General features: G+C 63.8%; 50 protein-coding genes, 1 tRNA gene and 1 pseudogene (1 of these 52 cut by a window edge). 26 read left to right on the forward strand and 26 right to left on the reverse strand.

Annotated elements, in window-relative coordinates; all coding sequences use genetic code 11:
- Positions 1-87: 87 nt before the first annotated feature.
- From ACFFNA_RS15470 to ACFFNA_RS15480, 3 genes are all read right to left on the reverse strand, one after another.
- Positions 88-837: a transporter substrate-binding domain-containing protein gene (locus ACFFNA_RS15470; RefSeq protein ID WP_378919525.1), complete on the reverse strand. Its 750-nt coding sequence runs from the start codon at positions 835-837 to the stop codon at positions 88-90.
- A gap of 122 nt (positions 838-959) precedes the next feature.
- Complete coding sequence (locus tag ACFFNA_RS15475) at positions 960-2,141, reverse strand: MFS transporter (RefSeq protein ID WP_378919527.1); 1,182 nt, start codon at positions 2,139-2,141, stop codon at positions 960-962.
- Positions 2,142-2,162: 21 nt separating this feature from the next.
- Entirely contained in the window at positions 2,163-3,461 is a 1,299-nt protein-coding gene (locus ACFFNA_RS15480; RefSeq protein ID WP_378919529.1) for an FAD-binding oxidoreductase, read from the reverse strand.
- Between the two features lie 204 nt (positions 3,462-3,665).
- On the opposite strand from ACFFNA_RS15480, the gene ACFFNA_RS15485 reads away from it, so the two are divergent.
- The 4 genes from ACFFNA_RS15485 to ACFFNA_RS15500 all read left to right on the forward strand — a co-directional run bounded on the left by ACFFNA_RS15485 (position 3,666) and on the right by ACFFNA_RS15500 (position 6,799).
- A complete protein-coding gene (locus ACFFNA_RS15485) occupies positions 3,666-4,571 on the forward strand; it encodes a LysR substrate-binding domain-containing protein (RefSeq protein WP_378919531.1) in 906 nt (301 codons plus the stop codon).
- 239 nt (positions 4,572-4,810) lie between these two features.
- Positions 4,811-5,602, forward strand: a complete 792-nt coding sequence (locus ACFFNA_RS15490; protein WP_378919533.1) for a class I SAM-dependent methyltransferase — start codon at positions 4,811-4,813, stop codon at positions 5,600-5,602.
- A 277-nt stretch (positions 5,603-5,879) separates the two neighbouring features.
- Positions 5,880-6,644: an SDR family NAD(P)-dependent oxidoreductase gene (locus ACFFNA_RS15495; RefSeq protein ID WP_378919535.1), complete on the forward strand. Its 765-nt coding sequence runs from the start codon at positions 5,880-5,882 to the stop codon at positions 6,642-6,644.
- A gap of 78 nt (positions 6,645-6,722) precedes the next feature.
- Positions 6,723-6,799: transfer RNA gene (locus ACFFNA_RS15500), tRNA-Arg, on the forward strand.
- Between the two features lie 170 nt (positions 6,800-6,969).
- Here the strand turns inward: ACFFNA_RS15500 and ACFFNA_RS15505 are convergent.
- A complete protein-coding gene (locus ACFFNA_RS15505) occupies positions 6,970-8,706 on the reverse strand; it encodes a tetratricopeptide repeat protein (RefSeq protein ID WP_378919537.1) in 1,737 nt (578 codons plus the stop codon).
- Positions 8,707-8,910: 204 nt separating this feature from the next.
- On the opposite strand from ACFFNA_RS15505, the pseudogene ACFFNA_RS15510 reads away from it, so the two are divergent.
- A pseudogene (locus ACFFNA_RS15510) lies at positions 8,911-9,174 on the forward strand (SDR family NAD(P)-dependent oxidoreductase); the annotation flags it as partial.
- Positions 9,175-9,840: 666 nt separating this feature from the next.
- Here the strand turns inward: ACFFNA_RS15510 and ACFFNA_RS15515 are convergent.
- Entirely contained in the window at positions 9,841-10,542 is a 702-nt protein-coding gene (locus tag ACFFNA_RS15515; protein WP_378919539.1) for a GntR family transcriptional regulator, read from the reverse strand.
- 237 nt (positions 10,543-10,779) lie between these two features.
- Here ACFFNA_RS15515 and ACFFNA_RS15520 point away from each other — a divergent pair, with 237 nt between their 5' ends.
- The 7 genes from ACFFNA_RS15520 to ACFFNA_RS15550 all read left to right on the forward strand — a co-directional run bounded on the left by ACFFNA_RS15520 (position 10,780) and on the right by ACFFNA_RS15550 (position 18,893).
- Positions 10,780-11,820, forward strand: a complete 1,041-nt coding sequence (locus tag ACFFNA_RS15520) for an ABC transporter substrate-binding protein (protein WP_378919541.1) — start codon at positions 10,780-10,782, stop codon at positions 11,818-11,820.
- A gap of 82 nt (positions 11,821-11,902) precedes the next feature.
- Entirely contained in the window at positions 11,903-12,988 is a 1,086-nt protein-coding gene (locus tag ACFFNA_RS15525) for an ABC transporter ATP-binding protein (RefSeq protein ID WP_378919656.1), read from the forward strand.
- Positions 12,985-13,899, forward strand: coding sequence for an ABC transporter permease (locus ACFFNA_RS15530; protein ID WP_378919543.1), 915 nt, complete (start codon positions 12,985-12,987; stop codon positions 13,897-13,899). Before ACFFNA_RS15525 ends, ACFFNA_RS15530 begins: the two co-directional genes overlap by 4 nt.
- Complete coding sequence (locus ACFFNA_RS15535) at positions 13,896-14,696, forward strand: ABC transporter permease (RefSeq protein WP_378919545.1); 801 nt, start codon at positions 13,896-13,898, stop codon at positions 14,694-14,696. The genes ACFFNA_RS15530 and ACFFNA_RS15535 overlap by 4 nt, the downstream gene beginning before the upstream one ends.
- A gap of 30 nt (positions 14,697-14,726) precedes the next feature.
- A complete protein-coding gene (gene ggt / locus ACFFNA_RS15540) occupies positions 14,727-16,313 on the forward strand; it encodes a gamma-glutamyltransferase (protein WP_378919547.1) in 1,587 nt (528 codons plus the stop codon).
- Between the two features lie 70 nt (positions 16,314-16,383).
- Entirely contained in the window at positions 16,384-17,910 is a 1,527-nt protein-coding gene (locus ACFFNA_RS15545) for an acyl--CoA ligase (protein WP_378919549.1), read from the forward strand.
- Positions 17,911-17,912: 2 nt separating this feature from the next.
- Complete coding sequence (locus tag ACFFNA_RS15550) at positions 17,913-18,893, forward strand: 2-dehydropantoate 2-reductase (RefSeq protein WP_378919551.1); 981 nt, start codon at positions 17,913-17,915, stop codon at positions 18,891-18,893.
- A gap of 18 nt (positions 18,894-18,911) precedes the next feature.
- Here ACFFNA_RS15550 and ACFFNA_RS15555 read toward each other — a convergent pair whose 3' ends face one another.
- The 9 genes from ACFFNA_RS15555 to ACFFNA_RS15595 all read right to left on the reverse strand — a co-directional run bounded on the left by ACFFNA_RS15555 (position 18,912) and on the right by ACFFNA_RS15595 (position 28,018).
- Positions 18,912-20,729: an ABC transporter ATP-binding protein gene (locus ACFFNA_RS15555; RefSeq protein WP_378919553.1), complete on the reverse strand. Its 1,818-nt coding sequence runs from the start codon at positions 20,727-20,729 to the stop codon at positions 18,912-18,914.
- Positions 20,726-21,670 (reverse strand): acetamidase/formamidase family protein, encoded by a 945-nt coding sequence (locus ACFFNA_RS15560; protein ID WP_378919555.1) that lies wholly within the window; start codon positions 21,668-21,670, stop codon positions 20,726-20,728. The genes ACFFNA_RS15555 and ACFFNA_RS15560 overlap by 4 nt, the downstream gene beginning before the upstream one ends.
- Positions 21,660-23,303: an ABC transporter substrate-binding protein gene (locus ACFFNA_RS15565; RefSeq protein WP_378919557.1), complete on the reverse strand. Its 1,644-nt coding sequence runs from the start codon at positions 23,301-23,303 to the stop codon at positions 21,660-21,662. The genes ACFFNA_RS15560 and ACFFNA_RS15565 overlap by 11 nt, the downstream gene beginning before the upstream one ends.
- A 59-nt stretch (positions 23,304-23,362) precedes the next feature.
- On the reverse strand, positions 23,363-24,283 hold the full coding sequence (locus ACFFNA_RS15570) for an ABC transporter permease (protein ID WP_378919559.1): 921 nt from the start codon (positions 24,281-24,283) through the stop codon (positions 23,363-23,365).
- On the reverse strand, positions 24,280-25,146 hold the full coding sequence (locus ACFFNA_RS15575; protein ID WP_378919658.1) for an ABC transporter permease: 867 nt from the start codon (positions 25,144-25,146) through the stop codon (positions 24,280-24,282). Before ACFFNA_RS15575 ends, ACFFNA_RS15570 begins: the two co-directional genes overlap by 4 nt.
- A gap of 19 nt (positions 25,147-25,165) precedes the next feature.
- A complete protein-coding gene (locus tag ACFFNA_RS15580; protein WP_378919561.1) occupies positions 25,166-25,768 on the reverse strand; it encodes an ANTAR domain-containing response regulator in 603 nt (200 codons plus the stop codon).
- Positions 25,765-26,859, reverse strand: a complete 1,095-nt coding sequence (locus ACFFNA_RS15585) for a transporter substrate-binding protein (protein WP_378919563.1) — start codon at positions 26,857-26,859, stop codon at positions 25,765-25,767. Before ACFFNA_RS15585 ends, ACFFNA_RS15580 begins: the two co-directional genes overlap by 4 nt.
- 192 nt (positions 26,860-27,051) lie before the next feature.
- Positions 27,052-27,540 (reverse strand): hypothetical protein, encoded by a 489-nt coding sequence (locus tag ACFFNA_RS15590; RefSeq protein WP_378919565.1) that lies wholly within the window; start codon positions 27,538-27,540, stop codon positions 27,052-27,054.
- Positions 27,541-27,763: 223 nt separating this feature from the next.
- Positions 27,764-28,018 (reverse strand): DUF1127 domain-containing protein, encoded by a 255-nt coding sequence (locus tag ACFFNA_RS15595; protein WP_378919567.1) that lies wholly within the window; start codon positions 28,016-28,018, stop codon positions 27,764-27,766.
- A gap of 252 nt (positions 28,019-28,270) precedes the next feature.
- Between ACFFNA_RS15595 and ACFFNA_RS15600 the strand changes: the two genes are divergently transcribed.
- Complete coding sequence (locus ACFFNA_RS15600; protein WP_378919569.1) at positions 28,271-29,800, forward strand: winged helix-turn-helix domain-containing tetratricopeptide repeat protein; 1,530 nt, start codon at positions 28,271-28,273, stop codon at positions 29,798-29,800.
- A gap of 148 nt (positions 29,801-29,948) precedes the next feature.
- Here the strand turns inward: ACFFNA_RS15600 and ACFFNA_RS15605 are convergent, their stop codons facing one another.
- Entirely contained in the window at positions 29,949-30,818 is an 870-nt protein-coding gene (locus ACFFNA_RS15605; RefSeq protein ID WP_378919571.1) for a helix-turn-helix domain-containing protein, read from the reverse strand.
- 93 nt (positions 30,819-30,911) lie between these two features.
- On the opposite strand from ACFFNA_RS15605, the gene ACFFNA_RS15610 reads away from it, so the two are divergent.
- Positions 30,912-32,456, forward strand: coding sequence for a 4-hydroxyphenylacetate 3-hydroxylase N-terminal domain-containing protein (locus ACFFNA_RS15610; RefSeq protein ID WP_378919573.1), 1,545 nt, complete (start codon positions 30,912-30,914; stop codon positions 32,454-32,456).
- 6 nt (positions 32,457-32,462) lie between these two features.
- On the forward strand, positions 32,463-32,972 hold the full coding sequence (locus ACFFNA_RS15615) for a flavin reductase (RefSeq protein WP_111545276.1): 510 nt from the start codon (positions 32,463-32,465) through the stop codon (positions 32,970-32,972).
- A gap of 29 nt (positions 32,973-33,001) precedes the next feature.
- Here the strand turns inward: ACFFNA_RS15615 and hpaR are convergent, their stop codons facing one another.
- Positions 33,002-33,397, reverse strand: coding sequence for a homoprotocatechuate degradation operon regulator HpaR (hpaR, locus tag ACFFNA_RS15620; protein WP_245445969.1), 396 nt, complete (start codon positions 33,395-33,397; stop codon positions 33,002-33,004).
- 223 nt (positions 33,398-33,620) lie between these two features.
- Here hpaR and ACFFNA_RS15625 point away from each other — a divergent pair, with 223 nt between their 5' ends.
- Genes ACFFNA_RS15625 through hpaH form a run of 5 tightly spaced genes read left to right on the forward strand, consistent with a single transcriptional unit; the run spans position 33,621 to position 38,259 of the window.
- A complete protein-coding gene (locus tag ACFFNA_RS15625; RefSeq protein ID WP_378919575.1) occupies positions 33,621-34,007 on the forward strand; it encodes a 5-carboxymethyl-2-hydroxymuconate Delta-isomerase in 387 nt (128 codons plus the stop codon).
- Positions 34,008-34,018: 11 nt separating this feature from the next.
- Entirely contained in the window at positions 34,019-35,536 is a 1,518-nt protein-coding gene (gene hpaE / locus ACFFNA_RS15630) for a 5-carboxymethyl-2-hydroxymuconate semialdehyde dehydrogenase (protein ID WP_378919577.1), read from the forward strand.
- A gap of 14 nt (positions 35,537-35,550) precedes the next feature.
- Positions 35,551-36,531, forward strand: a complete 981-nt coding sequence (gene hpaD / locus ACFFNA_RS15635; RefSeq protein WP_378919579.1) for a 3,4-dihydroxyphenylacetate 2,3-dioxygenase — start codon at positions 35,551-35,553, stop codon at positions 36,529-36,531.
- Positions 36,532-36,562: 31 nt separating this feature from the next.
- Complete coding sequence (locus ACFFNA_RS15640) at positions 36,563-37,438, forward strand: fumarylacetoacetate hydrolase family protein (protein WP_378919581.1); 876 nt, start codon at positions 36,563-36,565, stop codon at positions 37,436-37,438.
- A complete protein-coding gene (gene hpaH, locus ACFFNA_RS15645; RefSeq protein WP_378919661.1) occupies positions 37,432-38,259 on the forward strand; it encodes a 2-oxo-hept-4-ene-1,7-dioate hydratase in 828 nt (275 codons plus the stop codon). The genes ACFFNA_RS15640 and hpaH overlap by 7 nt, the downstream gene beginning before the upstream one ends.
- A 15-nt stretch (positions 38,260-38,274) precedes the next feature.
- Here the strand turns inward: hpaH and ACFFNA_RS15650 are convergent, their stop codons facing one another.
- Genes ACFFNA_RS15650 through ACFFNA_RS15675 form a run of 6 tightly spaced genes read right to left on the reverse strand, consistent with a single transcriptional unit; the run spans position 38,275 to position 44,713 of the window.
- On the reverse strand, positions 38,275-39,288 hold the full coding sequence (locus ACFFNA_RS15650) for a phosphotransferase enzyme family protein (RefSeq protein ID WP_378919583.1): 1,014 nt from the start codon (positions 39,286-39,288) through the stop codon (positions 38,275-38,277).
- On the reverse strand, positions 39,285-40,592 hold the full coding sequence (locus ACFFNA_RS15655; protein ID WP_378919585.1) for an aminotransferase class III-fold pyridoxal phosphate-dependent enzyme: 1,308 nt from the start codon (positions 40,590-40,592) through the stop codon (positions 39,285-39,287). Before ACFFNA_RS15655 ends, ACFFNA_RS15650 begins: the two co-directional genes overlap by 4 nt.
- A 29-nt stretch (positions 40,593-40,621) precedes the next feature.
- A complete protein-coding gene (locus tag ACFFNA_RS15660; RefSeq protein ID WP_378919587.1) occupies positions 40,622-41,971 on the reverse strand; it encodes an aminotransferase class III-fold pyridoxal phosphate-dependent enzyme in 1,350 nt (449 codons plus the stop codon).
- A gap of 20 nt (positions 41,972-41,991) precedes the next feature.
- Positions 41,992-42,648 (reverse strand): HAD family hydrolase, encoded by a 657-nt coding sequence (locus tag ACFFNA_RS15665; protein WP_378919663.1) that lies wholly within the window; start codon positions 42,646-42,648, stop codon positions 41,992-41,994.
- Positions 42,649-42,656: 8 nt separating this feature from the next.
- Positions 42,657-43,943 (reverse strand): Tm-1-like ATP-binding domain-containing protein, encoded by a 1,287-nt coding sequence (locus tag ACFFNA_RS15670; RefSeq protein ID WP_378919589.1) that lies wholly within the window; start codon positions 43,941-43,943, stop codon positions 42,657-42,659.
- A complete protein-coding gene (locus ACFFNA_RS15675; RefSeq protein WP_378919591.1) occupies positions 43,943-44,713 on the reverse strand; it encodes an IclR family transcriptional regulator in 771 nt (256 codons plus the stop codon). Before ACFFNA_RS15675 ends, ACFFNA_RS15670 begins: the two co-directional genes overlap by 1 nt.
- Before the next feature lie 187 nt (positions 44,714-44,900).
- Between ACFFNA_RS15675 and ACFFNA_RS15680 the strand changes: the two genes are divergently transcribed.
- From ACFFNA_RS15680 to ACFFNA_RS15700, 5 genes are all read left to right on the forward strand, one after another.
- The gene (locus tag ACFFNA_RS15680) at positions 44,901-46,349 is read left to right on the forward strand and encodes an APC family permease (protein ID WP_378919592.1); all 1,449 of its coding nucleotides are present in this window, start codon (positions 44,901-44,903) and stop codon (positions 46,347-46,349) included.
- 80 nt (positions 46,350-46,429) lie between these two features.
- Positions 46,430-47,917 carry an aldehyde dehydrogenase gene (locus tag ACFFNA_RS15685; protein ID WP_378919593.1) on the forward strand — a complete coding sequence of 496 codons (1,488 nt, stop codon included), beginning with the start codon at positions 46,430-46,432 and terminating at the stop codon, positions 47,915-47,917.
- A gap of 251 nt (positions 47,918-48,168) precedes the next feature.
- Positions 48,169-49,023: a MetQ/NlpA family lipoprotein gene (locus tag ACFFNA_RS15690; protein ID WP_378919595.1), complete on the forward strand. Its 855-nt coding sequence runs from the start codon at positions 48,169-48,171 to the stop codon at positions 49,021-49,023.
- Positions 49,024-49,171: 148 nt separating this feature from the next.
- Entirely contained in the window at positions 49,172-50,260 is a 1,089-nt protein-coding gene (locus tag ACFFNA_RS15695; protein ID WP_378919597.1) for a methionine ABC transporter ATP-binding protein, read from the forward strand.
- Positions 50,241-50,897, forward strand: a complete 657-nt coding sequence (locus tag ACFFNA_RS15700; RefSeq protein WP_111545292.1) for a methionine ABC transporter permease — start codon at positions 50,241-50,243, stop codon at positions 50,895-50,897. Before ACFFNA_RS15695 ends, ACFFNA_RS15700 begins: the two co-directional genes overlap by 20 nt.
- A gap of 280 nt (positions 50,898-51,177) precedes the next feature.
- On the opposite strand, the gene ACFFNA_RS15705 is transcribed toward ACFFNA_RS15700, so the two are convergent.
- The 4 genes from ACFFNA_RS15705 to ACFFNA_RS15720 all read right to left on the reverse strand — a co-directional run bounded on the left by ACFFNA_RS15705 (position 51,178) and on the right by ACFFNA_RS15720 (position 57,057).
- Positions 51,178-52,293 carry an aminomethyl transferase family protein gene (locus ACFFNA_RS15705; RefSeq protein ID WP_378919599.1) on the reverse strand — a complete coding sequence of 372 codons (1,116 nt, stop codon included), beginning with the start codon at positions 52,291-52,293 and terminating at the stop codon, positions 51,178-51,180.
- Positions 52,294-52,330: 37 nt separating this feature from the next.
- The gene (locus ACFFNA_RS15710) at positions 52,331-53,107 is read right to left on the reverse strand and encodes an ABC transporter substrate-binding protein (protein ID WP_378919601.1); all 777 of its coding nucleotides are present in this window, start codon (positions 53,105-53,107) and stop codon (positions 52,331-52,333) included.
- A gap of 124 nt (positions 53,108-53,231) precedes the next feature.
- A complete protein-coding gene (locus ACFFNA_RS15715; protein WP_378919603.1) occupies positions 53,232-54,971 on the reverse strand; it encodes a hydantoinase B/oxoprolinase family protein in 1,740 nt (579 codons plus the stop codon).
- Between the two features lies 1 nt (position 54,972).
- Positions 54,973-57,057 carry a hydantoinase/oxoprolinase family protein gene (locus ACFFNA_RS15720; RefSeq protein WP_378919605.1) on the reverse strand — a complete coding sequence of 695 codons (2,085 nt, stop codon included), beginning with the start codon at positions 57,055-57,057 and terminating at the stop codon, positions 54,973-54,975.
- A 220-nt stretch (positions 57,058-57,277) separates the two neighbouring features.
- Between ACFFNA_RS15720 and ACFFNA_RS15725 the strand changes: the two genes are divergently transcribed.
- Positions 57,278-57,397 carry the 5' end (the start) of a ferredoxin--NADP reductase gene (locus ACFFNA_RS15725; RefSeq protein WP_378919607.1) on the forward strand. The gene runs 708 nt beyond the window's last position, so only the first 120 of its 828 coding nucleotides appear in the window; its start codon is at positions 57,278-57,280; its stop codon lies beyond the right edge, outside the window.

Consider the following 57,397-nt stretch of genomic DNA (forward strand, 5'->3'; position numbering starts at 1 on the left):
TCCGTAGCCCCCGCTGAAAACACGCAGGGCAAGGTTCAAACATGGGTCAATTCTCGGTGGAAATATCCTGGGTTGCCGGGTCAGTTCTCAGTGGCAATCAACACCTGCGTCCCTTAAACCCGCCATAACATCCAGGAATCCTGTGCCTTGATGCTCGTTGACCATGATCCTCTGTCCGGCATCGAACCACGGATGAATGAAATCGATCCGCTGCGCCCGGCCTTGTGTAATGGTGAGATTGGTGACGGCAACGTCGATCTCGCCGTTTGCCGCGGCGTCGATCAGGGGACTCACCGTTGGGTAGGGGCGGTACTGGCTTTGCAAGCCCAGCGATGCCGCGATCGACTCCCAGAGTTCGACCGCCATTCCGGTGAACCTACCTTGCTCCTGTATGACAAATGGCGGGCTGAGATAGAGGCCGACGCTGACTGGCTGTTTGGCTTGAGGCGTTTCCTGCGCAAGTGGACTGCTTACGGCCAGCAGGCTGAATAACAGGGCTACGCAGAGAGCGTTCCTTGACATGAAAGAGTTCCCGCCCGCGGAAGCATTGACGAAATCGTCCCCTCCGGCCTTTCTCGAGACAATGGCCTGAGAGAACGCGCCTACCCGATCTATAACAAGCTTCATGGGTGTGCGATCTGAAATCCTGAATTTGTGTCCCGTTTCCGATAGATACCGTCTAGCTTGGGAGGAGACAGCGAAGCGATCTGTGTCGATGCGACCTCGCTCCAGCACTCTATGACGCAAGCCGCGCTGCGTCAGCGCATGACTGACGCCTAGCCCCGCCCAACCGGCACCGATGACGACGGCATCAAGAATGTCCGTTCCGCTCGTCATTGCGCTCCCCTCTGATTGTCACCTATTGACCTTTGTGAAATCAGTAACTGGTCCGCATTCTAGTACGGCGTTGCTCTCGCACATGGCAAAATCGAAGACGACAGCACTTGGCGAGGCGATGACTAAGATGTCGCGTCTCGTGTAAGCCGTGCCTCTGGGAGGCGGCTGATCCGGTGGAATGACCAGTGGAGGAGAGGGCAAAGGAGGAGCGCGGCAGCGCCGAAATCGAGCGCGGCGGCCGCTGTGCCGGCCCAGGTTGCAAGTTTGCCGCCGATCGCCGGCCCAGCCAGCATGCCGGCATAGTAGACGGTGTAGAACACCCCCATCCCGATCGAGCGCGTCTTCTGATTGAGCACGCGCGGCGGCAAGCTCATGATCGCGCCGGCAGGCAAGCCGCCTGCGATCCCCATGGCAATGATGAGGGGCAGCACTGGTCCGCTTCGCGACAGAAGAAGCATCAGGAATGCAAAGCCCACACAACCGGTGGCGAGAACCGCTCCGCTGCGTTTGGTTCGATCCGTCAGGAAGCCACCCAGGGGGACCGAAAGCGTGGCCAGCCAAAGCACGACGCTGATCGTCGATCCCGCCGCAGAGTTGGGCCACCCGCGCTCGACGAGCATCGACGGACCGAAGCTGAAGACCATTGCAAAGCCGACATTGTAGAGGCACCAGATCAGGCCGGCGGCGATGAGGGCATAGGTTGTCCCGGCCGAAATGCCCGAGCGTTCGACGCCACCGGCGGGCGATACTTCCGGGGTGCGATAGATGAAGGTCATCAGGCCGATGCCGACGATGACCAGGACCGAAACGGCAATGCCCACGGCGGTCACCCCGAATGTCGTTCCGATTGCCGGCAGCAGCATGAGAGCGATAGCGATGCCCGCTGGCCACGAGTTGATGTAGATGGCCATGGCGGTTGCGATTTCCCGGCCGGCAAACCAGTCGGCGACCATCTTGGTCATCAGGACGTTCAGGAGAACGCCGCCAGTGCCGCTTATCAATCGGCCGCCGATCTGCAGGCTCCAGAACGGCGATGCAGCCATCAGCATTTCACCCGCCAGCATCATCAGGAGGCCGACGAGAACGGTCGCCTTGTCGCCATAGCGCTGGCCGATGGTCGCGCCAGGCAGGGCCAATGCCACTCCCGGTGCAAGATAGAGGCCGATTAGAATGCCGATGTCGGCTAGGCTCGCACCGACGCCATCGCTGATAAGAGGCGCGACGGCGCCGACGCTCTGAAACTGAAAAGCCATCGCGGCGCGGGCGACAAACAGGACAGCAAGGATCGTCCAGCGACTGCGCACGGTTCCCCCTGATATTCCGAACTATTCGGGCCTGATATTCTGGTTCAGTCGGAAGAAATTGGTTGGGTCGTATTGCTTCTTGATCGCGGCGAGGCGTGCATAATTGCCACCGTAAGCATCACGCACGCGCTCGTCACCCTCATCACCAAGATTGTTGGCATAGACACCGCCGGTGGAGAATGGCCTGACCGCATTCCACAGGTCACGTGCCCAACGGATATTCACCTCATCATCGACCGGATTGTCCCAGACAGCGATCGGAAAGCAGTCAAAGGCCGCATCGCGATTGGCGTAGGGCGAGTGTGACGCAGGCACACGGGCGATGGCTCCGCCGACTTGCTGGAAAACCAGCAGGGACGAGTGATTGGGAGCCTTCGCGTAACTGTCGAGCAGCGCGTCGATCGCGCCGTCGCTGATCTCACGCAGGAACTGCGCCTTCCAGTAATAGCGTCGCCCGCGTGGAAAGAGGCTATCGCCCGCCGATTGAATCTGAAGATAAGGAACGGCCTGAAGGCGGCTTTCGATGGGGGATCCGAATTTCATCAGCGGCGCGATGACAGGTTCGCCCGCTTCGGGTGACCCGACATGGCAAACCGAGATGCTGAAGGCTCGGTCGCCCGAGGGCAGCGTGACGAGAGCGGCATCGACGCTCACCTCGTCCGGGGCGTCACGGGAGAATTTGTCGTAAAACCGCATGGCCTCGCGCGCCTGATTGTAGGCGTGAAGCACCGAGCCTACGAGAAGGGTCGGGCCGAGCGGGTGCAGCCGGTATTCGAACGCCGTCACTATGCCGAAATTGCCCCCGCCCCCTCGCAAGGCCCAGAACAGTTCGGGATGCTCGCTGGCGCTTGTTCGCAACAGCCGTCCGCCGGCCGTGACAATTTCAGCCGCGATCAAATTATCGCAGCTCAGGCCGTGCTTTCGTCCGAGCTTGCCGAAGCCTCCACCGAGCGTGAGGCCGGCAATACCAGTGTCGCTGTTGACGCCCATGGTCGTCGCAAGGCCGTGGGCCTGCGTGGCTGCGTCGAACTCGCCGAGGCTCAGACCAGCTTCGGCCCTGGCAATTCGGCGCTCGGGATCGACTGCGATCTTCTTCATGCGGGATAGATCGATCACCATCCCATCGTCGCAGACGGACAGACCGGCGACGTTGTGGCCGCCGCTGCGAACTGCCACGAGACAGCCTTGTGACCTGGCATAGGTCACGGCATGGACGACGTCATCAGGATCGGCGCAAAAGGCAATTGCAGCAGGGCGTTTGTCGATCGCCCCGTTCCAGACCCCGCGCGCCTGGTCGTAGGTAGCGTCCGTCGGCAACACCAGTTCGCCCCGTAAGCCTTGCCGTAGCTGTTCGATCGCCGCACTCGGAGAATGGGAGCGGCCCAATAGCGCTTCGGTCTGTCGTGGAATCTCCATCGGTATCGCCCTCGGTTCTGGCAGGACTATGGTCTCACAGAGACGCAACCTTCTGCAAAAGCGAAATTCTTAGCTGCTAGATGAGAGGAATTCATCTACTCTGCCGGCATGAGAAACTGTCCGCCCCTCCGCGCTTTACACGCCTTCGAGGCCGCCGCTCGGCACGGCAGCTTCAAGACCGCAGCGGCGGAACTCTGCGTGACGCCGACAGCGATCAGCCACCAAGTCCGCTTGTTGGAAGAGATATGCGGTCGCAAGCTGTTCCAGCGCCGACCGCGCCCGCTGGTGCTGACGGGTGCGGGAGCGCGACTGTTTCCTATCCTCCGCAACGGCTTTGGTCTTCTGTCTGGCTCCCTTGCAGCAGTCGCCGAGCCGGATTTTCAAGCGCCATTGCGGGTGACAAGCCCAAACGCTTTCGCGAGTCGATGGCTGGTGCCTCGGTTGCCGAAATGGCGAGAGGCCAACCCGGCCGTACCACTGGATATCATCGGGACGGACGCAGTACTCGATCTACGCGCTGGCGCCGCAGATGTGGCGATCCGCTACACACGTCGCCCGCCTTTGGGCTTTGCCACGCAGGAGATATGTCGCGATTCCTTCTTTCCCATTTGCAGTCCCCGACTATTGGCAAGCGACGGGCGAACGATTGAGCGTGCTGCTGATCTCCTGCGTTATCCGTTGATCCATTTTGACTGGATGAATCGGGATCCGGACGCTCCCACCTGGCCCCGGTGGCTAGCGACGGCCCGTTCAATCGATCCAGACCTAATCCCGCACAAAGCTTGGGATTTGAGCTTCCGCGAGGAACTGCATGCGATCGATGCGGTTGTCGCCGGGCAAGGCATTGCGATCTGTAGTGACGTCGTGGTTGGCCGTGAACTGGAAAACGGCTCGCTCGTCAAAGCGCATCAGTTGTCCTTGCCGGGCTACAGTTTTTATATCGTATGGATGCCCCACAGTCCGAGATCCGCGGTGATAGAGGCCTTCCTGGCGTGGATGAGAACCGTCGCATGAGACTGTCGAACCTGGGATGAGGCGCGCCAGGCTTGGCTCTTAAGAGGATGGGACCATGGCAGCGAAGATAAATGCGACGTCGCTGCTTCATGGCTCACACTCCACCTTTCAGAAAAGACTAGTGTGTTGCGTTCACCGGTTGAGCCCACCGCGCGAAGCGGACGACGTTGGAGTGAGCGTCGCGCGCTGTACCGTGGTAGCATTGGTGGTGAGGTTACTCTTGGCAGTGGGATCAGAGCATGGCCGAGATCAAGTACACCAGCACGGCTGCAGGCGGCTACGATCAAGGGTTTGCCCGCGTGTCGACGCATTTCATCCCTTACCTGCTTCGGGCCGGACGTGTAGCGGTTGGCCAACGGGTACTCGATATCGCAACGGGCACTGGTCTCATCGCCAATGCGGCTCTTGCCGCTGTTGGGCCAGACGGCCACGTGACAGCCGCAGACCTTTCGCCCAACATGGTGGACCAGGCACGGCGGCGCTTGGGAGAAGTATCAAATGTCGCGGTCAGGGTAGAAGACGGCCAAGCATTGAGCTTCCCCGATGGTAGTTTCGATACCGTGCTGTGCAGCCTGGGATTGATGTTTTTCCCGGATCCGGCGTCGGGAATTGGCGAATTTCGTCGAGTGCTTCGTCGGGGCGGCCGCGTCGCGGTGTCCGTTAACACGGTTCCAGAGCGCTCCTATAACACTCGAATTCACGTGATGATTGCGCGCCATGTGCCAAGCCTCGCGCCCGCCGCCGCTCGCCTGTTCTCACTTGGGGATGAAACACGATTGCGAAGCCTCTTCGAGGATGCCGGCTTCGAGGACATTGAAATATCGACGCACTCGCATCGCTTCCCGGTGGAATCGTTCGACGCTTACTTCGAGCACATTGAGCGGGGTTGGGGCTCCGCCGGGGAGGCATTCGTGGCGCTTCCGGAAACCCTGCGCCATCTGATCCGCGAGCAGGTCCGAAGCGATGTCGGTGACAGAGTCGGACCGATTGAAATCGAGGTGGAGTTCAGGTTTGCCAGCGGACGGAAGTAAACGACCGACGTCTATTTCAGAAGGTGACCGCTGTAGAGGGGTTACCGGACCACCTGCGATATCGGGGAGGTCCACGATGCGCCGTGCAAGATCGCAGAGCGTCGCAGACTTACCGATTGGAGCGCATCGCGGGCTGCGGCATCATAGGAGAATCGCGAAGGAGTAGCGCCCATCTTCATCGGCCGTGGCGCGCCAAAACCATTCATGGATTATGGTTCGTTGATTGCGACCGCTGCTGTCCGACTGCGCGGACAGGCGGAAACCAGCGGAGCCTGATTTGACCCATCCCCCTACCAGCATCAAGCGCGCTTTGATCACCGGGGCCGGGGCCGCCGACGGCATCGGCTTTGCCATTGCGCGGCAGCTCGGCCGTGCCGGCCATGCCGTTGTTCTCACCGGCGCCAGCGCGCGTGTGCTCGATCGCGCCGCCGAGCTTTGCGTCGAAGGCATCGATGCCACTGCCGCGGTCGCCGATCTCACCATCGCTGCCGACGTCGCGCTGCTGCGGGCGAGCGTCGGCGCCGTCGATATCCTGGTCAACAATGCCGGCATGGGTTCGCTGGCATCGCCATCGGTCGACAAGGCGTTCCTCTCTATGACCGAGGCCGACTGGGACCAAGGCATCGACGTCAGCCTGAAGACCGCGTTTCTGGTCACCCGTGCGTTTCTGCCGGCGATGGTCGAAGCGGGCTACGGGCGCATCGTCAATGTGGCGTCGGTCACCGGGCCGCTGGTGTCTTTCGAAGGCACGGCCGCCTATTCCGCCGCCAAGGCCGGCATGGTCGGGCTGACCCGCACGCTGGCGCTCGAATTGGCGAGACACGGCATCACCGCCAACGCCGTGGCTCCCGGCTGGATTGAAACGGGTTCGTCGAGCGAGATGGAGCGGATGGCGGCCCTGCATACGCCGTCGGCGCGGGCCGGCCGACCGGATGAAGTGGCCGCAGCGGTAGTGTTCCTGGCATCGGAAGGCGCCAGCTATGTCAACGGCGCCCTGCTGGTGGTCGATGGCGGCAATAGCCTCCAGGAGCGCAAGGGCTGAAGGCCCAAAGGTGCTTCGCCGGAACGACCGGTCGTTCACGATCGGATCGCGGGGTCATGGAAAGCATGGCCCCGTTGCGCGCCCGTAGCTCAACTGGATAGAGCACCAGACTACGAATCTGGGGGTCAGGAGTTCGAAGCTCTTCGGGCGCGCCAAACTTGCGAACTGCTCGACTTGAAACCGTTTTCGCAAAAATGCGCCCGAACAGAAGAGAGAACTGTTCGGGCGCCCATCCAATACCAGCGAAAATAGTCCACCTAAGACGGCGCCGTGGGAAGGTTTGACCCTAAGACGACATTGCGAATGGTCGCCAGCCTTGGCATCGCTACTCAGGCAGTCCGGCGAGCCGTAGCCCTTGGGTCAGAAAATCGCGGTCTTCCTCTCGCCGAAACTCATCGACAAGAATATCGAGTAAGACGTGCCCGATTGTCGTATCGGGCCTCAGCGATACGAGTTTGTTGATATCCGCTCGTGCCTCGTCGGACCGACCTAGCCGCGCATGGCAGATCGCCAGATATGCGTGAATGTACCAGAATTGGCGGACTTGCCGGGAGAATGCGAGGATCGCTTCTTGATATCGTCTCGACATGAGCAGAGCCAAAGCCCGGATTTCCCAGTGCCAAGTCGGCGGGATGGGGTCGCGCATAAGTAGCTGATCCATGGCCGACAGCGCGCTGGCGGGATCGCCGTTACGAAGAAGCCATTCTGCACGATAAGCCAAGGCAAGGGTATCGGCCGGATTGAGGCTGACGGCTCGCTCCAGATGAGCGCCTGCCAAGTCGTATTGCCGCTTGGAAGTCAACGCCATGCCAAGTAACGCATGGCCTTCCGAAGCGCCGTTATCCAACGCGACGGCCGTTCGGGCTGCAGCTTCCATTTCGTCAAGCGCATCGGCTTGGAAGTTTTCAAGGTACTTCACATAGCAGGTGACCGCTCGCACTGTATGGGCAGCGGCGTAGTCTGCGTCTAGTTCGAGCGCTCGTTCTACATAAGGCATTGCACGTGAAGCATCGTGCAAGGCTGCATACTTTTTTGCCAGTTGAACACATTCATAGGCGGCCAGACTCGGTGTATTTCGGCTTGCGGCGTTGTTGGCGATATCCATCCCCAACCGGGATTCGAGCGTGACTACGATGGTCCGGACAACCTCGTCTTGGACGAGGAAGATATCTTCAAGTTCGCGATCATAGCGTTCGGCCCAGAGTTCCTGACCAGTGGGGCTATGAACAAGTTGTGCCGCCACGCGGACCCGTTTGCCGATGCGCCTCACGCCACCGGTCACGATATATTCGACATTCAGTGCCCTTGAGATTTCCGGAGTGTCAAGGCCCTTTCCCTTGAATGAAAAAGATGAATTTCGGGCAATCACGAACAGATCCCGGAAGCGCGAAAGCTCGGTCAGAATGTCTTCCGCAATGCCTTCAGCGAAGTAATCCTGCTCCGGGTCTCCTCCCATGTTGGAGAAGGGCAGCACGGCTACGCTGCCTTTAGTCCGCGTCCCCGAAGCGCGCACCATGGCGGCGGTCTTGGGCAGCGTAGCGTCCAAAAGGACATTGTACACGCGTATCGGCTGCTCAATATTCTTAAGGCTGTGCTCGCCGGTATCCTCGAAAGCCAGTTCGAGCTTGTTGCCGACATTTTCCCGAACAGAAGCGGACACCGACACGCCACCGGGCTTGGCGATGGCCTCAATCCGCGCCGCGATGTTCACGCCCTCACCTAAAATGTCATCGCCCTCAACGATGATGTCGCCAAGATTGATGCCGATGCGGAACTGAATTGGGGCGCCAGCGACGAGTTTGCGCTGCCCCATCGCACGCTGGATCGCCGCTGCGCATTCCACAGCGCTCACCACACTTGGAAATTCGACTAGCGCTCCGTCTCCCATCATCTTTACGATGCGGCCGTGACGCGCGGTGACAGCGGGATTGAAGGTCTCCTGCCAAACCTCCCGCAGCGCCGCAACGGTACCCGCCTCGTCGATTCCCATCATGCTGGAGTAACCGACAACGTCGGCTGCGAGGATGGCTGATAGCCGGCGCGTCGTCTGCTGTTCCGCCATATCGATCCCACAGTCGATGCGCTGAGGAGTGTTAGACTGTACGAACTATTCTTGATGTCTGAAAGTCGAGATATTGCTTTGGCGGGATCACAGGCAAAAGTCCGGAATTGGCGCACTTGCGACGTTGGCGACGATCCCGCCGCTTGCGCCTCGAGTGCGGGGGCAGGATTTGAACCTTTGCCCGCTGTGACCCTTCAGATCATAATGGTCGGCCTGACCCGCACGCTGGCGCTCGAAGTGGCGAGACACGGCATCACCGCCAACGCCGTGGCTCCCGGCTGGATCGAAACGGGTTCGTCGAGCGAGATGGAGCGGATGGCGGCCCTGCATACGCCGCCGGCGCGGGCCGGCCGACCGGATGAAGTGGCCGCGGCGGTGGTGTTCCTGGCATCGGAAGGCGCCAGCTATGTCAACGGCGCCCTGCTGGTGATCGATGGCGGCAACAGCCTTCAGGAGCGCAAGGGCTGAAGGCCCGGGGCGCTTTGCCGGAACGAAACGAGGCAGCGTGTCCATTCGACAAGCCTCGTCCTTAGAATTCGGTGCATAACACCCCACCGATGCCCATTAGTTCTTGCTGATATACCCTTCGCGGCGATAGCGTCCGTTGGGGCTTTCAGCAGGCGAAATGCTTAGTCGGATCGTAGCTTCCACCACGTCGCGCCAATTCAACTTTCTTGTTCCCGATGACGTCACTGACGCTATCGCTGGATATATCGACTCCTCTGCTCCCGGACGCATCATCTCGACCTTTTCGGCAGTTCAGTCCGTGCGAGATAAAGTCCCTGATTGCGAGCTGTCGGACGATCAGCTTGAGCGGTGCGCTGTGTTGGCCGCAGTCAACGAGGGCCTGGCGGTCCACTTCGATCGGCGAGGACGCCAGCCGGATCCATATTCGTCGCTAAGCAGGAGCCACTGGCACCTCGTGCCGATTTGGAAAACCAGGACGCGACTGGCTGTCATGTCATTCCAGCGGCCGAATGCAGCCGGCCCCGCCGGCCGTACCCCTCCGCCCGTTATCGTTGGCCGGCCGCAGCGCATAGAACTCAGCCCATGATAGGCGCCGGCCGCTAAGGCGTTCGAATTTCTTCGGGCGTGCCAAGCCTGCCGGGCGTTTCATCCCGTCAGCCGGCGTGTTCAGGACGCCTTGGCGAGGAAATTCTGATAGTCCGACTTGGCCTGCAGCAGGCGCAGCACATTGTCGCGGGATCCCCGCACATGGGCGCGAGCGAGGGTGCCGGCTCGGCTGGCGTCGCCGGCACAGATGGCGTCGACGATTTCGGCATGCTCGTCGCGGGCGATCTTCCATTCGTCCAGCCACAACAATTCGGTCCAGACATAGTGCTGGCACTTGTCGAGGATGCCGCACAGCATGCCGTGCAGCATCACATTGCCGCTGATTTCGGCAATGACGCGATGCAGGTCGATGCCGACCTCGAGCTCCTGGAATTTCTCCCTGGTGGTGCGATCCGGAATGGCGGCCAGTCGCTCGCACTCGGCCAGCATGGCGCGCAGCCGCGCCTTGTCCTGTTCCGTCGCGGCGGCCGCCGCCAGTTCGGTCGCATGGCCGTCGAGCAGCTCGCGGATCTCGAAAGCCTCGCGGAACATGTTGATGTCGAACTCGGTGACGACATAGCCCTGGCGTGGCCTGCCGGTGACCAGGCCGTCGCGCTCGAGGCGGTTGAAAGCCTCGCGCACCGGCGTGCGGCTGACATTCAGCTTCACCGCGATGTCGTTCTCGGTGACACGCGAGCCCGGCGGAATCTGGCCGGTCACGATCATCGCCTTGAGCGAGGAGTAGACCGAGTCGCGCAGCGTATTTTTGGTTTCCTTGGCCAAGGTCCCGTTCCCAGTTCTCCGGTTTTCCAGCCGGAACACGCATAGCTGTAGTCGCAGTCGGCGCAATTTGCCACGCCCCGGCGAAGCCATCCCCTCACCAGCTTGTCCGCTCGACACGCATGAATTCGATCGCGCCGGCCGCTGTTGACAACATCGATCGCTAGGTTACACTCAAAATTGTATACAAAATAGCATGCGAAATCAAAAATAATGGGAACACCGGTTGGAGAGCCGAAAATGAACAGGATCAGAAACGTTAGCGTCGTTGCGATAGCGGGCCTCATGGCCTCGCTCGCAGCCCCCGCCATGGCGGGCGATACCATCACCGTCGCCTCATGGGGCGGCACCTATCAGGAGGCGCAGACTAAGGCGTTCTTCAAGCCGACCGCCGATGCGCTCGGCATCACCATCAAGGAAGACACCACCAATGGCCTCGACGACGTCCGGCTGCAGGTGACCGGCAATGCCGTCAAATGGGACATCACCGAGCTTGGCGCCGACGAATGCGCGCGCGGCTCGAAGGAAGGCCTGTTCGAAAAACTCGACTATGGCATCATCGACAAGAGCGGCATCAACCCCAAGCTGGTCCATGACGACTGGGTCGGCATTTCCTACACGTCGGTCGTGCTCATCTATCGAACCGATGTCTTTGGCGACAAAGGGCCGAAGACTTGGGCCGATTTCTGGAACGTCGAGAAGTTTCCGGGACGGCGTGCGCTGAGCGGCAGCCAGGCGACCGAAACGCTGAGCGTCGCGGCACTGGCCGAAGGCATTCCGATCGACAAGGTCTATCCGGTCGATATCGACGGCGCGCTGAAATCCGTCGACAAGATCCGTGGCCATGTCGATGCCTGGTGGACCTCCGGCGCCCAGGCCATGCAGCTGGTCAAGGACGGCGAAGTCGACATGGCGAGCATCTGGAACGGCCGCGCCGGTACCTTGAAGAAGGAAGGCGCGCCGGTCAGCTTCTCGTTCGACCAGGGTGTTCTCACCGCCGACTGCATGGTCATTCCCAAGGGCGCCAAGAACAAGGATGCCGCGATGAAGGCGCTGGCGATGTTCGTCAGCCCGCAGCTGCAGGCCAATCTGCCGCTCTATGTCGACAACGGACCGGTGAACGAAAAGGCTTTCGAGACCGGCAAGATCCCGCAGGACAGGATCAAGGACATCAATTCGTCGCCCGAAAACGTCAAGACGCAGGTGCTGCAGGACGCCGAGTTCTGGCGCGACACGCTGGTCGAGGCGACGGAAAAATTCAACAATCTGATCCAGCAATAGGCTGCGGCCGCAACCCAAACCACGGCAGGGCGGCGCAACCGCTCGCCCTGCTTCCGCCGCCTCAGCCCAGGAGACGATGATCTTGTCCATTGCGCCATCCGCGCTGCCGATCAGCATGCGCCGGATCGAGAAACGATTTGGCAGCGTAGCAGTGCTGCGCGACCTCAACCTCGATGTCGAGGCTGGTGAATTCCTGACGCTGCTGGGGCCTTCCGGCTCCGGAAAGACGACGCTGCTGATGATCCTGGCCGGCTTTGTGCGCGCCAATGCCGGCAGCATCAGGGTTGGCGATGACGAGATCATCACCACGCCGCCGCACAAGCGCAACATCGGCATGGTGTTCCAGAACTATGCGCTGTTTCCGCATATGAACGTCTTCCACAACATCGCCTTTCCGCTGAAGCAGCGGGGCGTTGCGGCCGCAGAGACGGCTGAACGCGTCGAGAAGGCGCTGGATCTGGTCAAGCTGCAGGGCCTGGGCGAGCGCCGGGTCGACCAGCTCTCCGGCGGCCAGCGCCAGCGCGTGGCGCTGGCGCGCGCCATCGTGTTCGAGCCACGCATCGTGCTGATGGACGAACCCTTGTCGGCGCTCGACAAGGGCCTGCGCGAGCATATGCAGATCGAGCTGCGCAGCCTGCACCGGCGGCTTGGCATGACCACGGTCTATGTCACGCATGACCAGCGTGAAGCCATCACCATGTCGGACCGCATTGCGGTGATGAACGGCGGACGCATCGAACAGCTCGATAGACCGGAAACCCTCTACGCCACGCCGCAGACGCGGTTTGTCGCCGGCTTCATCGGCGAATCGAACTTCATTCCGGTCGAATGCCACAATGGTTCGGTCTGGTACGAGGGCAGGAGAATCCACACCGCGGCACCGGCGCCGGCATCGGGCCAGCACCTGATGGTGGTGCGGCCGGAAAAGCTGAGGCTGCTGGCAAATGCCGAACCGGCAAGCGGCGTCAATGTGCTCGACGCGACGCTCAGTGACATCATCTACCAGGGCGACAGTTTCGTCTGCTACGCGGTGCTGCGCGATGGCCGCCAGCTGACGCTGCGCGACTATTGCCGCAGTGACGTGCTGGCCAGAATGCCGGCTCCGGGCCAGCCGATCAGCCTCGGCCTCGATGCGCAGGACACGATCCTGGTGGCATCAGACGGATGAGCGCGCAATCCGCCTTCCACGAATCTGCTGGCGCCGATCTCAACGCGCAGTCGCTGCGCACTGATGCCCGGCGCGAGTCGTTGCGGCTGCTGGCGCTGCTGGCGCCAAGCCTGTTCCTGGTCTTCGCCATCATCATCGTGCCGATCGGCTGGCTGTTCTGGCTGTCGCTGTTCGACGAGGCCGGCGCCTTCAGCGCCGCCAACTATGCGCGCTTCTTCGAGCAGGCCTCCTACATCAAGACCTTCGTCACCACCTTCAAGGTCGCCTTCATCGTCACCGGCGCCTGCGTCCTGCTTGGCTATCCCCTGGCCTACATGCTGTCGCAACTGCCGCGCCGGGCGGCGTCGATCTGCCTGATCTTTGTCATCCTGCCGTTCTGGACATCGGTTCTGGTGCGCACCTATGCCTGGCTGGTGATCCTGCAGCGCAAGGGCCTGATCAACAGCTGGCTGATCGACCTCGGCGTCATCAGCCAGCCGCTGTCGCTCGCCAACAATCTGTCGGGCGTCGTCATCGGCATGACGCACATCTTGCTGCCGTTCCTGGTGCTGCCGCTTTACGCCTCGATGAAGACGATCGACACCGACTGCCTGCGTGCCGGGATGAACCTTGGCGCCGGTCCGGCGGCCACCTTCCGGCAGATCTTCCTTCCGCTGTCGCTTCCCGGCCTCGCCTCGGGCGTGGTCATTGTCTTCGTGCTTTGCCTTGGGTTCTTCGTCACCCCGGCGCTGATGGGCGGCGGCAAGGTGATCATGTGGGCGATGCGAATGGAACAGACCACCAGCCTCTACTCCAACTGGGGCGCCGGCGCGGCTCTCGGCGTGGTGCTGCTGGTGGTCACGCTCGCGCTTCTCGGCCTGTTCCAATGGCTGCTCGGCGCGCGCGCCACCGGCGTATGGAGTTCGCGATGAGCGAGGATATCGGCCTGCGGATTTCGCACCGGCAACGTCTGTGGCTCTACGCGCTCAGCGGCCTCGTGCTGTTGTTCCTGATCGCGCCATCGGTCATCATCGTCATCATGTCGTTTTCGGATTCCACGCTGCTGCAATTCCCGCCACAGCAATGGTCGCTGCGCTGGTACCAGACCTACTTCCAGTCGCTGGACTGGCGCGACGCCACGATCGTCTCGGTCAAGGTGGCGATCATGACGACATTGGTGGCGACACCGCTCGGCACTGCCGCCGCCTATGCGATCAACCGGGGCACGCTGCGCTTCAACGGCACCATCAACGCGCTGCTGACGGCGTCGCTGATCATCCCGGTGATCCTGATCGGCATCGGCACCTTCTTCCTCTATGCGCGGATAGGGCTCAACAACACGCTGACCGGCTTGGTCATCGCGCATACGGTGCAGGCCTTGCCGCTGGTGGTGCTGACCGTGCTGTCGGGCTTGCGCTCCTACGACATGAACCAGGAGCGCGTGGCACGCAGCTTAGGTGCCGGACGCGTCGCCGCGTTCTGGCAGGTGACGATGCCGCAGATCCGCTTCTCGATCGTCTCCGGCGCGCTGTTTGCCTTCATCACGTCCTTCGACGAAGTGGTGGTTTCGCTGTTCATATCGGGCGGCGAGGCGACGACGTTGACGCGCCGCATGTTCAACGCGCTGCGTGACCAGATCGACCCGACGATCGCCGCCATCTCGACCTGCCTGATCGTGCTGTCGGTCGTCCTGTTGTCGGTTGCGCAGATGTTCGGGCGGCGGCATTGATTTCAAGTGACCATGGGATATCCAGACAGAATGCGTGATTTCCAGTTTCCCGGCCGCTCGCCGGTTCGTGCCACTGAAGCGGTTGCCGCGACGTCGCATCCGCTTTCGACGCTTGCCGCAATCGACATGCTGCGCTCCGGCGGCAACGCCATGGATGCCGCCGTCTGCGCCGCCGCCGTCCAAGGCGTAGTCGAACCGCAATCGACCGGCATCGGTGGCGATTGCTTCGTACTCTATTGCCCGGCGGGACAAGGCGACGTGCTGGCCTTCAATGGCTCCGGCCGCGCGCCGGCCAAGGCGACGGTCGACTGGTATCTGGAAAAAGGCTTCGACCGCAGCCCGCTGCAGGGACCGCACGCTGTCACCGTGCCGGGTGCCGTCGACGCCTGGAGCCGCCTGCTGGAGGACCATGGCCGCAAGGGCCTTGCCGATGCGCTGGCACCGGCCATCCACTACGCCGAGAACGGCTATGTCGTGCATGACCGCGTCGCCTTCGACTGGGCCGAGCCGGAAACCGATCTGTCGGCCGACGAACATGCAGCGCGCATCTTCCTGCCGGGCGGCAAGGCGCCGAAGGCCGGCGATGTCCACCGCCAACCGGAACTGGCGGCCACCTTGCGAATAATCGCCAGGCACGGCCGCGCCGGATTCTATGAAGGCGCCGTCGCCGACGATATCGTCAGCCGGCTCAATGAATTGGGCGGGCTGCATTCGACCGAGGATTTCGCCGCGACCAGAGGCGACTATGTGGCGCCGGTCAGCACCGCCTATGGCGGCCACAACATTCACCAGATGCCGCCGAACAATCAGGGGCTGACGGCGCTTTTGATGCTGAACGTGCTGTCGGGGTTCAAGCTTGGCGGGCTCGATCCCAATGGCGCCGAGCGCCTGCATCTGGAGATCGAAGCCGGACGGCTGGCCTATCGCGACCGCGACCGCTTTATCGGCGACCAGGACCATGTTCCAGTGCCGGTAAAGCAGCTTCTGTCCAGCGCCTATGCCGACCGGCTGCGTGCCGAGATCGATCGCGAGCGTGCCATGACGCATCTGCCGCGCCTCGACTTGCCCGGCAGCGACACGGTCTATATCTCCATCGTCGACCGCGACCGCAATGCGGTCTCCTTCATCAACTCGACCTATTATTCGTTCGGCAGCGGCGTCGTCGGCCCGAAGACCGGTGTCGTGCTGCAGAACCGCGGCTCGAGCTTCCGCCTCGACCCGGCGCACCCGAACGCCATCGCGCCCGGCAAGCGGCCGATGCACACGATCATGCCCGGCATGGCAACCAGGAATGGCCGCGTGGTGATGCCGTTCGGCGTCATGGGCGGCGGTTACCAACCGTTCGGGCACGTCCATCTGCTGACCAACATGCTCGATTTCGGCATGGACCCGCAGCAGGCGCTGGATGCGCCACGTGTGTTCTACAATGATGATACCGTGGAGGCCGAACGCAACGTGCCCTCCGAAGCAATCGAAGGCCTGCGCCGGCGCGGCCACCGCATAGGCGAGCCGCATCACCCGCTTGGCGGCGGGCAAGTAGTGCTGATCGACTGGGAGAAGGGAACCCTGACCGGCGCCTCCGATCCGCGCAAGGATGGTTTGGCGCTTGGCTATTGATGGCCTCGGCTTTGCCGTGGCATCACAGTCGCGGCTGGATTTTGTCGGATTGGAAAGAGTGTCGGTAATCATGACCAGTATCGGAAATTCTCCTGGGCTTTCGCGCCCACTTGCCGCCGGCGCCGATAATGCTCCGGCGATTTCGGCGCCCGAAAGAACCACGCTGACGCATGGCGGACTGCGCGATCTGATCGCCACCACCGCTGCTGCGCTGCATGCGCGCGGCATCGGCCGTGGCGACAGGGTGGCCATCGTGCTGCCCAACGGACCGGAGATGGCCACCGCCTTCGTCGCGGTGGCGGCCGCCGCCTCGACGGCGCCACTCAATCCCGCCTACCGGGCCGACGAGCTCGATTTCTACCTCACCGACATAGGTGCCAAGGCGATCCTCGTTGCGCACGACGAGACCGGACCGGCGGTGACGGTGGCCGAACGGCTCGGTATCGGCGTGCTCCGGCTTGTCGCTTTACCTGACGCGCCGGCCGGCAGCTTTGCCATCGAGGGCGCTGCGATCGGACCGCAGGCTGCGCCTGACATGGCACAGGACAGCGACATCGCGCTTTTGCTGCACACATCGGGCACCACGTCGCGGCCCAAGCTGGTGCCGCTCAGCCACGCCAACATCGCGGCCTCTGCCGCCCATATCGGCGCGACGCTCGGCCTGACGGCCGATGACCGCTGCCTCAACATCATGCCGCTGTTCCACATTCACGGCCTGATCGCGGCGGTGCTGTCCTCACTTGCATCGGGCGGCAGCATCTACTGCACGCCGGGCTTCAACGCGCTGCGCTTCTTCCAGTGGCTGAGCGAGGCGCGGCCGAGCTGGTACACGGCGGTGCCGACCATGCACCAGGCGATCCTGCCGCGGGCGGCACGCAATGCCGAGGCGCTGGCGGCAGCGCGCCTGCGCTTCATCCGCTCGTCCTCAGCGTCGCTGCCGCCGCAAGTGATGGCCGAACTGGAGGCGACCTTCGGCTGCCCGGTGATCGAATCCTATGGGATGACCGAGGCGGCGCACCAGATGGCGTCGAACCGGCTGCCGCCGGGCCAGCGCAAGCCGGGTAGCGTCGGCGCCTCCGCCGGACCGGAGGTGGCGGTGATGGCGCCGGACGGGCGACTGCTCAAAGCCGGTGAAACCGGCGAGATCGTCATTCGCGGACCCAATGTAACGGTGGGCTACGAGAAGAACCCGGACGCCAATGCCACGGCTTTCGCGCATGGCTGGTTCCACACTGGCGACCAGGGCGTGCTGGACGAAGACTTCTATTTGCGCGTCACCGGCCGGCTGAAGGAGATCATCAACCGCGGCGGCGCGAAGATCTCGCCGCTCGAGGTCGATGACGTGCTGATGGACCACCCGGCGGTGGCGCAGGTCGTCACCTTCGCCATGCCGCATGACAAGCTTGGCGAGGAGGTCGCAGCGGCGGTGGTGCTGCGTGAGGGCATGACCGCCAACGAGAGCGATATCCGCGGCTACGCCGCGACGCGGCTGGCCGACTTCAAGGTGCCGCGCAAAGTCCTGATCCTGGACGAGATCCCCAAGGGCGCGACGGGCAAGCTGCAGCGCATCGGGCTTGCCGCCAAACTTGGACTTTGACGATGAAGATCACCATATTCGGCGCCGGCGCGATCGGCGGCTATCTCGCCGCCAAGCTCGCCATGGCCGGCCGGACCGAGCTTTCGATCGTCGCGCGCGGCGCCCACCTTGACGCGATCAAGGCAGATGGGCTGCGCCTGATCGAAGACGGCCAGGAAACGTCGGTCCCCGTCCGGGCCGCCGCGAAAGCCGAGGAGCTTGGCGCCCAGGACTATGTGGTGCTGGCCCTAAAAGCCCATTCCCTCACCCCTGCGCTGGACCAGATCGCGCCGCTGCTTGGGCAGGACACTGCCGTCGTCACCATGCAGAACGGCGTGCCGTGGTGGTATTTCCATGACGTCGGCGGGCCGCTCGAAGGCACCAGGTTGAACGCGGTCGATCCCGGCGGCGCGATCTGGCAGCGGATCGGACCGCAGCGCGTCATCGGCTCGGTCGTCTATCCCGCTGTCGAAGTTGACGCACCCGGCCTCATCCGCCATGTCGAGGGCAAACGCTTCTCGCTCGGCGAACCCTCGGGCGAGCGCAGTGAACGGGTCACGCGGCTAGCCGAGGAAATGGTCAAGGCCGGGCTGCAGGTGCCGGTTCGCGACGACATCCGCAGCGAGATCTGGGTCAAGTTGTGGGGCAACCTCTCCTTCAATCCGATCTCGGCGCTGACCGGCAGCACGCTGGCGGCGATCGTTGCCGACGAGGCGACCCGTGCGCTTGCCCGCACGATGATGCTGGAGGCGCAGGCGATCGGTGAAAGCCTCGGCGTGCGCTTTCCCATCGCAGTCGACCGGCGCATCAAGGGCGCCGGCGATGTCGGCGAGCACAAGACCTCGATGCTGCAGGACCTGGAACGCGGCCGGCCGATGGAGATCGACGCGCTGGTCAGCGCGGTGCAGGAACTTGGCCGGCTAACGGACAAGCCGACCCCCACCATCGATGCCGTGCTGGCACTGGTGCGCCGCCTCGCCATCGAGCGCGGCTGTTATTCCTGACGGGACTTAGAGCTTTGTTCAGGCGTCGGCGGCGACGAGATGGCCGTTGCCGACATCCCTTAGCGCCAGCTTCAGCGGCGCCTCGCCGATCCTGCGGGTGGCGCTCGGGATTTCCTGGTCGAGGCGGGCGAAGCGGCTCCTTCGCTGCGCCGGGTCGGGCACCGGCACGGCTTCGATCAGCCGCCTGGTGTAAGGGTGGCGCGGGTTGGAAAACACCTGGTCGCGCGTGCCCATCTCAACGATCTGGCCGAGATACATAACGGCGACCCGGTCGGAGATGTTCTCGACCACCGCCATGTCGTGCGAGATGAAGAGATAGGCGACGCCGAATTCGCGCTGCAATTCCTTCAACAGGTCGAGCACGCGCGCCTGCACCGAGACATCGAGTGCCGAGACGCTTTCATCGGCGATGATCAGCTTCGGCCGCAGCGCCAGCGCCCGCGCGATACAGACGCGCTGGCGCTGGCCGCCCGAGAATTCATGCGGATAGAGCTCCATCTGGTCGGCAGACAGGCCGACGCGCTCGAACAGCGCCGCGACACGCTGGCTGCGCTCGTCCTTCGACGCGATGCCGTGGATGACAAGTGGCTCGGCGACGAGGTCGCCGACGCGCATGCGCGGATCGAGCGAGGCGAAGGGGTCCTGGAAGATCATCTGCACGTCGCGGCGAACCGCTTTGCGCTCGTCGCGGCCAAGCCCGGACAGGTTGCGCCCGCCAATGACGATATCGCCGCTGTAAGGCACCAGCCCGGCCAGCGCCTTGGCGGTGGTCGACTTGCCGCAGCCGGACTCGCCGACCAGCGCCAGCGTCTCGTTGGGCGCGATCGAAAAGCTGATACCCTCGACGGCGTGAACACGGCGGTTGACCCGGCCGAAGACGCCGCCGCGCAGATCGAAGCGAACATGCAGATCATTGACCACGGCGACGTTAGCCGGCGCCGCCGTCTCGGCATCCCGAGATTGCTGGCGGCCGGCACCGGTGCCGATGCGCGGCACGGCGGCCAGCAGCTCGCGCGTGTAGTCGGCTTGCGGCCTGGCGAAGATGTCTGATGTCGTGCCTTCCTCGACCATGCGGCCATGCCGCATGATGATGACGCGATCGGCCATTTCGGCAACCACGCCCATGTCGTGGGTGATCAGGATGACGCTGGTGCCATGCTGGCGCTGCAGGTCGCGCAAGAGCTCCAGCACCTCGCCTTGCACGGTGACGTCGAGCGCCGTCGTCGGCTCGTCGGCGATCAGCACGTCGGGCTCCAGCGCCAGCGCCATGGCGATCATCACCCGCTGACGCATGCCGCCGGAGAGCTCATGCGGAAACTGTTTTAGCCGGCTTTCAGCCTCCGAAATACGCACCGCCTTCAGCGCCTCGATGGCGCGCTGGCGGGCCTGCGCCTGTGACAGGCTGGTGTGCGCCTCGATGGACTCGGTGAGCTGCCGGCCGATCGACAGTACCGGATTGAGCGAGGTCATCGGCTCCTGAAAGATCATGGCGATGCGGTCGCCGCGAATGCGGCGCATCTGGCGCTCGTCGAGCGTCGCCAGATCGGTATCGCCCAGATCCCCGGTACGAAGGCGGATTTTCCCCGACGATATGCGCGCGGCGGGTTGCGGCAAGAGCTGCATGATCGCCAGCGCCGTCATCGACTTGCCGGAGCCGGATTCGCCCGCAATGCACAACGTTTCGCCACGGGCCAGCGTCAGCGACAGGTTGGAGACGACGTCCCGCTCGCCGTCCTCCCCGCGCACGCTGACCGACAGGCCGGCGATGTCGAGCACCGGTCCCGCCGTCGCCGGAGCGGCAGCCCCGGCGTGCTTCTTACCCGCGCCTGCGTTCATTCGAAGACGCAGCGCGGGAAATAGAACGACACCACCCAGTTCGGCATGTCGACGATCTCGCTGATCCTGAGATCGCCGCACACCGAGGCCAGCATATAGGCATCGACAGGATCGAGCTTGTAGCGGCCGGCGAGCAGGTCGACCATCTGCGCGACGGCCTCCCTGGCGCCGGTCATCAGATCCGGGCCGATACCGGTCGTCACCTCATAGCCCTTGGCGTCGAGGTGGCGGGTCACCGGGCCGGAGGTGGTGAAGCGCGGCGTTTTCAGCCTGGCATCCTTGACCAGGTCGAGCTTGAGCACGACATCCATCGGGCTTTCGATCGCCGTTCCGCACACCTCGCCATCGCCTTGCGCCGCATGGGTATCGCCGACCGAAAACAGCGCACCGGCCACTTCGACCGGCAAATAGAGCGTCGTGCCGGCGGCAAGATCGCGGATGTCGAGATTGCCGCCGACCCGCCTTGGCGGCACCACCGAGTGGTGACCTTTCTCAGCCGGCGCATTGCCGATGGTGCCGGCGAACGGTTTCAGCGGCACGCGCGCATTTTTGCCGAACAGCGCCGGCGCGAGCGAGGCGGCGTCATACTTCCAGATGTTGAGCGCCGGCTCCTTGAAGTCGTCGGCGAGCAGCCCGAAACCCGGGATGTTCGCCGTCCAGCCGAAGCCGGACGGCTTGAACATCTCGATCGTCACCTTCAAGGCATCGCCGGGCTCAGCCCCTTCGATGAAGATCGGCCCGGTGACCGGGTTGACCCTGGCGAATTCCAGCTTGGCGATGTCGGCGACCGTGCTGTCGGCCTGCAACTGACCGCCGCCGGCATCAAGGCACTGGAACTCGATGGTCGAGCCGGGCGCCACCCGCTCGGCGGGGGCAAACGAATTGTCCCAGCCGAAATGGTGATGGCGTCCGTGGATGGTGTAGTCGCAGTTATTGCACATCTTTTACGTACACATTGTCGTAGTTGACGAAGACATGGACCGGGTCGACATAGAGGTTGTCGGCGCCGCCCATGCGTGCGGATTTGATAGTGAAGCGCTGCTCGTTGAAGACCGGCACCCAGGGCGCGTCTTCCATGATCTTGTCGTAGATGGCGCTCCACATCTTGTTGCGCTCTTCAGACTTCGCCGGATCGGTTATCGAGTCGGCTTCGGCCGCCTTGGCGTCGAGATCCTTGTTGCAATACCAGGACCAGTTCCAGCCACCCGGCACCGCACCGGCGCAGCCGAGGATCGGGCCGTAGAAGTTCGACGGATCGGGAAAATCAGCGATCCAGCCCATGCCGCCGGACCAGATCATCGGCGCGCCGGCCTTGTCGCCGCCGGCGGCGATGACATTGGCCTGGGCCAGTGCCTGGATGCTGGCTTTTATGCCGATGGCCGCCAGATCCTGCTGGATTGCCTGGGCGATGCGCGGGTTGGGATCGGTGTTCATGGCGAACAATTGCGTGTCGAAGCCATCGGGATGACCGGCCTCGGCAAGCAGCGCCTTGGCCTTGGCTACGTCATAGGGATAGCCCTTGAACTCCTTGTCGTAGCCTGGCATCGACGGCGGCAGCGGCTGGTTGGCCGGCACCGCGCGGTTGTTGACGATCTGGACGATGCGCGCCTTGTTGATCGCCATGTTGACGGCTTGCCTGACCTTCACATTGTCGAAGGGCGCCATTGTGGTGTTCATGGTGATGTAGCCAGTGTGCAGTTGGCCGCCTTCGACGACGCGCGCCTTCTGCTCGGGATCGGCCATCACCTCCTGGAATTTTGCCGGCGGAATGTTATCAAGGGGCAGGTCGATCTCGCCTTTCTGCATGCGCAGCAGCGCCACGATCGGCTCCTGGCCAACCTCGAAGGTGATCTTGTCGAGATGCGGTAGGCCCTTGTGCCAATAATCCGGGTTGCGCACGAAGACGATGCGCTGGCCGAGCGTCCACTCGGCGAGCTTGAAGGCGCCGGTGCCGACCGGGTGCTTGCCGAAATCGGCGCCGTATTTCTCGACCTCCTCCTTCGGCACGACATGCGAGAAGTTGATGGCCATGACATGCAGGAAGGTGGCGTCAGGCCGGGTCAGCTCGAACTTGACGATGTAGGGGTCGACCACGGTGACGCCGGAGAGGCTTTCGGCCTTGCCGGCGGCGACATCATCATAGCCCTTGATCGAACCGAAGAAGCCGGCGCCGGGGCTCTGCGTCTTCGGATTGGTGACGCGGTCAAGCGAGTACTTCACATCATCGGCCGTCATTTCGCGGCCATTGTGAAACTTCACGCCATGGCGGAGCTTGAAGGTGAAGGTCTTGCCGTCGGGCGAAATCTCGTAGCTTTCGGCGAGATCGGGCTTCAGTTTGGTGGTGCCAGGCTCGTAGTCCATCAGCCCGTCGAACAGGCTCTTGATCATCGACCAGTTCTGCCAGTCATAGCCGATCGCCGGGTCGAGCGTGGTAACATCGTCCTTGTATGTGGCAATGATTTCGCCGCCCTGCTTGGCGTTCGGATCGACGGTGTCTTCGGCGCGTGCGCTTGCCATGCCGAGCATCAGCGCCAACGCCGATGCCGCTACTGTGGATGCCAGAAACTTTTTCATTGTTATGTTCCCTTTCTCGGTTCGGTTTCGGTCATGTTTTTCGGCGATGTCCTAGGTTTTCATCTCAGTTTGATGCGAGGATCGATGAAGGGCGCGATGATGTCGGCGAGCAGATTGCCGAGCACGATGGCGAAGGCCGACACCAGCGTGACGCCCATGATGATCGGAATGTCGACGCGCTGGATGGCTTGCCACGCCAGCTGGCCGATGCCGGGCCAGCCGAACACGCTTTCGACGACGACGATGCCGCCCATGAAGATGCCGATGTCGATGCCGATCATGGCGATGACCGGCAGGATGGCGTTGGGCAGCGCGTGGCGGAAGATGATGGCGCGACGCGCCAGACCCTTGGCGCGCGCGGTGCGCACATAATCCTGGCGCAGCACGTCGATCATCGACGAGCGCATCATGCGCGCATACCAGCCGGCGCCGAGAATGCCCATGGTCAGCGACGGCAGCACCAGATGGCGCCAGGTGCCGTAGCCGCCGATCGGAAACCAGCTCAGCCGGACGGCAAAGACATAGAGCAGCAAAAGACCGACGACGAATTGCGGCGCCGAGACGCCGACGAAGGAGGCGACCATCAATGTCTGGTCGGTGGCGGTGCCGCGCTTGACGGCGGCGATCAGGCCCATGCTGAGGCCGATCAGCAATTCGCACAGGATGGCGCCGACCATCAGCAGCAGGCTTGCCGGCAGCCGCGAGACGATCAGTTCGGTGACCTCGGAGCGCTGGATGTAGGAACGGCCGAGATCGCCGCTGATGAGCCTGGTCAGATAGCGCCAGTACTGGATGACGAAGGGCTGGTCGAGGCCGAGTTGCTGGCGGATGTTCTCCACCGTCTGCGGCGTGGCGCTGCGGCCGGCGATCTGGCGCACCGGATCGGCCGGCAACAGATAGAGCAGCGCGAAGGTGATCAGCGAGACGCCGAGCAGGATGAGCAGCGACTGGATCAGGCGGCGGCCAAGATAGGCGATCATGCCCGGCCCCTTTGCGTCGGATCGAGGATGTCGCGCAGCGCATCGCCGATCAGGTTGAAGGCCAGCGCCAGCGCCAGGATCGCGGCACCTGGGAAGAACACCAGCCAGGGCGCGGCCTGGAAATAGGTCTGGTTCTCGAAGATGATGTTGCCCCACGACGCGGTGGGCGGCTGCACGCCGATGCCAAGGAAGGAGAGCGTCGCTTCGAGCAGCACCGTGGTCGAGATGCCGAGCGTGCCCCAGACGATGATGGTCGGCAGCAGATGCGGCAGGATGTGGCGAAACAGGATGCGCGGCGCACTCGCCCCGATGGTTTGCTCGGCGTCGATGAACTCGCGCTCGGCGAGCGAGCTGGTCTCGGTGTAGATGACGCGGGCGGTCTGCACCCAGTTGACCAGCGCGATGACCATGGCGACGATCCACAGGCTGGGTTCGAACACCGCCGCCAAGCAGATGGCCAGCAGCAGCGCCGGAAAAGCCATCATCAGGTCGGTGAAGCGCATCAGCGCGCCGCCGATCCAGCCGCGGAAATAGCCTGCGGTGACGCCGACCAAAGTGCCTATGAAAAGCGCGACGCCATTGGCGACGATGCCGATGATCAGCGAAGTGCGCGCGCCGTAGAGGATGCGGGTCAAGAGGTCACGGCCGAGCAGGTCGGTGCCCAGCCAGAACTGTGCGTTCGGCGGCAAGGGCGAGCCCTCGATGGTCAGGCCGTCGAACATCTGCTCGTTGGGATCATAGCCGGTCAGCCATGGCGCCAGCACCGCGCCGGCGACGACGACGGCGACGATCACCAGGCCGAGCAATGCCAGACGGCGTTTGACCAGCCGGCGCCAGACGCCGGCGCGCGGCTTGACCGGCATGCGCCCGGCTGTCGGGAGATCAGGCGCGATGGGACTGGTCATCGCCGCCTTCTTCCTCGGTCATCGCCACGATCCGGCGCGCGGCATCCTCGACGCTGATCTGCCAGCTCATCGCCAGCGAGCGCAGCTGCGCATAGGCGCGGCCGTCGTCGGTTCCTTTCGACAGTGCGGCCACCGCGCGCACGATGGTCTGGCGCTCGGCAACACGCTGGCGAAGCGAGGCAATTTCGCTGGCCAAGTGCTTGCGGGCCTCGAAACTCTGCCTGGCGATCAGCAGCGCGCTGTAGACGCCGGCATTGCCGACCGGCTTCAGCAGCTGGGCGTCGGCCTTGTGCGACAGCGCCCATTCGATGCGGCCGGGCGCCTCGGAGCCGATCAGCGCCACCAGCGGCATCGGCGCCTCGCCCGGCTTCCAGGGGAATTGCTCGTCAAAGCCCAGATCGGCGTCGAAGAAGACGAAATCGGCGGCGAGCGCCTCGGGCGGCAGTTCGGGCCAGCAATCCACCGTGACCAGCCCGATCGCCGACAATTGCCTGGTGATTGCCTGCACCGTTGGATGCGGGCGATGCAGGATGAAGGCCCTGGCGCCGCCGAGATTGGGGATGCGAGGCGGTCTGGTCACGACACCACTCTCAGGCGCGGACGACCAAAGGTCCTGGCCGGGTCGTAGCGCGACAGATAGGGATCCGGCGCCACCTCGTCCTCGCGGCTGACGACCTCGAAGAAGCCGTCCGCGATGCGCCCGATGATCACCGGCAACGTCGCGTGCTGGGAGTGGGGGTCGATGGCGATCGGCCCGAGCCGGGTGGAGAAGCGCCGTTGGGCGAAGGCCTTGGAAAACTCCGCCGGACCGGCGTCGGGATCGCGGGTGAGCACGTCGGCCATCACTTGCACGGAGGCATAGGCGGAGGCCTCGAAGGACGAGGCGAAAGCGGCCGGCCGCGGCGCGAAATAGGGCCCGACCGACAAATGCCCTTTCCCGGTTTCGCCAATCGCCGGCAGTTCGCCCTCGGTGAGGTTGCAGGAGATGACGGGGCAGGCTTCGGGGCTGAAGGCCTGATCCTCACCCGCCAGGTCGCGATAAGCCGCCAGGAAGGCGTAGGACGAGGTGCCGATCAAATTGTTGAGGATGAAGTTCGGCCGCGTCGCCCGGATTTCGGCGATCAGGCGCGACACATCGGTCTCGCCGATGCGCAGATAGCGCTCGCCCAGAACCTTGCCGCCGGCATCCGCGATCAGATCGCGCGCGACGCGGTTCATCTCCCAGCCCCAGATATAGTTCGACCCGAGCAGGAAGCCGTTGGCGCCGAAGCGCGGCACGACATGGGCCATCAGCGGCACGAGGTGCTGATTGGGGCAAGCGTGCATGTAGACGACGTGCTCGTTGGCCTCGAAGCCCTCATAGGGGCAGGCATACCAGAGCATGCCGCCCGCTTTCTCCAGCACCGGGATCGTCTCCTTGCGGCTCCAGGAGGTGACACAGCCGACGACATGGCGGGCGCTGCTGGTCTTGAAAATGTCCTCGCAGAGCGTCGCGTAGCGATCCGCATTGCTTTGCGGATCGCGCTCGACCGGCACCAGCTCGATGCCGTAGCGGCGGTCGGCATTGATGTCGGCGATGGCGCGCATCGCGCCGATCCGACACGCGTCGGAGACGAGCTGATAGCTCCCCGAGCGGGAATAAAGGATGCCGATCTCGATACGCCGCTTCAAAACAGATCCCCAAAATGAAAATGCCCCGCAGCCAGCGCCGGGGGGCGAGGCATACGAGGCATATTTGCCGCCCGGCGATCAGGGCCGGTATTTTTCCGATCACTAGCCTATTCGGTACGGGCGGTCAGTCAAGCCCTCACGTTAGCCGCGTGCAGCACCCACGGCCTGCCATCGCTGTTTCGCCACCGCCAGCTACCTGGCCGCTGGTCTTTGACTGTGTTGGCGGGCATAGGCGACACAGGCGTCCACGGTGCTGACACAAAGCGCGTCGCGACTGTTCGGCAAATTGTTGTCGCCTGCATAGGCAACTTCGGCGACGCGGCCGTCGACCATGCGAATTTGCGTGTCGCAATAACCGCCGGGAGCGACATTGACGGAGCCGCCTACCGCCGGGATCGCGCCGACCGCCAGGGTTGGAACGGCGATGCTGAGATTACCGCGCTGAACGACGCGCTTATAGGTCCAGATCTGGCCCGATCGGCCAGCGTCCGCGGTGGCGTCGGGAAATCCCGCGCACATTCGAACGTCGGCTTCGCTGAGGCCGACCATCTCCTTGCGAGCCGCCGCCACCGTGGGGTCAACCTTGGCGATGCGCGACGTATCGTCGGGGATGACGCAGGAACACAGGACGCCGACGAAGAGAACAGGAAGGGCAAGCTTTCGAATAGAGGAAAATGTCATACCGATTGTCGGATTTGCGTGGCGCCCGCCCGCTCCTTACCTAGGCAAACAGGCGATCGGATCAACCCGCGCAACTTCACGAAAAAGTGGCCCAGCTGCATCGCGGAAATGCTTGCGCTGCGTCTGGCGTCGAAGATCGATAGCGTCACTCGTTCTCTGTCCGCAGCGGCGCGTTGGTGTGCGAGGCTGGCGCCGCGCTCCGGTATCTTTGCAGCATTTCGCCCTATCGTTGCCAGAAGCGCTTGGCGATCTCTGCCTCGACCTGCCATCTTGTCAGACCGATATCGTCGATCAAATGGGGATTGTCCTTCGCCATTTGCTCAAGTTGCCAGCGAAAGCGGATCCGCTCGCGCCAGGTCCGGTCACGCCAAGTCGCAATGATGCCGCGAAGGGTCGTCAGATGCCAACGCGACACCGGCGCCACGGGCGTTCCCGGCCGCGCTGCCTTGTGCGGGGCAAATTCAAGACTATTGGTCATAGCAACCTCCATGTGGTTTGAGGGTCTGGGACCCTTGACCTGAAAGAGGCTGAATTCTGCAGGATACGGACAGCGCCGTAATTAAGCCCTCCCAAATAGTTCTCAAAAGTTCCAAACGGGTTAGAGCAGTTCGCCGTTTCACGGAAACGGCGAACTACTCTAACTCTTTGTTTTTGACGCAATTCCCAAGGGAAAGCGCAGGCGCTTTTCCCGGGAAAACCGCTTCACAGTTTTCCTGGAATTGCTCTATAGATGCGCCGTATGCAGGGATCGCGCTTTGCCTTTGGTCCGTTCGTGCTTGATTCCGGTGCGGGAACGCTGCTTCGGAACGATGTCCCCGTTGCCGTTGGCTACCGCGGGCTACAGCTGCTTGCGGCGCTCGTCGGACGGCCCGGTGACATCCTGAGCAAGGCCGAATTGATGGACGCGGCCTGGCCGGGCATGGCCGTCGAGGAAGGCAACCTCACCGTCCAGATCGCGCAGCTGCGCAAGCTGCTTGGTCCGGCCGGGGATGGCCGTGATGGGGGTGGCGAATGGATCGTCACGGTTCCACGCGTCGGCTACCGCTTCACGGGGGCCATCGAAGAACTCGGTGGCGCGGCGCGAAAACCTTTGCCGCTGCCCGAGAAACCATCGATAGCCGTGCTGCCCTTCGTCAATGTCAGCAACGATCCCAAGCAGGACTCCTTCGCGGATGGGTTGACCGAAGACCTGATCACCGACCTGTCCAGGATCTCCGGCCTGTTCGTCATCGCACGCAACTCGGCCTTTGCCTACAAAGGAAAGGCGATGGACGTGCGTGCGATCGCACACGACCTTGGCGTACGCTACCTGCTGGAGGGCAGCGCAAGACGCGCCGCGGGGCACGTGCGCATCAACGCACAGCTGGTCGACGCGGTGAGTGGCGATCATCTGTGGGCGGAACGCTTCGATCGCGGCCTGGAAGATATCTTTGCCGTTCAGGACGAGGTGACGGCCAAGATCGTGGAGGCGCTGCTCGGCCGGCTGCGTGCACCGCCGCCACGCAACCGGCCCAGAAATCTCGAGGCTTACGATCTCTGCGTGCGGGCGCGCAAGCTGATGGATGATTCGCCGCAGATGGCGCAGGAAGCGCATCTGATGCTGACGCGCGCGGTTTCGCTCGATCCGGGATACGCCGAGGCCTATCGCTGGCTTGCCATGAACCACTGGATGGGACGGGTCCATTCCGGCGGACCAACTGAATCGTCCCGAAGCGTTGCCCTGGAGCTGGCGCGCAAAGCCGTGGCGATCGATCCCAACGATGCCGGCTGCCACTGGGTCCTGGCTTACCTGCTTGCCTATGAGCGCAGCTTCACTGATGCGGATGCGGAATTCGCCAGGGCGATCGAGCTCGATCCGAACGAGGCCGACGCCTGGGCGGCGCTATCCGACATCGCGGTCCTGGCCGGGCGGGTCGAGGAGGGCCTTGAGCACATTCGCAAGGCGTTCCGGCTGAATCCTTATCCGGCAAGCTGGTACTATCTGACGCTCGGCCAGGCGCAATATGCGGCCCGCGATTACGAAGCCGCCGTCGAGACCCTGCGCAGGGACGAGACCTATCGTACAAGCTCACGCCGTTTCCTGGCGGCAAGCCTTGCGCAACTGGGCCGGCTCGACGAGGCGCACGCGGAGGTCGAACTGTTCCTCGTCGGCAACCCGCATTTTACAACCCGCCACTGGGCCATGACGGAGCCATTCCGCGACGCCGCGACGCTTGAGCATTTCGTCGATGGCTACCGCAAGGCCGGTCTTCCGGACTGACGTGCCGGCGTGATCTGCACGACTTCTGGCCGGACCTGACGGTGTCGCGGATTTCGGCGCCTTTCTCGACAGCGAACTGCTCGGTCGCCTCGCCGCGGATTCGCCTTCCATGTCGAAGCCGCAAGGTCCGCATCCTCCTATGACCGGATCAATGCCCCCGCAGCTGCTTTCGGCGCCAGGCGGCTGGCGCCTCGCCGACCCGTTCGCGAAAGACTCTTGAGAAATAGGCCGGGTCGTCAAAGCCGATCTCGTAGGCGATGTCCTCGACCGTGCGCACGGTGAACAGCAGAAGCCGCTTGGCCTCCAGCAGCCGCCGCTCGCTGACCACCCGTTTGACGCCGCTGCCCAGCACAACGCGGGCGGCCTTGTCGAGCAGATGCGGCGTCGTGGCCAGCGTCTCGACATAGCGGTCGACCGGCCAGTTGTCGCGGAAATGCAGATCGACGAGCCGACGCAGGCCCAGTGCCAGCGAAGCCTCGGAAGAGGTTGTGGAGATGGTCCCGCCGGGACCGAGGCGGGCGATGTGGGAGAGCGCGACGGCGATCAGCGCCGGCAGCACCTTGTCGTTGCCGGCTTGCGCCTCGGCGTATTCGGCAGCGATCATCTCCAGCACCGCCGCCAGCCTTTTCCAGGCGGCGTGGTGCGGCAGGCCGTCTGCAAACACCGGCCGGTCCAGCGGCAGCAGGCTGTGGCCGGCAATGGCGGCGAGGGCGTCATCGGCGACCGAGACGACGATGGCGTCGGTGCCGGGGCCGATCGAGAAGCCATGCACGACATTGCTTGGCACGAAGCTGACGGCAGGCGCCGAAAAGTCCCAGGACCGGTCTTCTATGCGGTAGGTGCCGGAGCCACTGGTCCAGTAGGTGATCTGGCCCATCTGCGGGTGCTTGTGCGCGGCAACCTCGCCGCGATGGATGTTGCTGCGGGCAAGCACCGTCTCGACATGCAGGAAACCGACATCAAGCGGCCGCACCGGCTCGCCATAGACGAAGAAGTCGGGGATGGAATTCTGGCTCATGACGCCGGAAAAAGTCCAATCGGTTTTGCGATTCCGTCCATAACCGATCCATATCCGGCGCGCTAGAGTTGGCGCCGCAAGTGGAGGAACATCATGCGCTCAGAAGACTTCCGTGCCGACAAGGGGCGTCCGTTCACCGGGGCCGAGTATCTGGCGAGCCTGCGCGACGGCCGCGAGGTCTACATCAACGGCGAACGCATTGCCGATGTCACCACGCATCCGGCGATGCGCAATTCGGCGCGGTCGCTGGCGCGCCTTTATGATGCCCTGCATGACGCCAAGCAGCACGACGCGCTGACCTCGCCGACGGACACCGGTTCGGGCGGCTACACCCACAAATATTTCCGCGTCGCCAAATCATCCGCCGAGCTTGTCGCCCAGCAGTCGGCGATCGCTGAGTGGTCACGCATGTCCTATGGCTGGATGGGGCGCACGCCGGACTACAAGGCGGCGCTGATGAACACGCTTGGCGCCAATGCCGACTGGTATGGGCCGTTCAAAGACAACGCTCTGTCCTGGCACAACAGAGCCCAGGAAGCGGCTCTGTTCATGAACCACGCCATCGTCAACCCGCCGATCGACCGCCACAAGCCGGCCGAACAGGTGAAGGACGTCTTCGTCCACATCACTGGGGAAACCGACGCCGGCATCACCGTGTCCGGCGCCAAAGTGGTGGCGACGTCCTCGGCGCTGACCCACTATAATTTCCTGGCGCAGGGCTCGGCGACGGTCACCGAGGATCCGTCGCTGTCGGTGATGTTCATCGTGCCGATGAATGCCCCGGGGATAAAGATGTTCTGCCGCGTCTCCTACGAGCAGACGGCCAATACGGTGGCAGCACCCTTCGACTATCCGCTGTCGTCGCGCTTCGACGAAAACGACGCGATCCTGGTGCTCGACAATGTCTTCATCCCCTGGGAGGACGTGCTGGTGCTGCGCGACGCGCAGAAAATCCTGTCGTTCCATCCGGCGTCCGGCTTCATGCACGGCTATTGCTTCCAGGGCTGCACGCGTTTCGCCGTCAAGCTCGACTTCCTCGCCGGCCTGCTGGCAAAGGCGCTGCGCGCCACTGGCGGCGATGCCTTCCGCGGCAACCAGGCAGCGCTGGGCGAGGTCATCGCGCTGCGGCACATGTTCTGGAGCTTTTCCAATGCCATGGCCTACAACCCGATCCCGTGGGCGAACGGCGCGGTGCTGCCCAACCTGGAAGCAGCCCTCGCCTACCGGACCTTCATGTCGGAAGCCTATCCGCGCGTCATCGACACCGTGCGCCGGGTGATCGCCTCGGGGCTGATCTACCTGCCGTCGTCGGTGCGCGACTTCAACAATCCCGAGATCGACAAATATCTCGCGCAGTATGTGCGCGGCTCCAACGACATGGGCCACATCGAGCGCATCAAGATCATGAAGCTGTTGTGGGACGCGACCGGCACCGAGTTCGGCGGCCGCCACGCGCTCTACGAACTCAACTATGCCGGGGCGCCGGAAGAGGTGCGGCTGCAGGTGCTGAAGGGCGCCGAACGCGGCGGGCGGCTGAAGGCGATGGAAGAGCTGGTCGACACCTGCATGGCCGACTATGACGAGAGCGGCTGGACCGGCGACACCTGGTTCAATCCGCTTGCTTCGTCGGCTAAGTGAAACCAGATGGCCACGCAGATTTCGAAAGCCGATTTCCGCGACGCCATGGCGAGGGTCTGCGCGCCCGTCAACATCGTCACCACCGACGGCCCGGCCGGACGCGGCGGCTTCACCGCCACCGCCATGTGCAGCGTCTCCGACGAGCCACCGACGCTGCTGGTGTGCATGAACGGCCGCTCGACGCAGGCCGCCATGTTCTTGTCCAACCGGCGCTTCTGCGTCAACGTGCTGACCCACGACCACATGCATCTGGCGGGAAAGTTCGCCGGCGCGACCAGGGACATGGAAGCCCGCTACTCGGCGGCACGTTGGCAGACGCTGACTTCAGGCACGCCGGCGCTTTCGGATGCGATCGTCAATTTCGATTGCGAGATCGAGGATGTGCATGTCGTCGGCACGCATAATGTCATGATCGGCCGCGTCATCGATGTCCGGCATGGCAGCGGCGGCTCGGCGCTGCTCTATGTCGACCGCAATTATACGCAGCCGACGCGGCTTGGCAGCTTTGGCGGGTGAGCCCAAGCGAAACCGCCCCGACCGAACGGTCAGCTTTCGCCGTCGATGAGGTTTTCCAGGAGATCGAGCAGCTGTTCCAGCCTGTCGTGGCCGAAGCGCTGTTCGATGTCGTCATAGATAACGCGACGCTCGGGCGAGAGAGCATCGATCAGGGCGGAACCGGCCGGGGCGATTGCCAGCACGACGCGGCGGCCGTCGCCTTCCGCCTTGTTGCGGGTGATGAACCTTCGCCCCTCGAGGGCCTTGATGATGCGCGTCAGGCTGGGCGGCAACACCGATGCGCGATCGGCAAGCTCCGTCGCCTCGACCGGGCCGGCTTCGCTCAGCACGCGCAGCACGCGCCATTGCTGTTCGGTCACATCGTGGGCCGCGAGCATCGGACGAAACCGCGCCATCACCACTTCGCGGGCATGCAGCAGCGCCATTGGCAGGGAACGACGGGTGTTTTCAGGCAGCAAGAAAAAGGGCCTCCCACGCTGGCTTGCGATCGAAAACAGGCCTTCTTTCAAGCCGAATCCGCCCACCGAAAGCCCGTTCCAGCCATCCCGTATCGTTGCGCCAAGCCCGATGCAAGACTTGACTTCACGGGTGCCGCATGTAATTAACGCGTTAACTACAACAAGGCAAGTGATTGGGGAGCGAAACGCCGTGCCGCACTTCTCCATCGAGTATTCGGCCAATCTCGATGCCAAGGTCGATATGGGCGAGTTGTGCGCGCTGGTGTTGCGCACCGTGCTGGACACCGGACTGTTCGAAACCGGCGCCGTGCGGGTGCGGGCCTTTCGCGCCGATGCCTATGCGGTGGCCGACAGGCTGGCGGAAAACGCCTTCCTCGACATGTCGTTTCGCATCGGAACCGGGCGCAGCGCCGAGGAAAAGAAGCGGACCGGCGAAGCCGTCTTCGCGGCGGTGAGCGAACACCTTGCCGGGCTGTTCGCAACGCCGCATTTCGCCCTGTCGCTCGAGATCCGGGAAATCGACCCGGTGCTGAGCTGGAAGAAGAACGCAATCCACCCGCGACTGCGCGGCAAGTGACGGAAGCTGATATGTCCGACCTGCAAGGCAATCTGAAGAAGGCCGAGGCCTATCTGGCCCGTTTCAAGCGCGACGGCGTGCTGAACCAGATCGGCGGCGAAGCGGTGCCGGCGCTGGACGGCGCGACGTTCGAAACGCTGTCGCCGGTCGACCTCAAGCCGCTGGCCAAAGTCGCGCGTGGCAATGCCGCCGACATCGACCGCGCCGCCAAGGCGGCGAAGGCAGCGTTTCCGGCCTGGGCCGCGATGCCCGGCGAAGCGCGCAAGAAGCTGCTGCACAAAATAGCCGACGCGATCGAAGCACGCGCCGAGGAGATCGCCTTCGTCGAATGCATGGACACCGGCCAGGCGCTGAAGTTCATGGCCAAGGCGGCGTTGCGGGGGGCCGAGAATTTCCGCTTCTTCGCCGACCGTGCGCCCGAAGCGCGCGACGGCGAAACGCTGCGGACCACAGGCCAGGTCAATATGACCACACGGGTGCCGATCGGCCCGGTCGGCATTATCACGCCGTGGAACACGCCGTTCATGCTGTCGACCTGGAAGATCGCGCCGGCACTGGCCGCCGGCTGCACCGTGGTTCATAAGCCGGCCGAATTTTCGCCGCTGACCGCACGCCTGCTGGTCGAGATCGCCGAAGAGGCCGGCTTGCCGAAAGGTGTGTGGAACCTCGTCAACGGGCTTGGCGAGCAAGCCGGCAAGGCGCTGACCGAGCATCCCGATATCAAGGCGATCGGCTTCGTCGGCGAAAGCCGCACCGGCTCGATGATCATGCGCCAAGGCGCTGACACGCTGAAGCGCGTGCATTTCGAGCTTGGCGGCAAGAACCCGGTGATCGTCTTCGCCGACGCAGACCTGGAGCGCGCGGCCGATGCGGCGGTGTTCATGATCTATTCGCTGAACGGCGAACGCTGCACCTCCTCGTCACGGCTGCTGGTCGAAGCCTCGGTCTATGACAAGTTCACCGATCTGGTGGCGGAAAAGGCAAAGCGCATCAAGATCGGCCATCCCCTGGATCCGACAACGGTGGTCGGTCCGCTGATCCATCCGGTGCACGAGGAAAAGGTGCTCTCCTACATCGAGGTCGGCAAATCGGAAGGCGCGGTGGTCGCTGCCGGCGGTGGCAAGTTCGCCGGCCCGGGTGGCGGCTGCTATGTCAGCCCGACGTTGTTCGTCGGCGCCACCAACACAATGCGCATTGCCCAGGAAGAGATCTTTGGGCCGGTGCTGACCGCACTTTCCTTCAAGGACGAGGCGGAAGCGCTGGCGCTGGCCAATGACACGCAATATGGCCTGACCGGTTATCTCTGGACATCGGACGTTACCCGCACCTTCCGCTTCACCGACGCGCTGGATGCCGGCATGATCTGGGTCAATTCCGAGAATGTGCGGCATTTGCCGACCCCGTTCGGCGGTGTCAAGAATTCCGGCATCGGCCGCGACGGTGGCGACCATTCCTTCGGCTTCTACATGGAGACGAAGAACATAGCCTTCGCCACGACGGCGCACGCGATCCAGAAACTCGGCGGCTGATCAGAGGAAATCAAATGCCCTTGCCCAAGCCCAATCTCTACCCTGCCTTCAACATCGTGCGCCTCAGCCATGTCGAGCTGGCCGTCACCGACCTCGCCAGGTCCCGCGCGTTCTATGTCGACACACTCGGCCTGCAGGTCACCGACGAGACATCAGACAGCATCTATCTCAGGGCGCTGGAAGAGCGCGGGCACCATTGCATCGTGCTGAAGAGGGCCACTACGGCCGAAGCGCGCGACCTCGGCTTCAAGCTGTTTTCCGAGGACGATCTCGACAAGGCCGAGCACTTCTTCAAGGGCAAAGGCCTGCCGGTGGAATGGGTCGAGCGGCCCTACCAGTCGCGCACCTTCCGCACCCGCGATCCGCACGGCATTCCGCTTGAATTCTACGCTGAGATGCAGCGGCTGCCGCCGATCCATCAGAAGTATGCGCTCTATCACGGCGTCAAGCCGCTGCGCATCGACCACTTCAACTGCTTCTCGCCCAATGTCGACGAGTCCGTCGCCTTCTACAACGAGCTCGGCTTCCGTGTCACCGAATACACCGAGGATGCCAGCAGCGGAAAGCTGTGGGCGGCCTGGACGCACCGCAAGGGCGGCGTCCACGACATCGCCTTCACCAACGGCATCGGGCCGCGCCTGCATCATGTCGCCTTCTGGGTGCCGACGCCGCTCAACATCATCGACTTGCTCGACCTGATGGCGACGACCGGCTACCTGCCGAACATCGAACGCGGCCCCGGTCGGCACGGCATTTCCAATGCCTTCTTCCTCTATGTCCGCGACCCGGACAATCATCGCATCGAGATCTACTGCTCGGACTACCAGACGGTCGATCCCGACCTCGAGCCGATCAAGTGGGACCTCAAGGACCCGCAGCGCCAGACGCTGTGGGGCGCCCCAGCGCCCAAAAGCTGGTTCGAGGAGGGCAGTGCATTTGCCGGGGTTGCGGCACGCCAGCCGGATCTGACGGCGTCGCCGATCATCGCGCCTTGATGGCGGATGCAGACCTAATGAGGAGACCCGGATGACTGGACATGGGCGGCTCGCCACCTTCACCGTCGGCGGCAAGGCACGTTACGGCGCGATCACCGGCAAGGGCGTCGTCGACCTGTCGGCCCGCCACGGCCAGTGGCCGACGCTGCGCGAAGTGATCGAGGCCGGCGCCTTGCGGCAGCTGGCGGAAGAGGCGGACGCCTTCGCCGCCGATTTCCCGCTCGACGCCATCGCCTACGACATCCCGATCCCGTCACCGGAAAAGATCATCTGCGTAGGCGTCAACTATCCCGACCGCAACGAGGAGTACAAGGACGGCCAGGCAGCACCGGCGAATCCGTCGCTGTTCATCCGTTTCCCGCGCTCTTTCGTCGGCCATGGCGCGCCGCTGGTGAGCCCACCGGACTCTTCGCAGCTCGACTATGAGGGCGAGGTCGTCATCGTCATCGGCAAGGCTGGCCGGCGCATCGCGCAAGCCGACGCGCTCGGCCACATCGCGGCGCTGTCGTTATGCAATGAGGGCACCATCCGCGACTGGGTGCGGCATGCCAAGTTCAACGTCACGCAAGGCAAGAATTTCGACCGCAGCGGCTCGATCGGCCCGTGGCTGGTGCCGTTCACGGATGAGGCGCAGATCGCCGACATCGCGCTGACCACCCGCGTCAATGGCGAACTGCGCCAGCAAGACCGCACCAGCCGGATGATCTTCTCATTCCGCAAGATCATCGCCTATATCTCGACCTTCACCACGCTGGTGCCCGGCGATATCATCGTCACCGGCACGCCGACAGGTGCCGGCGCCCGCTTCGAACCGCCGATCTGGCTGAAGCCGGGCGATGTGATCGAAGTGGAAGCGGAGGGCGTCGGCGTGCTCAGAAACGGCGTCGTCGACGAGGGAACATCATGACCCCCGAGCAAGTGGAAGACGCCGCCGCACGGTTGTTCGAAGCCGAGCGTTCGCGCCGCCAGATCCGGTTGCTCAGCCTCGACTTTCCCGAGGCGACGATGGAGGACGCCTATCGCGTGCAGGCGGCGCTGGTGACGCGCAAGATCGATGCCGGGCTGAAGCCCAAGGGCTGGAAGATCGGGCTGACCTCCAAGGCGATGCAATATGCGCTGGCCATCGACACGCCGGATTCCGGCGTGCTGTTCCACGACATGTTCTTTAGCGATGGCGCGACAATTCCCGCCGGCCGCTTCATCCAGCCGCGCGTCGAGGCCGAGATCGCCTTCGTCATGAAGGCGCCGCTGACGGGCCCCGGCGTGACCATCTTCGACGTGCTCAACGCCACCGATTACATCACGCCGGCGCTCGAAATCCTCGACACGCGCATCGAGCGCGTCAATGCGGAGACGAAGAAGGCGCGCACCTTCTTCGACACGATTTCCGACAATGCCGCCAATGCCGGCATCGTCATCGGCGGCCGGCCGCAGCGGCCGCAGGAGGCCGACATGCGCTGGATCGGTGCCATCGTCTCGCGCAACGCCGAGGTCGAGGAAACCGGGCTTGGCGCCGGCGTGCTCAACCATCCGGCGATGGGCATTGCCTGGCTGGCGGACAGGCTCGCTTGCTACGGCATGTCGATCGCGGCCGGCGACGTTGTTCTCTCGGGGTCGTTCGTGCGACCGGTCGAGGCACGGCCCGGCGACACCATCGTCGCCGATTTTGGCACTTCGGGGACGGTCAGCATTCATTTCGCGAAGAGCTTGACCGATCCGCCTGCATAGGCCGCACGGCAGCTTCTATCCACCGCGCAGATACGCAATCACCACATCGGCGGCGATAGTAGACATGCGCATGCCGACATCCCTGGTGATGTCGCCTTCGACGCGGCTCTGCACCCATCCGAGAAACGCGAAGGCACGCAACGCCGAAAACAGCGGCAGTGCTGCGACGTCCTGCGGCGTCAGCTCGCGCTGCTGCCGATACCCGTCGAGCAGGGCGGTCTCGATCAGCGGATAGATCGCCTCCTCTCGGTTCTGGTAGAGGGCGACGGCAAGGTCGTACATGTGCCAGCCATAGCCGCAATCGTCGAAATCGATGATGCGGATCGCGCCCTCATGGACGAGCACGTTCTCACGCACGAGATCGGCGTGGATGATGCCGAAATTGCGGGCGCTGCGTTCATGCACCGACAGCGCCTTCACGGCCTTTTCCCGCGCCTTGAAAACCAGCTCGCGGCGCGGGCCGTCGAGGAAGGGAGAGGTCTCGAAGCGTCCCCAGTTTGGGTTCGGGCCGAAGAAGCCGTCGAAATCCCAGGCATGGCGGGCGAAGCCGGCGGGCGGCATCCAGACGGTGGTGACATTGTGCATGTGGGCGATGGTTCGCCCGATCGCTGTGAAGACCCGTCTTGCCTGCTCAGGCGTGAAATCCAGCGGCACGCCTCGCGCGCCGACGGCGCGGCCTTCCAGCCAGGAGAGACAATCGACCTGACGCGGCGGCGTCAAAGTGCCGGTACTGACCGGCACGAACAGGTCGCCGCTCAGTGCCGCGATGGGAGATGGCGTGGCGACGTCAGCGGATTGCAGGAAGGCCATCCATTGCAGTTCCGAGCGCAGCGCGGCGTCGGAATGATAACCAAGCCGGTGAATGCGCATGGCCGCCGGCTGTCCATCGGGCAGGCGGACCCGAAACACCGCATTCTCGCGGTATTTCAGCAGCTCCGGCTCGTCGTCGCGGACGCCCCAATGGGCGAGCGCGCGTCGCGCCAGTTCTGTGACGGTGGCGGCATCTTCCGGTTCGGACACAGCGTTCACGCCGGCACTCCGCCGACTTCATCAAGCACCTCGTCGAGCATGCCGATCAGGAAGGCGGCATTGTCGCGCGAAAACGGCATCGGCGGGCGGATCTTCAGCACATTGCCGTGGATGCCGGTCTTGCCCATCAACACGCCGCGATGGCGCATCCGGTTGGCGACTTGCTCGGCAATGTCGGGCGCCGGTTCGCGCGTCTTGCGGTCGTGAACCAGCTCGGCGCCGAAGAACAGCCCGGCGCCCCTGACCTCGCCGATGCATTCATGCCGATCGGCCAGCGGGCGCAGCAGGCCCTGCGCATAGGCGCCGACGTCAAATGCGTTGGCGACAAGATCTTCCTGCTCCAGAACATCGAGAACGGCATTCGCCACCACAGAGGAAACCGGGTTGCCGCCAAACGTGTTGAAGTAGCGGAAAGCGTTGCGGAAGGTCGCCAGGATCTCCCTGGTGGTGACCACGGCGGCGACCGGGTGGCCGTTGCCCATCGGCTTGCCCATGGTGACGATGTCGGGAACGAAGCCGGCGCGCTGGTGGCCCCAGAAATGACTGCCGGTGCGGCCGAAGCCGGGCTGCACCTCGTCGGCGATGATCAGGCCGCCGGCCTCGCGCACGGCACGCAGCGCGTCACCGAAGAATCCGGACGACAGCGCGGGGAAGCCTTCATTGGCGAGCAGCGGACACAGGATGATGCCGGACAGGCCGATGCCGTCCTGCTCGAGCGAGGCGATCGCTTCGCGCACCGCATCGCCAAAGGCCTTGCCGGTGGCCATCGCATCCGGGTGGCGATAGCTGTCGGGCGCCGGCACCAGCCTGACATGGCGGGCGCGGCCACCGACCGGCGGCATCCGCGTGCTGAGCTGTGAAACCGCCGCCGTGTTGCCGTGATAGGTGGCGTCGGTGGCGATGATGCCCATGCGGCCGGTGGCGGCCTGCGCCATGCGCAGCGCGATATCGTTGGCCTCGCTGCCGGTGCAGCTCAGGATGGCGGTGGACAGGCTGGCATCGAAGGTCGCGGTCAGCCGCTCGACATAGTCGAGTATGGCCGTGTGGAGATAGCGCGTATGGGTGTTGAGCAGGCTTGCCTGCCGGCACAGGGCCTCGACCACATGCGGATGGCAATGGCCGACATGGGCGACGTTGTTGTAGGCATCGAGATATTTGCGGCCGTCGGCATCGTAGAGCCAGACGCCTTCGCCGCGCACCAGGTGCACGGGCTCGTCATAGAACAATTGCGATTTCGCGCCGAGCAGGCGGGAACGCCGGCTAACCAGCGCCTCCTCAGCCAGATTTTCCTGCGAATAAGCCATTTGCGTACCGAAACTCCGTTGTAACAGCGTCAGACCTTTGACAGGCCTGCGTCCAGTGCTTCGCCGATCTTCGCGACGTCGGCGGCACTGATGATGAGCGGCGGCGACAGGATGATGTTGTTGCCGGATACGCGCAGCATGACGCCGGCTTCATAAGCCGCCTCCGAAACCACGGCCATGGTCTTCTTGTCGGCCGGCTTCTTGGTGGCGCGATCCGAGACCAGTTCGAGTGCCGCCATCAGGCCCTTGTACCTGACATCGCCGACGATCGCGTGCCTGGCCTTCAGCCCTTCCAGCACGGCGGCGAGTTCGATGCCCCGCGCCGCCGCGTTCTCGTCCAGGCGGAGCCGCTTGGTCTCGGCAAGGGCCGCCAGCCCTGCCGCGCAGCCGACCGGATGGCCGGAATAGGTATAGCCATGGCCGATCGAGCCGAAGCTGGTCTTGTCGGCTTCAAAGGCATCGGCCACCCTGGAGCCGATCAGCGTGGCGCCGAGCGGGAAGTAACCCGAGGTGATCGCCTTGGCGATGGTCATGAAATCCGGCTTCACACCCGACAACCGTGAGCCCGACCATGCGCCCGAGCGGCCAAAGCCTGTCACCACCTCGTCGGCGATCAAAAGGATCTCGTGGCGGTCGCAGATGTCGCGCACCAGCGGCATGAAGCTCTCATGCGGGACGATGACGCCGCCGGCGCCCAGAACCGGCTCCATGATGAAAGCGGCGATGGTGTCGCCGCCCTGGAAGGCGATCTCGTCCTCCAGCGCCTTGGCGCACAGTTTGGCCAGCCGCGCCGGATCGGTCTCGTCGAACGGGTTGCGGAAGGTCCACGGCGCCGGGATGTGGAAGACGCCGGGCAGCAGCGGCTCGTAGTTGCGACGGAAATTGGCATTGCCGTTGACCGAGGCGCCGCCGAAATGCGTGCCGTGATAGCCCTTCTTCACGGCGAGGAACTTGGTGCGGTCGCCCTGGCCGCGGATCTTCCAGTATTGCCGGGCCAGCCGCAGCGCGGTCTCGACCGAATCCGAACCGCCCGAGGTGAAGAACGTCCGCACCATGCCTTCCGGCTCGAACCATTCGCTGAGCTCGTAGGCGAGCTCGATCGACGGTCCGGTCGAGGTGCCGCGAAAGCCGGAATAGTAGGGCAGCGCACTGAGCTGGTCGGCGATCGCCTTTTTGATCGGGTCGCAGCTGTAGCCGAGATTGACGTTCCACAGGCCGCCGACGGCGTCGAGCACGCTGTTGCCGTCGATGTCGGTGACGGTGACGCCCTCGCCCTTCATGATGATCTTCGGCGGGTTGGCCCGCATCTCGGCCGGATGCGCCATCGGGTGCCAGATCGGCTTGGCGTTTGTCTCGGTGAGGAAATTGATGTCGCGCATGACAGGCTCCGCAAATGGTCTCAGACGGCTGGGACGAGGTCGAAATGGCCAAGGGCTTCGGCATAGGAAAGTGCTGGCCGGGCAACGTCGAAATGAACGGTGCGCATGCCGGCGGTGCGGCCGCCATCGACATTGCGCTGCTGGTCGTCGACGAAGATGCAGGCGCTGGCAGGCAGGCCGAGCGACTCGGTGACGAAGGCATAGGCGCGGGGGTCGGGCTTGAGGATGCCGGTATAGGTGGCGTCGATTATTGTGTCGAACAGGCCGAGCAGCGGCAGCCGGCGGCGAAAGTCGGCGCCGTAGAACAGGTCGAGCTCGTTGGACAGGATCGCCAGGCGAAAGCCCGCCGCATGGACGGCGCGGATGGCGCTATCGGCCTCGGGCCGCACCACCTTTTCCGGCTCCGCGCCGCGTGCACGCTGGACGAAGGTTTCCATCGCCCGCCAGTCCTCGCCGACCAGCCGGCCGACTTCGCTGGTGCGCGTGCGCCAGTAGTCGCGCTCGCTGATCTCGTCGGCCTGCATCGCGCGCCACAGCGGATCGCTGTCCGGATCGAACGGCCCGCGCCATTGCAACGTTCCCGGTTCGAGGTCGAGCGCCTGTTCGGTCAAGGCATGCGTCTCGAACAGCGTCCGGGTGACGACACCGCCGAAATCCAGGACCAGCGCCTGAGCCAAAGGAGCGCTCACGCGGCCACTCCCTTGACCGGTATGCCGCGCGGGACAATGCCTTCCTCGACCCAGCGGTCGAAAATCTCGAGCGCCTTGCCGACGAAGTCGTCGGTGTTGATGTGGGCGTCGATCTCGTGGAACTCGACGCCTGCGGGAATGGCCTTGCGCATTTCGTCGACGAAGGCGGCGAGAGCCTCCGGTTCGTAAAGCGGCTCGCCCTGCATATCCCATTCCTGGATGCCGCCGGAGGGCAGGATGAAGGCGGAGCGCCCTTTCGCGGCTCCGAGCTTGGCGGCGATGGTTCTGGCGACCTGGCGGCGATCGTCGGCGTCGACGGTGACCGAGCCGATCAGCCGGTTGTGGGCATGGAACGGGCGCTCGGAGAACTTAGCCGGCAAATCCTGCCAGGTCGGCAGATCGACCATGTCGACCGCCCCGGGAGCGGCGATCTGCGGAATGCCACGGGTGCCTGCATTTTCCAGGCGGTCCGCGCCGGAACTGACGACGGAGCCGGCGAGATGGTTGGTGATTTCCTGCAGGCTGAAGTCGAACACCGCGCAGAAATGGCCTTGTCCGGCAATCGATTCGAAGGCGCGGCCGCCCATTCCGGTGGTGTGGAAGACGGCGACATCATAGCCGCGCCGCTCCAGTGCCGGTTTCAGCGTCTTCATGTAGCGCAGGCAGCTGCTGCCCAGCGAGGTCATGCCGATGGTCGGGCCGATGGCGGGAGCAGCCGCGCGCGACGCCAGCATGATCTTCGCCGCGCCGACGACCGCGCCGCAGGCCTGCGAGAGAACCGCCTTGCAGATGCTGTTGAGGCCATAAAGCCCACCCGCCCAGAGGATCATCATCAGGTCGGGGGCGACGCGCTCGGGTGGGATGAGATGCGAGTAGGCGATGGTCGAGACGACGAATTTCGGCACGCCGAGCGGCAGGCAAAGCGCGACGTCGAGCGCCAGGTCGGTTCCCATCGAGCCGCCGATGGCGATGAAGCCGTCGATCTCGCCGTTTTGATGAAGCTGGCGCGCCAGTTGCACGGCGCCGCCGGCCATCAGTGTCATGGCGGTGTTTTCATCACCGCTCGAGACGATCTCGGCGATCGTCACATCCACGGCGCGCGCAACGGCATGCTTGTCGTGATCCGGGCTGTAGGGCGGATCACCCAGCACGCTGACATCCATCATCACGGCGCCGCCGCCGGACGCCTCGATGCACTGCTTCATGAAGTTGAGCTCGTCGGCCTTGGTGTCACCCGTGCCGATGACCAGGATGCGGGGTGCTGTTGCCGTCTCTGCAGACATCACGCCTGCCTCCTCAGGGTTTGCAGGTTGTCGCCGTTGAGGCGCATCGAAATCTCCCGTGCCGCGGCCATCACCGCAAGTCCCCGTTCCACGATCGCCGCCGGCGTCGTCCTGGCCTTCGGCGCGGCCACCGCGATGGTGCCGAGCGCAAAGCCGTCCGCCGCGCGGATCGCCGCCGCGACGCTGATCACGCCTTCCTCAAAACCCTGATCGCAGATCGAATAGCCGCGGTCACGCGTCTCGCCGATGGAGCTGGAAATGGCGGCCGGCTCGATCAGCGTATGCGCCGTGAAGGCATTGAGCGCGCCCGCCAGGCATGCCTTGACGGTCTCGTCGCGGGCGAAGGCCAGATAGGCGATGCCCGACGCGGTCGAATGCAGGGGCAGAAGCTGGCCGATATCGATATTGACCCGGTTTGCCCAGGCCGGATGTTCGACATGGACGGTGACCAGCGCATCGACGCCGAATTCCGAGAGATGCACGGTCTCGGCCGTCGAGGCCGCGAGATCCCGCACCAGGGGAACCGCTGTCTGCAGGAAGGGAAAGCGTGCCTCGCGGATGCGCGCCAGCCGCGACAGGCCGGCGCCGAGGCGATAATGCCGGGTGGCGGCATCCTGCTCGACGAAGCCATGGCCGGTCAACGCCATCAACAGCCGCCGCGTCGTCGCCTTGTCGAAACCCGACCGGCGCGCCAGGTCGGACAGTCCGAGTTCGGGCTCGTCGACGGTGAACAGCTCCAGAAGTGAAATCGCCTTGCCGACCGTACCCAACTCCCGCCTCCCAGCACCGCCTCCCATTCAGAGGCAATCATTTAACGTGTGAATTAACTTGACAGGCATCGGCTTTGTTTGCAAGTCTATATTCAAAATAAGGGTTCACATAATGAACCGATATCCAGAGCGCATGGGACAGGCCGATCGGCCAGCGAATCCAAAGGTTCGCAAACAGGAGGGACCAATGTCAGCAGTTTCGGAGCAGGCGCCAGCCAACAGGCTGCGCAAGAACAGTCTTGGCGTCGGCGCCATCACCTTCATGGTGATTTCGGCGGCGGCACCCCTTACCGCGGTGGCCGGCGGCACGCCGCTCGGCATGCTGATGGGCAATGGCGCCGGCTTTGCCGGCACCTATCTCATCGTGACCATCCTGCTGCTTTTGTTCGCGGTCGGCTATGTGACGATGTCGCGCCATGTCGGCAATGCCGGCGCCTTCTACGCCTATGCGGCGCGCGGGCTTGGCGGCCTGGCCGGCGGCGCCACGGCACTGATCGCCATCCTGTCCTACAATGCCATGCAGATCGGCGTCATGGGCCTGCTTGGTGCGGCGACCGCCGGGCTGTTCGCCGGCTGGGGCATCAACCTGCCGTGGTGGGTGTGGAGTTTCATCGCCATCGCGCTCGTCGCCGTCCTCGGCTATCGCCAGGTCGACCTGTCGGCCAAGATCCTGACGGTGCTGGTGCTGTGCGAATATCTGGTGGTGCTGGTCCTCGACATCACCATCCTCAAGACCGGCGGCGATAGCGGGCTGTCGGCGGCGCCGTTCAGTTGGAGCCAGATCACATCAGGCGCGCCAGCCATCGCCATCCTGTTCTGCTTTGCCGCCTTTATCGGTTTCGAGGCGACGACCATCTATGCCGAGGAAGCCCGCGACCCCGAAGTGACGGTTCCGCGCGCCACCTATTTCTCCGTCCTGCTGATCGGCGTCTTCTACATGCTCACGGCATGGCTGATGGCGGTCGGTGCCGGTGTCGACAAGCTGCTGCCAGCGCTGCAGGGCCTGCAGGATCCTACGACCTTCCTGTTCGGCCTGTCCGATCGTTACGCCGGAACGATGCTGTCGCATGCGATGAGCATCCTGTTCGTGTCGAGCCTGTTTGCCGGCGTGCTGGCGTTCCACAATGCGGTTGCCCGCTACATCTATGTCTCGGGTCGCGAAAAGCTTCTGCCGCAGACGATCGGCGTGACGCATTCGGTGCACCAGAGCCCGCATGTCGCCTCGGTCATCCAGAGCGTGCTCGCAGCAATCGTCGTCGGGCTGTTCGCCGTGCTCGGCCTCGATCCGGTGCTGGCGCTGTTTTCGTGGCTGACCAATGTCGCGACGCTCGGCGTCATCGTCATGATGGCCGTGGCGTCGCTCGCCGTGGTGATGTTCTTCCGGGCCAATCCGGCTGCGCGGGAGAACGCGCTGAAGACCACCATCCTGCCCGGGCTGACCTTCATTGCCTTCGTCATCATCATCTACCTGATCGTCATCAATTTCGGCGGCCTGTCCGGGGCCAGCGGCTTCCTCGGCGTGTTGCTGCCGGGGCTGGTGCTGATCGCCGCAATTGTCGGACTGCTGCTGGCGAGCGCGCTGAAGAGCCGCGATCCGGTCGCCTTCGAAAATCTCGGTCAGCCGTTGAAAGACTGAGCGAAGCGCAGGATTGAGAGAAGCGATGGGCGGCGCCCACGCCGCCCATCGCACTGCATAGCCCCTGAAGTGAGAACGCAATGATCAGCCAGAATGCCATCGATGCACTGCGCAAGACGGAGATCGGCGCGCGAGGCCTGTTCATCGATGGCGTGCAGACCGATGGTACGGAAGGCGCGACGCTGCCGGTGATATCGCCGATCGACGGCCGTCCCTTCGCCAGCATCGCCGACGGCAATGCCGCCGACATCGACCGCGCCGTCAAGTCGGGGCGCGAGGCCTTCGACAAGGGCTCGTGGTCGCGCTCAGCACCCGCCTTTCGCAAGAAGGTGCTAGTGAGGCTCGCGGAGCTAATCGAAAAGCATGCCGACGAACTGGCCGTGCTCGGCGTGCGCGACAACGGCACCGAGATCGGCATGGCCTACAAGGCCGAACCGCTGTCGGCGGCTGGTACCATCCGCTACTATGCCGAGGCGATCGACAAGACCTATGGCGAGATCGCACCGACGGCCGACAACGTGCTCGGGCTGATCCACAAGGAGCCGCTCGGCGTCATCGGCGTCATCGTGCCGTGGAATTTTCCGCTGATGATCGGCGCCTGGAAGATCGCCCCGGCGCTCGCCGCCGGCAATTGCGTGGTGGCCAAGCCGCCGGAGATCGCTTCGCTGACCCTGCTGCGGCTGGCCGAGCTGGCAAGCGAGGCCGGACTTCCCGCAGGGGTGCTCAACGTCGTCACCGGACGCGGCGCAGTCACCGGTGAAGCGCTCGGCCTGCATATGGATGTCGACGCCATCGCCTTCACCGGCTCGGGACCGGTCGGCCGGCGGCTGCTCGAATATTCCGCGCGTTCCAATCTGAAGCGCGTCTTCCTCGAACTTGGCGGCAAATCGCCTAACATCGTCTTTGCCGATGCCCCGGACCTGAAGCAGGCGGCGGTGGTCTCGGCCAATGGCATCTTTCGCAATTCCGGCCAGGTCTGCGTCGCCGGCTCGCGCCTGCTCGTTCAATCGTCGGTCTATGACCGCTTCATGGCCGAGCTTCTCTCGGCAACCACGCGGCTGAAGGTCGGCGATCCGCTCGATCTCTCGAGCGACATCGGTGCGGTGTCGAGCGCCGAACAGCTGGACAAGAACCTTGGCTTCGTCGCCCGGGCGGTGGTGGAAGGCGCCCGGCTGGTCACCGGCGGCGAACGAATTCTTGCCGAGACCGGCGGCAGCTACATGGCGCCGACGATCTTCGAGAATGTGACGCAAGGGATGCAGCTTGCCGGCGAGGAGGTGTTCGGGCCGGTGCTCGGCGTCATGCGCTTCGAGACCGAGGAGGAGGCCGTGCGCCTTGCCAATTCGACTGTCTATGGGCTCGCCTCGGCGGTGTGGACGGCCAACCTCTCCACCGCCCATCGCATGGTACGCGCCATCAATGCCGGCGTCGTCCACGTCAACACCTATGGCGGCGCCGACATCACCGTGCCGCTCGGTGGCGTCAAGCAATCCGGCTTCGGCCGCGACAAGTCGCTGCACGCGCTGGACAAATATCTTGATCTGAAGACCGCATGGATCGCTCTTTGAGACCAGCGGCAGCGCAGGTCTCGCTGCGAATCTGACCTGCTTGCCCGGGCGCGCAGGATCGACCGCAGTCCCGCTGCGATCGGTCCGGCGGCGTCTTGTGCTCACTCTGTTGAAATTTTTGAGAGAATATTCCCGGCTTTGACGAGAACGGCGAAACGCTTTCTTTGATAAAATCGATAGAATTTCTGACGATGTGATCAAGGCTCGGCAATCCGCCTGGCCGCATGACTTCACAACCGCAGAGATCAATCATGACTGACTTCAAAAACACTTTGCCATCTTCCCTTTGGTCAAGCCTCAGCCGGCGCAGTGGCCTTGCTCTGCTGTTCGCATCGGCCGTCGCGGTCGGCAGCCTGATGGCGCCGCATGCGTCGTTCGCCGAGGACAAGAAGGCGATCAAGGTCGGCATCATCAGCGGCGAGGACGAGGATGTCTGGCGCGTCGTTGTCGCGCAGGCAGCCGAAAAGGGCCTTACCATCGAGACCGTGGTGTTCAACGACTATACCCAGCCCAACGAGGCGCTGGAGCGCGGCGAAATCGACGCCAACGCCTTCCAGCACCAGCCCTATCTCGACAACCAGATCAAGACACAAGGGTACCATATCGTCCGCGTCGGCTATACCGGCGTCTGGCCGATCGGCCTCTACTCGAAGAAGTACACCAAGGTCGCCGACCTGCCCGAGGGCGCGGTCATCGGCGTGCCGAACGATCCGTCCAACGAAGGCCGGGCGCTGCGCGTGCTGCAGAACGAGGGCGTGATCAAGCTGAAGGACGGCACCGGCATTCTCGCCACCACCGCCGACATCGCCGAGAATGCCAAGAAGGTGGTGATCAAGGAACTCGACGCCGGCATCGTCGGCCGCTCGGTCGAGGATCTCGACGCCGCCGTGGTCAACACCGACTGGGCGCTGAAAAGCGGCCTGACGCCGGAAAACCGCATCGCGCAGGAGCCTATCGCCGACAATCCCTACCGCAACTTCATCGCGGTGAAGGCCGGCAATGAGAACGAGGCCTGGGTCAAGACGTTGGTCGCGTCGTACCAGAACGAGGCGGTGAAAGCCGAGTTCGACAAGGTCTACAAGGGCACCGGCCTCAGCGCCTACTAGGGAATTACGGGCGCTGATGTGCCTGCTTTGACTAGAGCAATTCCAGGAAAAGTGTGTAACGGTTTTCCGTCCGGAATTGCGTCAAAACAATGAGATAGAGCGGTCCGCGCAACGCGCGGGCCGCAATCGCATTTTCAGGGATCCACGCATGAACCAGCATTTTACCGCACCCGCCGAGGCCACGGACCAGCCACGTGCAACACCGCAGGACGTGGTGCGTCTTGTCGACCTGAAGCGCCGCTTCGGCGCGACGCCTGCACTCGATGGCGTGTCGCTGACGGTGCGCAAGGGCGAGATCCTCGGCATCATCGGCCGCAGCGGCGCCGGCAAATCGACAGTGATCCGCTGCCTGAACGGACTGGAACGGCCCGATTCCGGTGAGGTTTTCATCGAAGGCCGCGAGATCAGCCGGCTCGGCGAGCGCGACCTGCAGCCGCTGCGGCGGCGCATCGGCATGATCTTCCAGCACTTCAACCTTTTGTCGGCCAAGACGGTCGAGGACAATGTGGCGCTGCCGCTGAAGATCGAGGGCCGCCCGAAGGCCGAGCGGCTGCAGCGCGCCGCCGAACTGCTTGACCTCGTCGGCCTGTCGGAGAAAGCAAAAGCCTATCCGGCGTCGCTGTCGGGCGGCCAGAAGCAGCGCGTCGGCATCGCAAGGGCACTGGCGGCGCGGCCGGCGCTGCTGTTGTCGGACGAAGCCACTTCGGCGCTCGATCCGGAGACGACGCGGTCGATCCTTGCCTTGCTGAAAGATATCAACCGGCAGCTTGGGCTAACCATCCTGCTGATCACCCACGAGATGGAGGTGATCCGCTCGATTGCCGACCGGGTGGCGGTGATCGATGCCGGGCGCATCGTCGAGGAAGGGCCGGTCTGGTCGGTGTTTGCCGAGCCGCGTTCCGACATCACCCGCAGCCTGCTCGGCGCCATCCGGCCGCAATTGCCGGCAGAACTCGCAGGTCGACTGCTGCCATCGGCCGGCACGGAGACGATCCTGCGTGTGGACGTGGCCGGCGAAGCGGCGCGTGGTCCGCTGCTGTCCGATCTTGCCGCTGCTGTTCCAGGTCCCTTCCGCCTCGTCCATGGCGGCATCGACCACATCCAGCAGCAGCCCGTCGGCACGCTGTTCCTGGCTGTTCCGGGCAGCGATGCAAGTCATCTCGCTGCCGTCATCACATTCCTGAAGGCCCGCCAGGCGCGGGTGGAGGTGCTAGGCCATGTCGCCAATCCTGTTTGAGCTTTTGCTGCGTTCGATCTGGGAAACCGTGCTGATGACGGCCGCGTCCGGCCTCATCTCGCTGGTCTTCGGCCTGCCGCTCGGGCTGGCGCTGGTCGCCACGGATCGCGGAGGCATTGCCGAAAGCCTGTGGGTGAACCGCGCGCTCGGCGCCGTCATCAACGGCTTCCGCTCGGTGCCCTTCATCATCCTTTTGGTGGCGTTGATCCCGGTGACGCGGCTGATCGTCGGCACCTCGATCGGCACCTGGGCGGCGATCGTGCCGCTGTCGATCGCCGCCACGCCCTATTATGCGCGCATCGCCGAAGTGTCGCTGCGCGAGGTCGATCACGGGCTGATCGAGGCGGCGCGCGCCATGGGTGGCAATCGCTGGACGATCATCCGCGAGGTGCTGGTGCCCGAAGCCCTGCCCGGCATTGTCGCCGGCTTCACGGTAACGCTGGTGACGCTGATCGGCGCCTCGGCCATGGCCGGCGCGATTGGCGCCGGCGGGCTCGGCGATCTCGCCATCCGCTACGGCTACCAGCGTTTTGAGACCAGCGTCATGATCGCCGTGGTGATCGTGCTGATCATCCTGGTCTGCGGCATCCAGTGGGCCGGCGACCGGCTGGTGGCGAGGCTGGATCGGCGGGGGTGATCGAGCCGGCTACTACGCGCGCACGGGATGTGTCGAGGTTCCCCAACTTCGTCATCCCGGGCGAAGCAGGAGCGAAGCTCCGTCGCGAAGACCAGGCCGCGACTTTGGCCGAAGAGTGCAGCGGAGCAGAATTCTGCCCCGTGGTGACGCGTTGGGGTCGCGGCATGGATCCTCGGGTCTGTGCTGCGTCGCTTCGCTCCTTGCTCCGCCCGTGGATGACGAAGCGATGGGCGCGTTCCGGCTAATCGCCAAGCGATGCGGTTCAACGATGCAAGCCGAGCTACCCGCGCAACCTGACCCCCTCGGGGTCGAAGAACGGGATCGGCGCCACGACCGCGCGGGTCGGCTTGCCGTCGATGTCGATGCTGAGCGCGGTGCCGATAGCGGTGAACGGCAGCCGCAGATGCGCGGTCGCCAGCACCTTGCCGAGGGAATAGCCTTGGTCGCTGTAGGTGACGATTCCGGCATCCTCGCTATCGGCCAGCACCCTGGCGTCGGTCGCGGCTGGCTTGTCACCGTCGAGGATCAGCCCGACCCATTGCTCGTCGAGGCCCTTGTCACGAACCTTGAGCAGGGCTTCGCGGCCGACGAAATCGCCCTTATCGAACTTGATCCAGCGATCGAGGCCGACATGGAACGGCGTACGGGTCTCGTCCATGTCGATGCCATGCGCCGGATAGGCCTTTTCCAGGCCGAGCGTAAACATCGCCAGCACGCCATAGGGTTTCAGGCCAAAGTCACCACCGGTCCGCATCAGCGCGTCCCAGACCGAAACCGCCTCGTCGGCCGGTACGAACAGTTCGAAGCCGAGCTCGCCGGTCACGCCGGTGCGCGAAACCAGTATCTTGGTCCCGCCGATGCGCCCTGAGGTGAACGACCAGCGCTTGAGCCCGTCCAGATCGGCATCCGAGACCATAACCTTCAGCAGATCGCGCGAGCGCGGGCCCTGGATGGTCGGGAAGGCGATGGCCGCGGTGATGTCGGTGACATAGGCTTTGCGGCCCTGCGCATGATGCAAAAGCCAGGGCAGCATCTTCAGGCGGTTGACCGAGCCGGTCACCAGCATGAAATGCTCCGGCGCCAAGCGAAAGACGGTGAGATCGTCCATGATGCCGCCATCCTCGCGGCAGACAGTCGAATAACGGACCTGGCCCGGCGTCATCGCAGCCGCGTCATTGACGATGACATGGTTGACCAGCGCCTCGGCGTCCGGCCCCTTGATGTCCATCTTGCCCATGGTGCTGAGATCCTGCACGCCGACATTCTTGCGGGTGTTCAGGTGCTCGTTGGCAATGCCGGAATAGGTCTTGGCCGAGATGAAATCGCCGCCGACCCGACCCATGGTCGCGCCCAGTCCGACGATGCTGCTGTAGAAGGGGGAGCGCCGCTCAGCCAAGAAAGTCTCCATCGTTCATTGCGGTCCAGAGACGGTCTCAGTTCCCGTAGACGTCGAACGAGAAATACCTGTCGTTGATTTCCTTGTATTTTCCGTTGGCGCGCAGCGCGTCTATTGCCGCATTGAGCTTGTCGGCCAGCTCCTTGTTGCCCTTCTGCAGCGCGATGCCGACGCCCGGCCCATGAATGGCCGGATCGGCCGTCAGAGTGCCCAGCAGCTTGCAGCAGGCGCCGTCGGGTTTCTTCAGCCATTCGGTCAGAATGATCGAGCCGTCCATCATCGCATCGAGGCGACCGTTGGCCATGTCGGTGCGGGCGTCGTCGCCGGTCGGATAGACCTTGACGGTCGAGCCTGAGTATTTCTGCTCGGCGAATTTCTGGTGGATGGTCGCGGTCTGCACGCCCAATGCCTTGCCCGTCAGATCGTCCGGCGAGGTGCCGGCGATGGTCGAATCCTTCGGCACCGCGATGGCCGGCGGCGTCTGGTAATATTTGTGGGTGAACTCGACCTTCTCGGCCCGCTCCGGGGTGATGGTGATGTTGATGATCGCATCGAACTTGCCGGCCTGGAGAGCCGGTATCGAGCCATCGAAATCCTGCACGGTGAACTCGCACTCGGCCTTCATCTCAGCGCACAGCGCCTTGCCGAGGTCGATGTCGAAGCCGCCCAGCGTGCCGTCTGCATTGGCGTAGTTGAAGGGCGGATAGGCGCCCTCGGTGCCGATCCTGAGCTTCTTGTCCTGGGCGGAAGCGGCACCCGTGGCGAGAACCAGGGCGACCGAGGTAGCGAGCACGAAGCGACCGAAAAGACGCATGTCCGAGATCTCCGTTGATCGGAGAAGTCTACGGTCTTTCGTGACCCCGGCGGAGACGGAAACGACATGTCATGCGCGGATCGCGGCGCGGCGCGCGATCCACGCAGGCGCGATCGGCGGTGGGTTAGCCGGCGCGCTGCTTGTCCGTCGCCTTCCGGTCAACGGCGAACTCGCCTGCCGTTAGGACAACGCCGAATTTTTCGCTGGCTTCCGCTGACGTGTAGTAGCCCAGCGCCACATCACGCAGCACCATCTCGGCGTCGCGCTCAAGCGGATCGCCATAACCGCCGCCGCCCGGCGTGCCGACGCGCACGCGGTCGCCGGCCTTCAGGGCGATGTCCTGCTCCTTGGAGAGGTGTGGCGGCACATGTTCCTCGCCGTTGCGGAAGACGGTCACCGTGTTGACCGCGCCGTCCTTGCCGCCGAGCGCGCCCTGCGGGCCGAAACGGCCATGGTCCATGACGAAGGAGGCGCGGGCGTCGCCGCGCAGGATCTCGACCTCATAGGCGAGGCCGAAACCGCCGCGCTGCTTGCCGGCGCCGCCCGAGCCTTCGCGCAAGGCATAGTGGCGGTAGAGTACTGGAAAGGCCTGCTCCATGATCTCGACCGGCGGCGATTTGGAGATGCCGATGGTCGAGCAGCCATTGGTCAGGCCGTCATGGCCTGAATTGCCGCCATAGCCGCCGCCGGAGATCTGGTACATGACGTAGTCGCGGCCGCGCGCCGGGTCGTTGCCGCCGAGCGCGAAATTGCCGCTGGAGCCGGCGGGAGCCGCCGTCACCTTGTCGGGCAGCGCCTGCACCATCGCCGCGAACACCGCCTCGGCGATGCGCTGCGATACTTCGGCGGCGCAGCCCGAGACCGGGCGCGGATATTTGGCGTCGAGGAAAGTGCCTTCCGGCCGCTTGACGATGAGCGGCTCGAAGGCGCCGGCGCTGATCGGCACGTCCGGGAAAATATGGCGCATGGCGAGATAGACCGAGGACAGCGTCGTCGCCAGCACGCTGTTCATCGGCCCGGCGCAGGGCTTTGACGAACCAGCAAAATCGAAGGTCAGCGTGTCGCCCTGTTTCTCGATGGCAAGCGCGATGGTCAGCGGCTCGTTGACCACCCCGTCGGAATCGACGAAGGCCTTGGAATGGTAGGTGCCGTCGGGGATGGCGGATATGTTGGCGCGCATCTGCTCGGCGGCGCGGCGGCGCAGTTCGGCAATCGCCTCGACAACAGTTTCGTCCCCGTAACGATCCAGGATTCCGTTGAGCCGGTCCTGGCCGATCAGCAATGCGGCGGCCTGGGCTCGGATGTCGCCGATGCGCTGGTCGGCGACGCGGATGTTGGAGCAGATGATGGCGTAGATCTCTGGGTCGAGCACGCCCTTCTTGAACAACTTGACCGGCGGCAACCGCAGGCCTTCCTGCTCGACCGCCGTCGCCGAGGCCGAGAAGCCACCGGGCACCGAACCGCCAATATCAGGCCAGTGGCCGGTGTTGGACAGCCAGCAGAAAATCTTGCCGTCCCGGTAGACCGGCATGGCGAAGCGCACATCCATCAGATGCGTGCCGCCTAGATAGGGATCGTTGACGATGTAGATGTCGCCGGGCTCCGGCGGCAGGCAGCGGCCGTCGGCGATCATCTCGATCACCGTCCTGGTCGAATACTGCATGACGCCGACGAACACCGGCAGGCCCTGGCTGCCTTGCGCGATCAGCGAACCATCGACGGCCGAATAGATGCCGTCGGAGCGGTCGTTGGCCTCGGCGATGACCGGCGAGAAGGCAGCGCGCGAAAAGGTCAAATCCATCTCGTCGCAGACCTGCTGCAAGGCCGCCTGGAGAACCGAAAGGGTGATGGCGTCGAGCTTCATCTCAGGCCTCGCCAATGTCGATGATGATGTTGCCGTCAGCGTCCGAGCGCGCCCGGTCGCCGGGTTCGAGCACGGTGGTCGCATCCATCTGCTCGAGGATTGCCGGGCCTTCGATGACCGCATCGAGCGGCAGCTTTTCCCTGATGTACACCGGTGTGTCGTGCCAGCGTCCGCTGTACCAGACCGGCCGAATCTCGCGGCGTGCCTCGTCGAGCGTTTTTGCGCGCCCAGCCGGGTCGATCAATCGCGACAGGTCGATTGCCGGCCGCACACCCGTCACCGAGGTGTTGAGGTTGACGAGGTTGGCGCGGATTTCCGGCAGCTCGACCTTGAAGCGGGCGAAATAGGCCTTTTCGAACAGTTTTTGCAGCTCATGCCGGGTCACATGCGAGGACGGCAACGGCACGTTGATGATGTGGGTCTGCCCGACGAACTGCATGTCGGCGGAATGGGTGACGCGGATCGTCTCCGGCTTCACCGCTTCCTTGCCGATCAGCTCCTCGCCTTCGTTTCGGTGCCGTTCCAATATAGCGTGAAGCTGGGTTTCGTCGAGCACCGCCACCGGCTGGTTGACCGTGTTGACGAAGTCGTGGCGCAGGTCGGCGACGACGCAGCCGAGCGCGTTGGTGATGCCGGGCCGCGCCGGCACCAGCACCTTGGGCAGGCCGAGTTCGCGCGCCAGTGCGGTCGCATGCAAGGGCCCGGCGCCGCCGAAGGCGAACAGCGCAAAGTCGCGCGGATCGTGGCCGCGCGACACCGAGACCATGCGGATGGCGCCGGCCATCTTCATGTTGCCCAGCCGCAGCACCGCGCCCGCCGCCTCGACGCCGGACAGGCCAGTCGCCTTGCCGATCTTCGCCTCGAAGATGCCGGTGACGCGCTCGACGGTGACCGGGTTTTCGACCGCCAGCAGCTTCTTCGGCGCCAGCCGGCCGAGCACCAGATTGGCGTCGGTGATTGTCGGCTCCAGTCCGCCGCGTCCGTAGCAGATGGGGCCGGGATTGGCGCCGGCGCTTTCCGGGCCGATCTGGATCAGGCCGGCCGCATCGACGCGGGCGATCGAGCCGCCACCGGCGCCGACCGTGTGCACCGCCACCATCGGCACGTGGATCGGCATGGCATATTCGATCTCGATCTCGTTCGAGACCGCCGGCTCGGCGTTGCGGATCAGCGCCACGTCGGTCGAGGTGCCGCCCATGTCGTAGGTGACGAGGTTTTCGTAGCCGGCGCGCTTTCCCGTGTAGGCGGCGGCGATGACACCGGAGGCCGGGCCGGACATGACGGTCTTGGCCGACTCACGTGTGACGAAGCGGGCCGAGATCATGCCGCCATTGCCGTTCATGATCAGGAAGTCGCGGGCATAGCCTTTTGCCCCCAATTCCTTGCGCAGCCGCTCGACATAGCGCTCGAGGATCGGCTGCACTGACGCATTCACTGCGGCGGTGACGCCGCGCTCGAATTCGCGCGCTTCCGACAGCAGCGCATGGCCCGACGTGATGTAGCCGTTCGGCCAGAGCTCGGCGGCAATCTCGGCGGCGCGGCGCTCATGCGCCGGGTTGGCGTAGGAATGCAGGAAGTGGATGACGAGGGATTCGCAGCCGGCCTCGATCAGCGCCTTCACGGCGTCCCGCATTTCGGCCTCGTCGAGCGGCGTGCGCACCGTGCCCGACGCCTCGACACGCTCCGAGACTTCGAGCCTGAGATTGCGTGGAATGATCGGCACGAAGCTGCCGGTCATGCCATAGGCCTGCGGTCGTGTGCGCCGGCCGAGCTCGATCACGTCGCGAAAGCCGCGCGTGGTGATCATGCCGGTTTTCGCCAGCCGGCGCTCGAGCACCGCATTGGTGGTGGTGGTCGTGCCATGCACGATGAGGTCGATGCCGTCGATCGGAAATCCGGTGGCACCGAGCGCCGAAACGACGCCGAAAGCCTGGTTGTCGACCGTGGTCGGCGTCTTGGCGATATGCACCCGGCCACCGTCGCGTCCGTCGATCAGAAGCAGGTCGGTGAAGGTCCCGCCGACATCGATACCGGCGACGACGCTGCCCAGGGAATCCGGCGGCTGCACCGAAAAATTCTCTTTCATTGTCGAAACCCGAAATGCGCGGACTACGGATATGTCACAGTTTGGAAAGGTGTTTCGCGGCGGTATCTTGACGCAAATATCGTTTGTATACTAATAAATTCCGGACACAAGAGCTTACCGCTTTGGAGTGTGCAGACAGCACGCCGAAACCTGAATGGTTCGGGCGCGCAGGTGAAGGTTTGGTGCCCGCGTTCGCAATTGGGCCAGAAGGTTGGATTTGATGAACACCACATCCGCGCTCAACACCGTCGGCGCCCGCCCGCTGCAGTTTCCTATACCGGCCAATGTCTATGCCGAGACGGTCGTCTCGGTGAAGCACTATACCGACCGGCTGTTTTCC

Origin of the sequence: Mesorhizobium kowhaii (genome assembly GCF_042431665.1) — a bacterium.
Taxonomy (GTDB): Bacteria; Pseudomonadota; Alphaproteobacteria; order Rhizobiales; family Rhizobiaceae; genus Mesorhizobium; species Mesorhizobium kowhaii.

What these genes read in the sequence shown, in the direction of transcription:
- ACFFNA_RS15720 (WP_378919605.1), bottom strand. Translation starts at nt 57,057, where the DNA reads ATGAAAGAGAATTTTTCGGTGCAGCCGCCGGATTCCCTGGGCAGCGTC.
- ACFFNA_RS15695 (WP_378919597.1), top strand. Translation starts at nt 49,172, where the DNA reads ATGAACCAGCATTTTACCGCACCCGCCGAGGCCACGGACCAGCCACGT.
- ACFFNA_RS15520 (WP_378919541.1), top strand. Translation starts at nt 10,780, where the DNA reads ATGAACAGGATCAGAAACGTTAGCGTCGTTGCGATAGCGGGCCTCATG.
- ACFFNA_RS15605 (WP_378919571.1), bottom strand. Translation starts at nt 30,818, where the DNA reads ATGAGCCAGAATTCCATCCCCGACTTCTTCGTCTATGGCGAGCCGGTG.
- ACFFNA_RS15660 (WP_378919587.1), bottom strand. Translation starts at nt 41,971, where the DNA reads ATGCGCGACATCAATTTCCTCACCGAGACAAACGCCAAGCCGATCTGG.
- ggt (WP_378919547.1), top strand. Translation starts at nt 14,727, where the DNA reads ATGCGTGATTTCCAGTTTCCCGGCCGCTCGCCGGTTCGTGCCACTGAA.
- ACFFNA_RS15555 (WP_378919553.1), bottom strand. Translation starts at nt 20,729, where the DNA reads ATGAACGCAGGCGCGGGTAAGAAGCACGCCGGGGCTGCCGCTCCGGCG.
- ACFFNA_RS15560 (WP_378919555.1), bottom strand. Translation starts at nt 21,670, where the DNA reads ATGTGCAATAACTGCGACTACACCATCCACGGACGCCATCACCATTTC.
- ACFFNA_RS15545 (WP_378919549.1), top strand. Translation starts at nt 16,384, where the DNA reads ATGACCAGTATCGGAAATTCTCCTGGGCTTTCGCGCCCACTTGCCGCC.
- ACFFNA_RS15485 (WP_378919531.1), top strand. Translation starts at nt 3,666, where the DNA reads ATGAGAAACTGTCCGCCCCTCCGCGCTTTACACGCCTTCGAGGCCGCC.
- ACFFNA_RS15575 (WP_378919658.1), bottom strand. Translation starts at nt 25,146, where the DNA reads ATGCCGGTCAAGCCGCGCGCCGGCGTCTGGCGCCGGCTGGTCAAACGC.
- ACFFNA_RS15690 (WP_378919595.1), top strand. Translation starts at nt 48,169, where the DNA reads ATGACTGACTTCAAAAACACTTTGCCATCTTCCCTTTGGTCAAGCCTC.
- ACFFNA_RS15565 (WP_378919557.1), bottom strand. Translation starts at nt 23,303, where the DNA reads ATGAAAAAGTTTCTGGCATCCACAGTAGCGGCATCGGCGTTGGCGCTG.
- ACFFNA_RS15610 (WP_378919573.1), top strand. Translation starts at nt 30,912, where the DNA reads ATGCGCTCAGAAGACTTCCGTGCCGACAAGGGGCGTCCGTTCACCGGG.
- hpaR (WP_245445969.1), bottom strand. Translation starts at nt 33,397, where the DNA reads ATGGCGCTGCTGCATGCCCGCGAAGTGGTGATGGCGCGGTTTCGTCCG.
- ACFFNA_RS15570 (WP_378919559.1), bottom strand. Translation starts at nt 24,283, where the DNA reads ATGATCGCCTATCTTGGCCGCCGCCTGATCCAGTCGCTGCTCATCCTG.
- ACFFNA_RS15590 (WP_378919565.1), bottom strand. Translation starts at nt 27,540, where the DNA reads ATGACATTTTCCTCTATTCGAAAGCTTGCCCTTCCTGTTCTCTTCGTC.
- ACFFNA_RS15615 (WP_111545276.1), top strand. Translation starts at nt 32,463, where the DNA reads ATGGCCACGCAGATTTCGAAAGCCGATTTCCGCGACGCCATGGCGAGG.
- ACFFNA_RS15490 (WP_378919533.1), top strand. Translation starts at nt 4,811, where the DNA reads ATGGCCGAGATCAAGTACACCAGCACGGCTGCAGGCGGCTACGATCAA.
- ACFFNA_RS15640 (WP_378919581.1), top strand. Translation starts at nt 36,563, where the DNA reads ATGACTGGACATGGGCGGCTCGCCACCTTCACCGTCGGCGGCAAGGCA.
- ACFFNA_RS15680 (WP_378919592.1), top strand. Translation starts at nt 44,901, where the DNA reads ATGTCAGCAGTTTCGGAGCAGGCGCCAGCCAACAGGCTGCGCAAGAAC.
- ACFFNA_RS15715 (WP_378919603.1), bottom strand. Translation starts at nt 54,971, where the DNA reads ATGAAGCTCGACGCCATCACCCTTTCGGTTCTCCAGGCGGCCTTGCAG.
- ACFFNA_RS15670 (WP_378919589.1), bottom strand. Translation starts at nt 43,943, where the DNA reads ATGTCTGCAGAGACGGCAACAGCACCCCGCATCCTGGTCATCGGCACG.
- hpaE (WP_378919577.1), top strand. Translation starts at nt 34,019, where the DNA reads ATGTCCGACCTGCAAGGCAATCTGAAGAAGGCCGAGGCCTATCTGGCC.
- ACFFNA_RS15595 (WP_378919567.1), bottom strand. Translation starts at nt 28,018, where the DNA reads ATGACCAATAGTCTTGAATTTGCCCCGCACAAGGCAGCGCGGCCGGGA.
- ACFFNA_RS15710 (WP_378919601.1), bottom strand. Translation starts at nt 53,107, where the DNA reads ATGCGTCTTTTCGGTCGCTTCGTGCTCGCTACCTCGGTCGCCCTGGTT.
- ACFFNA_RS15655 (WP_378919585.1), bottom strand. Translation starts at nt 40,592, where the DNA reads ATGGCTTATTCGCAGGAAAATCTGGCTGAGGAGGCGCTGGTTAGCCGG.
- ACFFNA_RS15600 (WP_378919569.1), top strand. Translation starts at nt 28,271, where the DNA reads ATGCGCCGTATGCAGGGATCGCGCTTTGCCTTTGGTCCGTTCGTGCTT.
- ACFFNA_RS15685 (WP_378919593.1), top strand. Translation starts at nt 46,430, where the DNA reads ATGATCAGCCAGAATGCCATCGATGCACTGCGCAAGACGGAGATCGGC.
- ACFFNA_RS15505 (WP_378919537.1), bottom strand. Translation starts at nt 8,706, where the DNA reads ATGGCGGAACAGCAGACGACGCGCCGGCTATCAGCCATCCTCGCAGCC.
- ACFFNA_RS15470 (WP_378919525.1), bottom strand. Translation starts at nt 837, where the DNA reads ATGACGAGCGGAACGGACATTCTTGATGCCGTCGTCATCGGTGCCGGT.
- ACFFNA_RS15700 (WP_111545292.1), top strand. Translation starts at nt 50,241, where the DNA reads ATGTCGCCAATCCTGTTTGAGCTTTTGCTGCGTTCGATCTGGGAAACC.
- hpaD (WP_378919579.1), top strand. Translation starts at nt 35,551, where the DNA reads ATGCCCTTGCCCAAGCCCAATCTCTACCCTGCCTTCAACATCGTGCGC.
- ACFFNA_RS15530 (WP_378919543.1), top strand. Translation starts at nt 12,985, where the DNA reads ATGAGCGCGCAATCCGCCTTCCACGAATCTGCTGGCGCCGATCTCAAC.
- ACFFNA_RS15550 (WP_378919551.1), top strand. Translation starts at nt 17,913, where the DNA reads ATGAAGATCACCATATTCGGCGCCGGCGCGATCGGCGGCTATCTCGCC.
- ACFFNA_RS15535 (WP_378919545.1), top strand. Translation starts at nt 13,896, where the DNA reads ATGAGCGAGGATATCGGCCTGCGGATTTCGCACCGGCAACGTCTGTGG.